This window comes from Pigmentiphaga sp. GD03639 (assembly GCF_029845405.1).
GTDB lineage: Bacteria > Pseudomonadota > Gammaproteobacteria > Burkholderiales > Burkholderiaceae_B > Pigmentiphaga > Pigmentiphaga daeguensis.
This window is the reverse complement of record NZ_JAOCLR010000014.1, coordinates 1-54787: the sequence shown is the minus strand read 5'-3', so window position 1 is coordinate 54787 and position 54787 is coordinate 1. Positions and strand designations below refer to the sequence as shown.

General features: G+C 69.1%; 53 protein-coding genes, 1 tRNA gene and 1 pseudogene (1 of these 55 cut by a window edge). 25 read left to right on the top strand and 30 right to left on the bottom strand.

Going from position 1 to position 54787, the window contains the following annotated elements; genetic code table 11:
• From N5K27_RS16095 to N5K27_RS16080, 4 genes are all read right to left on the bottom strand, one after another.
• Positions 1-187: the 5' portion of a cupin gene (locus N5K27_RS16095; RefSeq protein WP_087837786.1), read on the bottom strand. The gene continues 200 nt to the left of window position 1, outside the view; the window shows 187 of its 387 coding nt (coding positions 1-187); the start codon lies at positions 185-187; the stop codon falls past the left edge of the window.
• Between the two features lie 28 nt (positions 188-215).
• On the bottom strand, positions 216-896 hold the full coding sequence (locus tag N5K27_RS16090; protein WP_279817517.1) for a DUF2848 domain-containing protein: 681 nt from the start codon (positions 894-896) through the stop codon (positions 216-218).
• Positions 897-960: 64 nt separating this feature from the next.
• A complete protein-coding gene (locus N5K27_RS16085; protein WP_087837785.1) occupies positions 961-1929 on the bottom strand; it encodes a tripartite tricarboxylate transporter substrate binding protein in 969 nt (322 codons plus the stop codon).
• Positions 1930-1978: 49 nt separating this feature from the next.
• The gene (locus N5K27_RS16080) at positions 1979-3187 is read right to left on the bottom strand and encodes an FAD-dependent monooxygenase (RefSeq protein ID WP_279817515.1); all 1209 of its coding nucleotides are present in this window, start codon (positions 3185-3187) and stop codon (positions 1979-1981) included.
• A gap of 102 nt (positions 3188-3289) precedes the next feature.
• Between N5K27_RS16080 and N5K27_RS16075 the strand changes: the two genes are divergently transcribed.
• Positions 3290-4279, top strand: coding sequence for a LysR substrate-binding domain-containing protein (locus N5K27_RS16075; protein WP_087837783.1), 990 nt, complete (start codon positions 3290-3292; stop codon positions 4277-4279).
• On the opposite strand, the gene N5K27_RS16070 is transcribed toward N5K27_RS16075, so the two are convergent.
• The 3 genes from N5K27_RS16070 to N5K27_RS16060 form a co-directional block, all read right to left on the bottom strand.
• Positions 4176-5282, bottom strand: coding sequence for a mandelate racemase/muconate lactonizing enzyme family protein (locus N5K27_RS16070; protein ID WP_279817512.1), 1107 nt, complete (start codon positions 5280-5282; stop codon positions 4176-4178). The two genes, N5K27_RS16075 and N5K27_RS16070, sit on opposite strands and share 104 nt — an antisense overlap.
• Positions 5283-5291: 9 nt before the next feature.
• Complete coding sequence (locus N5K27_RS16065) at positions 5292-6275, bottom strand: tripartite tricarboxylate transporter substrate binding protein (protein WP_087837781.1); 984 nt, start codon at positions 6273-6275, stop codon at positions 5292-5294.
• Between the two features lie 164 nt (positions 6276-6439).
• The gene (locus tag N5K27_RS16060; protein ID WP_279817509.1) at positions 6440-7417 is read right to left on the bottom strand and encodes an asparaginase; all 978 of its coding nucleotides are present in this window, start codon (positions 7415-7417) and stop codon (positions 6440-6442) included.
• Here N5K27_RS16060 and N5K27_RS16055 point away from each other — a divergent pair.
• Positions 7351-8352 (top strand): annotated as a pseudogene (locus N5K27_RS16055) (LysR family transcriptional regulator); the annotation flags it as partial. The gene N5K27_RS16060 and the pseudogene N5K27_RS16055 overlap by 67 nt on opposite strands.
• Before the next feature lie 20 nt (positions 8353-8372).
• Here the strand turns inward: N5K27_RS16055 and N5K27_RS16050 are convergent.
• Positions 8373-9479, bottom strand: a complete 1107-nt coding sequence (locus N5K27_RS16050; protein WP_279817508.1) for an NAD/NADP octopine/nopaline dehydrogenase family protein — start codon at positions 9477-9479, stop codon at positions 8373-8375.
• A 1-nt stretch (position 9480) separates the two neighbouring features.
• Positions 9481-10458, bottom strand: coding sequence for a tripartite tricarboxylate transporter substrate binding protein (locus N5K27_RS16045; RefSeq protein WP_165963176.1), 978 nt, complete (start codon positions 10456-10458; stop codon positions 9481-9483).
• 151 nt (positions 10459-10609) lie between these two features.
• Here N5K27_RS16045 and N5K27_RS16040 point away from each other — a divergent pair, with 151 nt between their 5' ends.
• Entirely contained in the window at positions 10610-11620 is a 1011-nt protein-coding gene (locus N5K27_RS16040; RefSeq protein WP_279817505.1) for an LLM class flavin-dependent oxidoreductase, read from the top strand.
• A gap of 6 nt (positions 11621-11626) precedes the next feature.
• Here the strand turns inward: N5K27_RS16040 and N5K27_RS16035 are convergent, their stop codons facing one another.
• Positions 11627-11992 carry a DOPA 4,5-dioxygenase family protein gene (locus tag N5K27_RS16035; RefSeq protein WP_087837777.1) on the bottom strand — a complete coding sequence of 122 codons (366 nt, stop codon included), beginning with the start codon at positions 11990-11992 and terminating at the stop codon, positions 11627-11629.
• 103 nt (positions 11993-12095) lie between these two features.
• On the opposite strand from N5K27_RS16035, the gene N5K27_RS16030 reads away from it, so the two are divergent.
• The 3 genes from N5K27_RS16030 (at position 12096) to N5K27_RS16020 (ending at position 14881) form a co-directional block, all read left to right on the top strand.
• A complete protein-coding gene (locus N5K27_RS16030) occupies positions 12096-12869 on the top strand; it encodes an SDR family oxidoreductase (protein ID WP_087837776.1) in 774 nt (257 codons plus the stop codon).
• Positions 12870-12986: 117 nt separating this feature from the next.
• Positions 12987-13424: a MarR family transcriptional regulator gene (locus tag N5K27_RS16025; RefSeq protein ID WP_087837775.1), complete on the top strand. Its 438-nt coding sequence runs from the start codon at positions 12987-12989 to the stop codon at positions 13422-13424.
• Positions 13425-13492: 68 nt separating this feature from the next.
• Complete coding sequence (locus tag N5K27_RS16020; RefSeq protein WP_279817566.1) at positions 13493-14881, top strand: DHA2 family efflux MFS transporter permease subunit; 1389 nt, start codon at positions 13493-13495, stop codon at positions 14879-14881.
• A 272-nt stretch (positions 14882-15153) separates the two neighbouring features.
• Here the strand turns inward: N5K27_RS16020 and fumC are convergent, their stop codons facing one another.
• Positions 15154-16533, bottom strand: a complete 1380-nt coding sequence (fumC, locus tag N5K27_RS16015; RefSeq protein ID WP_087837971.1) for a class II fumarate hydratase — start codon at positions 16531-16533, stop codon at positions 15154-15156.
• A 137-nt stretch (positions 16534-16670) separates the two neighbouring features.
• Here fumC and pap point away from each other — a divergent pair, with 137 nt between their 5' ends.
• Positions 16671-18137 carry a polyphosphate:AMP phosphotransferase gene (gene pap, locus N5K27_RS16010; RefSeq protein WP_087837773.1) on the top strand — a complete coding sequence of 489 codons (1467 nt, stop codon included), beginning with the start codon at positions 16671-16673 and terminating at the stop codon, positions 18135-18137.
• Positions 18127-19335, top strand: coding sequence for an MFS transporter (locus N5K27_RS16005; RefSeq protein WP_087837772.1), 1209 nt, complete (start codon positions 18127-18129; stop codon positions 19333-19335). The genes pap and N5K27_RS16005 overlap by 11 nt, the downstream gene beginning before the upstream one ends.
• On the opposite strand, the gene N5K27_RS16000 is transcribed toward N5K27_RS16005, so the two are convergent.
• Positions 19332-20771 carry a M20 family metallopeptidase gene (locus tag N5K27_RS16000; protein ID WP_279817503.1) on the bottom strand — a complete coding sequence of 480 codons (1440 nt, stop codon included), beginning with the start codon at positions 20769-20771 and terminating at the stop codon, positions 19332-19334. The two genes, N5K27_RS16005 and N5K27_RS16000, sit on opposite strands and share 4 nt — an antisense overlap.
• Positions 20772-21049: 278 nt before the next feature.
• Here N5K27_RS16000 and N5K27_RS15995 point away from each other — a divergent pair, with 278 nt between their 5' ends.
• The gene (locus N5K27_RS15995) at positions 21050-21244 is read left to right on the top strand and encodes a DUF1328 domain-containing protein (RefSeq protein WP_087837770.1); all 195 of its coding nucleotides are present in this window, start codon (positions 21050-21052) and stop codon (positions 21242-21244) included.
• A complete protein-coding gene (locus N5K27_RS15990; protein WP_347944957.1) occupies positions 21232-23286 on the top strand; it encodes an ATP-binding protein in 2055 nt (684 codons plus the stop codon). The genes N5K27_RS15995 and N5K27_RS15990 overlap by 13 nt, the downstream gene beginning before the upstream one ends.
• Before the next feature lie 36 nt (positions 23287-23322).
• Here the strand turns inward: N5K27_RS15990 and N5K27_RS15985 are convergent, their stop codons facing one another.
• From N5K27_RS15985 to N5K27_RS15975, 3 genes are all read right to left on the bottom strand, one after another.
• Positions 23323-23772: a PA2169 family four-helix-bundle protein gene (locus tag N5K27_RS15985; protein ID WP_087837768.1), complete on the bottom strand. Its 450-nt coding sequence runs from the start codon at positions 23770-23772 to the stop codon at positions 23323-23325.
• Between the two features lie 87 nt (positions 23773-23859).
• Positions 23860-24087, bottom strand: a complete 228-nt coding sequence (locus N5K27_RS15980) for a hypothetical protein (protein ID WP_279817499.1) — start codon at positions 24085-24087, stop codon at positions 23860-23862.
• 54 nt (positions 24088-24141) lie between these two features.
• Entirely contained in the window at positions 24142-26448 is a 2307-nt protein-coding gene (locus N5K27_RS15975) for a mechanosensitive ion channel domain-containing protein (RefSeq protein WP_279817497.1), read from the bottom strand.
• A 153-nt stretch (positions 26449-26601) separates the two neighbouring features.
• On the opposite strand from N5K27_RS15975, the gene N5K27_RS15970 reads away from it, so the two are divergent.
• Both N5K27_RS15970 and N5K27_RS15965 read left to right on the top strand, forming a co-directional pair.
• Positions 26602-26677, top strand: a tRNA-Lys gene (locus N5K27_RS15970).
• 83 nt (positions 26678-26760) lie between these two features.
• Positions 26761-27720: a bifunctional GNAT family N-acetyltransferase/nucleoside diphosphate kinase regulator gene (locus tag N5K27_RS15965; RefSeq protein ID WP_279817495.1), complete on the top strand. Its 960-nt coding sequence runs from the start codon at positions 26761-26763 to the stop codon at positions 27718-27720.
• Between the two features lie 31 nt (positions 27721-27751).
• Here the strand turns inward: N5K27_RS15965 and N5K27_RS15960 are convergent, their stop codons facing one another.
• The 11 genes from N5K27_RS15960 to N5K27_RS15910 all read right to left on the bottom strand — a co-directional run bounded on the left by N5K27_RS15960 (position 27752) and on the right by N5K27_RS15910 (position 38365).
• Positions 27752-28459, bottom strand: coding sequence for a TerC family protein (locus N5K27_RS15960; RefSeq protein ID WP_279817494.1), 708 nt, complete (start codon positions 28457-28459; stop codon positions 27752-27754).
• A gap of 194 nt (positions 28460-28653) precedes the next feature.
• Positions 28654-30234 carry an alpha/beta fold hydrolase gene (locus tag N5K27_RS15955; RefSeq protein ID WP_279817492.1) on the bottom strand — a complete coding sequence of 527 codons (1581 nt, stop codon included), beginning with the start codon at positions 30232-30234 and terminating at the stop codon, positions 28654-28656.
• Positions 30235-30319: 85 nt separating this feature from the next.
• Entirely contained in the window at positions 30320-31309 is a 990-nt protein-coding gene (locus tag N5K27_RS15950) for a tripartite tricarboxylate transporter substrate binding protein (RefSeq protein ID WP_279817490.1), read from the bottom strand.
• A gap of 27 nt (positions 31310-31336) precedes the next feature.
• Entirely contained in the window at positions 31337-32152 is an 816-nt protein-coding gene (gene hpaI / locus N5K27_RS15945; RefSeq protein ID WP_087837970.1) for a 4-hydroxy-2-oxoheptanedioate aldolase, read from the bottom strand.
• Positions 32153-32166: 14 nt separating this feature from the next.
• Entirely contained in the window at positions 32167-32970 is an 804-nt protein-coding gene (hpaH, locus tag N5K27_RS15940; protein ID WP_087837761.1) for a 2-oxo-hept-4-ene-1,7-dioate hydratase, read from the bottom strand.
• Between the two features lie 6 nt (positions 32971-32976).
• On the bottom strand, positions 32977-33384 hold the full coding sequence (locus N5K27_RS15935) for a 5-carboxymethyl-2-hydroxymuconate Delta-isomerase (RefSeq protein ID WP_087837760.1): 408 nt from the start codon (positions 33382-33384) through the stop codon (positions 32977-32979).
• A 1-nt stretch (position 33385) separates the two neighbouring features.
• Positions 33386-34279, bottom strand: a complete 894-nt coding sequence (gene hpaD, locus N5K27_RS15930; RefSeq protein ID WP_087837759.1) for a 3,4-dihydroxyphenylacetate 2,3-dioxygenase — start codon at positions 34277-34279, stop codon at positions 33386-33388.
• A gap of 17 nt (positions 34280-34296) precedes the next feature.
• On the bottom strand, positions 34297-35295 hold the full coding sequence (locus N5K27_RS15925) for a tripartite tricarboxylate transporter substrate binding protein (RefSeq protein WP_279817485.1): 999 nt from the start codon (positions 35293-35295) through the stop codon (positions 34297-34299).
• 33 nt (positions 35296-35328) lie between these two features.
• Complete coding sequence (gene hpaE, locus N5K27_RS15920; RefSeq protein WP_279817564.1) at positions 35329-36786, bottom strand: 5-carboxymethyl-2-hydroxymuconate semialdehyde dehydrogenase; 1458 nt, start codon at positions 36784-36786, stop codon at positions 35329-35331.
• Between the two features lie 38 nt (positions 36787-36824).
• Positions 36825-37583: a fumarylacetoacetate hydrolase family protein gene (locus N5K27_RS15915; protein WP_087837757.1), complete on the bottom strand. Its 759-nt coding sequence runs from the start codon at positions 37581-37583 to the stop codon at positions 36825-36827.
• Positions 37580-38365: a fumarylacetoacetate hydrolase family protein gene (locus N5K27_RS15910; RefSeq protein ID WP_279817484.1), complete on the bottom strand. Its 786-nt coding sequence runs from the start codon at positions 38363-38365 to the stop codon at positions 37580-37582. Before N5K27_RS15910 ends, N5K27_RS15915 begins: the two co-directional genes overlap by 4 nt.
• 207 nt (positions 38366-38572) lie before the next feature.
• On the opposite strand from N5K27_RS15910, the gene hpaR reads away from it, so the two are divergent.
• Positions 38573-38995, top strand: a complete 423-nt coding sequence (hpaR, locus tag N5K27_RS15905; protein ID WP_243724536.1) for a homoprotocatechuate degradation operon regulator HpaR — start codon at positions 38573-38575, stop codon at positions 38993-38995.
• A 25-nt stretch (positions 38996-39020) separates the two neighbouring features.
• Here hpaR and N5K27_RS15900 read toward each other — a convergent pair whose 3' ends face one another.
• On the bottom strand, positions 39021-39788 hold the full coding sequence (locus N5K27_RS15900) for an SDR family oxidoreductase (RefSeq protein WP_087837754.1): 768 nt from the start codon (positions 39786-39788) through the stop codon (positions 39021-39023).
• A 185-nt stretch (positions 39789-39973) separates the two neighbouring features.
• On the opposite strand from N5K27_RS15900, the gene N5K27_RS15895 reads away from it, so the two are divergent.
• Entirely contained in the window at positions 39974-41080 is a 1107-nt protein-coding gene (locus tag N5K27_RS15895) for an acyltransferase (protein WP_279817481.1), read from the top strand.
• Here N5K27_RS15895 and N5K27_RS15890 read toward each other — a convergent pair.
• Positions 41077-41805 (bottom strand): GntR family transcriptional regulator, encoded by a 729-nt coding sequence (locus tag N5K27_RS15890; RefSeq protein ID WP_279817480.1) that lies wholly within the window; start codon positions 41803-41805, stop codon positions 41077-41079. The two genes, N5K27_RS15895 and N5K27_RS15890, sit on opposite strands and share 4 nt — an antisense overlap.
• 226 nt (positions 41806-42031) lie before the next feature.
• On the opposite strand from N5K27_RS15890, the gene N5K27_RS15885 reads away from it, so the two are divergent.
• The 10 genes from N5K27_RS15885 to N5K27_RS15840 all read left to right on the top strand — a co-directional run bounded on the left by N5K27_RS15885 (position 42032) and on the right by N5K27_RS15840 (position 51262).
• The gene (locus N5K27_RS15885) at positions 42032-42916 is read left to right on the top strand and encodes a gallate dioxygenase (RefSeq protein ID WP_279817478.1); all 885 of its coding nucleotides are present in this window, start codon (positions 42032-42034) and stop codon (positions 42914-42916) included.
• A gap of 10 nt (positions 42917-42926) precedes the next feature.
• Entirely contained in the window at positions 42927-43286 is a 360-nt protein-coding gene (locus N5K27_RS15880; protein ID WP_087837750.1) for a protocatechuate 3,4-dioxygenase, read from the top strand.
• Positions 43287-43505: 219 nt separating this feature from the next.
• A complete protein-coding gene (locus tag N5K27_RS15875; protein ID WP_279817476.1) occupies positions 43506-44687 on the top strand; it encodes an ABC transporter substrate-binding protein in 1182 nt (393 codons plus the stop codon).
• Positions 44688-44751: 64 nt separating this feature from the next.
• Positions 44752-45621, top strand: coding sequence for a branched-chain amino acid ABC transporter permease (locus N5K27_RS15870; protein WP_087837748.1), 870 nt, complete (start codon positions 44752-44754; stop codon positions 45619-45621).
• A 2-nt stretch (positions 45622-45623) separates the two neighbouring features.
• Complete coding sequence (locus N5K27_RS15865) at positions 45624-46610, top strand: branched-chain amino acid ABC transporter permease (protein WP_087837747.1); 987 nt, start codon at positions 45624-45626, stop codon at positions 46608-46610.
• A complete protein-coding gene (locus tag N5K27_RS15860) occupies positions 46607-47365 on the top strand; it encodes an ABC transporter ATP-binding protein (RefSeq protein ID WP_087837746.1) in 759 nt (252 codons plus the stop codon). The genes N5K27_RS15865 and N5K27_RS15860 overlap by 4 nt, the downstream gene beginning before the upstream one ends.
• Entirely contained in the window at positions 47358-48071 is a 714-nt protein-coding gene (locus tag N5K27_RS15855) for an ABC transporter ATP-binding protein (RefSeq protein ID WP_087837745.1), read from the top strand. Before N5K27_RS15860 ends, N5K27_RS15855 begins: the two co-directional genes overlap by 8 nt.
• A gap of 5 nt (positions 48072-48076) precedes the next feature.
• The gene (locus N5K27_RS15850) at positions 48077-48802 is read left to right on the top strand and encodes an alpha/beta hydrolase (protein ID WP_087837968.1); all 726 of its coding nucleotides are present in this window, start codon (positions 48077-48079) and stop codon (positions 48800-48802) included.
• Between the two features lie 67 nt (positions 48803-48869).
• Complete coding sequence (gene fdhA / locus N5K27_RS15845; protein ID WP_087837744.1) at positions 48870-50072, top strand: formaldehyde dehydrogenase, glutathione-independent; 1203 nt, start codon at positions 48870-48872, stop codon at positions 50070-50072.
• A 209-nt stretch (positions 50073-50281) separates the two neighbouring features.
• Positions 50282-51262: a tripartite tricarboxylate transporter substrate binding protein gene (locus N5K27_RS15840; RefSeq protein ID WP_087837743.1), complete on the top strand. Its 981-nt coding sequence runs from the start codon at positions 50282-50284 to the stop codon at positions 51260-51262.
• A 4-nt stretch (positions 51263-51266) separates the two neighbouring features.
• Here N5K27_RS15840 and N5K27_RS15835 read toward each other — a convergent pair whose 3' ends face one another.
• A complete protein-coding gene (locus N5K27_RS15835; RefSeq protein WP_087837742.1) occupies positions 51267-52382 on the bottom strand; it encodes an alpha-hydroxy acid oxidase in 1116 nt (371 codons plus the stop codon).
• A 20-nt stretch (positions 52383-52402) separates the two neighbouring features.
• Positions 52403-53083, bottom strand: coding sequence for a Fe2+-dependent dioxygenase (locus N5K27_RS15830; protein ID WP_087837741.1), 681 nt, complete (start codon positions 53081-53083; stop codon positions 52403-52405).
• Between the two features lie 62 nt (positions 53084-53145).
• On the opposite strand from N5K27_RS15830, the gene N5K27_RS15825 reads away from it, so the two are divergent.
• The gene (locus N5K27_RS15825; protein WP_087837740.1) at positions 53146-54468 is read left to right on the top strand and encodes an aspartate aminotransferase family protein; all 1323 of its coding nucleotides are present in this window, start codon (positions 53146-53148) and stop codon (positions 54466-54468) included.
• Positions 54469-54787 lie beyond the last annotated feature (319 nt).

The window sequence follows — 54787 nt, the reverse complement described above, 5'->3', positions numbered from 1 at the left end:
CCCGCGTGTGGAGTCCGGGCGGGAAGCGCAGGAGGCGGGTGCGGCTGCCCCGCTTGTTCAGGACGTCCAGCGCGCCGGCCAGGATCTTCTCGCGGGCGCCGGAGGCGGGGTCGTAGCCTTCGGGCAATTGCCAGCCGTTCTCCATGTCCACGTTATGGAATTCGTCGTGCAGTTTGTTCACGGGCATAAAAAGGGACTCCTGATATGAAAGGGAATCAGCCGGCCACGGGCAGCGACTCGGCGAGATAGCCGTGGCGCAGCGTGCGGTCCAGCACGGGGTCGTGCAGTTCGAAATCGAAGCGGGCCGAGTGGCGGATGCCGCCGTGGGCGGGCAGCGTGCCGCAGAACATCGCGCCGCCTTCGGGCAGGGCGCCACCGCCGTCGGCATAGCCGGCGATCAGCTCGAGCGGATGGCGCATGGCCGTCACCGGGCCGTCCTGGTAGGGCACGCGCCGGCCGTCTTCCTCGATGAAGGCGCGCAGCAGCAGCCGGTCCCAGTGCGCGGCCACATCGTCGAACAGCCACCAGTCAGCGCCCACGGGTTTCTCGCACAACTGCTTGGAGATCGCCACGCCCATGGTCTCGACCTTGCGGTCGGTGTGGTCCGAGCCTATGCCTACCCACAACCGCCCGCCCGCGCGCAGCATGACGAACTCGACCTCGCCGCTGGAGTCGGTGCCGCAGACCTCGATGCGGTCGCCTGTGGTCAGGCGGGAGGCCGCGACGCGGTAGTACATGGGGGTGGCGGCCGGGCGCGGGACACCCAGGGCCTCCAGCTCGGCGATGTGTTTCTCCATGGCCTCGCGGTCGCGGCCGGTCCAGCCGGCGATGACTGCGTGCGAGATGGCGGTGTCGCGCGAGGCGGTGCCCGCGCCGGTGATGAAGTTCAGGAGCATCGTGTATCCATCGGAAAACGTGGCGGCCGCGCATGCGGACATGGCGGCCGGATCGGGCGGGCCGTCAGTCCAGCCTGGCATTGGCGGCCTTGACCACCTTCTGCCAATGGGCCGATTCCTGCGCGATGAAGGCGCGGAACTCGTCGGGCTTGTCGGCGATGATGGTCAGCCCCAGCGATTCCAGCCGGGAGGTGACGGCGGGGTCGTGCAAGGCTTTGGCGAACTCGGTGTTCAGCCGGTCGACGATGGAGCGCGGCGTGCCTGCGGGCGCGACGAAGCTGTACCAGTTGCCGGCCTGCACGTCGGGGTAGCCGGCCTCGGCCGAGGTCGGGATGTCGGGCGCCTGCGGGCTGCGTTCCTTGCCGGTCAGCGCGATGGCCTTCAGGCGGCCGCTCTTGACGTACTGGAGGACGTTCGAGAGGTTGTCGCACATCAGGCTGACGCGGCCGCTCAGGACGTCCTGCATGGCCGGGGCCGGTCCCTGGTAGGGCACGTGCACCAGGTCCACGCCGGTGGCCGCCTTCAGCGATTCGCCGCACAGGTGGCTGGTGCTGCCGTTGCCGGCCGAGGCGAAAGTCAGCTCGCCGGGACGCTTGCGCGCCAGGTCGACCAGTTCCTTCAGGTTGGAGGCCGCGATGCCGGGGTGGGCCACCAGCAGGTTGGGGGTGGACGCGGCGTTGATGACGGGATCGAAGTCCTTGGCCGGGGCGTACGACAGCTTGCCGTACACCCAGGGATTGATGGCCAGCACGCCGGTCGTGGCCATCAGCAGCGTGTAGCCGTCGGCCGGCGAGGTCGCCACTTTCGCGGCGCCCAGCGAGCCGTTGGCGCCGGCGCGGTTCTCGACGACCACCGTGGCGCCCAGGGCCTTCGAGACATGGGGGGCCAGCAGGCGGGGAATGATGTCGCTGGTGCTGCCCGGGGGGAACGGCGTCACGATGGTGATGGGACGGCTGGGATAAGAGTCGGCCCAGGCCGGAGCCGTGGCCGACACCAGCGCGAGCATACTGCCTAGTGCGAATTTGCTGAACATGCTGAACTCCCGATGGAGGATGGTAGGGAAGGGGAGCGCATACTGCGGGTCACGCGCCCTGGTGCATCTCCGGCCGCCGCAGGCTGCTGATCATGGACACCTTCAACAGGTACTCCCTGGCCAGTTGCCCGTCGCCGGCCGTGCGGGTCATTTCTTCGCGCCAGGTCTTCTGCCGCGCCTCGTCCCGCGTCTCCAGGTTGTTCTTGTTGGCGATGGTGATCTTGTTCACGTAGTCGAGCGCCACGGGCCGCCGTTCCGCCTCGTACCTGTCCAGCAGGGCCTCGCCGGCCTGCCCCAGGCAGACGCGGGCCAGCTTGTCGGCAAGATTGAAAGCATCATGTATGCCACCGTTCATGCCCATGCCGCCCAGCGGATTGTTCAGGTGGGCCGCGTCGCCCGCCAGGAAGGCCCGGCCCACCCGGTATCGCGGCGCCACGCGCTGGTGCACGGAATAGATGGTGCGGTGCTCGATGGCGTAGCCGGCCGGGTTCGGGTGCACGCATTGCAGGCGGCGCTGGATGCTGGCGTCCGACAGGATGTCGGCATCTGTCTCGTCCGCGCCCACCGGCAGCATCACGCGCCAGAGGCCGGGCACGCGCAAGAGGAAGAACCACTGCTCGGGATCGGCGAAGTAGCTGACTTCGGCCAGGCCGGGGATGACGTCGGCGAAATCGAACGGGGTGCTGGCCACCAGGAAGCGTTCGGTCCAGGTGAAGCCTTCCAGCACCACGCCCAGCAGGTCGCGCACCGCGCTGCGGCCGCCGTCGGCGCCGATCAGCCAGGTGCCGCGTTCCGTCGTCGTGGCGCCGTCGGCGCCCTGGAGCGTAAGCGTGACGCCGTCCGCATCCTGCCGGACGTGGGTCGCGCGCGCGTCGAAGCGGACCTCGGCATGCGGGATGCGCGCCAGGCGCTCGACCAGCAGGCCGTTCAGCTTGAACTGCTCGCACTGGAGGCGATAGGGGTGCGCGGTCTCGTCGCCGATGGCGCCGAAGTTGAACTCTGCCACCCAGCCCTGGCGGTCGCGGTACTGCATGCGCGGGGCCACCAGGCCCATGTTGATGAGTAATTTCGAAATGTCCAGGCGAGCGAGCAGGTCCAGCGTGGAAGGCTGGAAGGTCGAGGCGCGCAAGGTCTGCGGCAGGCTGGCCTCGGCCTCGAACACCGTCACGGGGATGCCGGCATCCGCCAGCACGTTGGCGGCCACCAGGCCCACGGGGCCGGCGCCGGCGATCAGGACTCGTTCGTTGTTTGCGGTCATGGCATGCAGGAATGTGGAGGAACGGGACACATCCTAGGAGTCTTGTCCGCGGTCCGACAAACGATTTATTCTGGAGACATCTTGAGTTTTTGGAATGACCCAATGCGACGCAGGCTGCCCAGCATCGGTGCGTTGACCGCCTTCGACGCGGCGGCGCGCCACCTCAGCATCACCCGCGCGGCGGCCGAGCTGTCACTGACCGAAAGCGCCGTGTCGCGCCAGATCTCGCTGTTGGAGGAACAACTCGGCGTGCGGCTGTTCCACCGCATCAAGAAGCGCATCTCGCTCACGCGTGCGGGAGCCATGTATGGCGAGCGGGTGATGCAGACCATCGAACGCATCGAGCGCGATACGCAGGAAGTCATGGGGCACGAGGGAGGCGGCGTGGTGCTCGAGATCGCCGCGCTGCCGACCGTGGGATCGCAATGGCTGGTGCCCAGGCTGGCCTCGTTCTACGACGACCAGCCCGGGGCCACCGTGCACGTCAGCGCGCGCAGCACGCGCTTCTTCTTTAGCGAAAGCGCGCTGGACGGCGCCCTGTATTTCGGCGCGCCCGACTGGCCCGGCGCGGGGATCGACCACTTGTTCGACGAGGTGCTGCTGCCGGTGGGCAGCCCGGCATTGCTGCGGGGCGCCGCCGCGCCCGGTCCGCGAGACATCGTAGGCTGCCGGCTGCTGCACCTGATGACCCGCCCCGAGGCCTGGCGCCACTGGTGCTCGGCGGCTGGCCTGCCCGACGTCAACGTCATGCGGGGGCCGCGCTTCGAGATCCAGTCCATGCTGATCAGCGCCGCCTGCGCCGGCCTGGGCGTGGCGCTGCTGCCGCGTTTCCTGATCGGCGACCAACTGCGCTCGGGCAAGCTCAAGGTGTTGTCGGACCTGGCCGTGCGCAGCGAAGGCGCCTATTACTTCGCCTATCCGGTCGAGAACGCCGGCGACCCGGTGCTGGCGGATTTTCGCGCCTGGCTGCAGGCGCAGACCGCATCCCTCAGGACGCGGACACGGGCAGGCGGTACCGCTCCAGCCGCTCGCGGTCTATCCAGTCGTCCACGCAAGGGGACGGCGGCAGCGCCACGCGGCCGCGCCGGATGACGGGTTCGGCCGGCACGACCTGCTCGGCCAGGGTCAGGAAGAAAGTCTGTTCCGCGGCGAAGGCGCAGTCGGCGGCAGGCACGGCCGCGGCTTGTTGCAGGTTGATCAGGGTACCGAGCGCGCTTTCCGCATAGATGCCGGTGGCGATCCGGGCTCCGTACTTGCGCGCCAGGACGCCGATGGCCAGCGTCTCGGTCATGCCTATGCGCCCGGGCTTGGCGCTGAGCGAGCGCGCGCCCCGTTCCAGGAACAGCGCGGCGTCGGCGACCGTGGCGCAGGGGCTGTCCACCAGGATGGGCAGGGCGGTGCCCCGCTGCAAGGCCTCGAAATGGGCATCCGGGCGCAGCGGGCAGGGATCTTCCGCGGTCTCGACCCCTTCGTCCTCGAGCAGGCGCAGGTAGGCCGCGGCCTCGTCCGGCGCGTACGCCGAGTTGGCGTCCACGTTGAAGACCGCGCCGTCGCCCACGGCCCGCCGTATGGCGCGCAGCGCCCGCCGGTCGACGTCCATCCCCTGTCCGCCCTTGATCTTGAACGCGCGGATGCCATGGCGCTCTGCCGCGCCCGCGGCTTCGCGGGCCATGACCTCCGGAGGCTGGCGGGTCACGGTCCAGGTCACCTCGACCTCGGGCGTGCCGCCCCAGAATTGCCACAGCGGCTGCCCGGCGCGGGCGGCGCGCAGCATCCAGCAGGCGGTCTCCAGCATGCCCTTGGCCAGTCGATTCTCCGGCAGGGGAGCCAGCGCCTGGCGCAGCGCGGCCGGGTCGGATACGTCCAGGCCCGCCGCCGCAGGCATCACCAGGTCGCGGAAGGCCGCGGCCAGCGAGGCCGGCGAGACGCCGGACCAGGTCGCCTTGACCGTGCCTTCGGCCATGCCGGCCAGGCCGTCGTCCGACTCGATGCGCAGCAGGGCGTAGACGCCGGCGTCCTCGATCGCGTTGGCCCAGACCACCTGGCGGCGATAGGCCAGGCGGTAGAAGTCCAGCGACCAGCGGGCGATCTTCATGGCGGGGGGTCAGCCCATCGTGATGTTGGCTTTCTTGATCAGCTTGCGCCAGGTTTCCATCTCGCGCTCGACGTGGGTCCGGAACTCGTCAGGCGTGGTGCCCAGCATCTCGACCCCCTGGGACTTGAAGTGCTCCTTGAAGTCGGCCGATTGCACGATCTTGTTCAACTCGCGATTGAGCTTGTCGACGATGGGCTTGGGCGTGCCGGCCGGCGCGACATAGCCCCACCAGCCCGAGGCATCGTAGCCGGGCAGGGTTTCGGCGATGGTGGGCACGTTGGGCAGCACCGACATGCGTTCCTTGCCCGTGACGGCAATCGCCTTCACGCGGCCGGGCTGCAGGTAGGCCATCGCGCCCGTATAGGTGCTGAACGTCAGTTGCACCTGTCCGCTGGCGACGTCGTTCAGGCCTTGCGCCAGGCCCTTGTAGGGAATGTGCATCAGGTCGATCTGGGCCATGTCCTTGAGCAGCTCGCCCATCAGGTGGGCGCTGCCGCCGTTGCCGGTCGAGGCGTACGAGATCTTGCCCGGTTGCGACTTGGCCAGCGCGATCAGCTCGGGGAGCGTGTTGGCGGGCAGGCTGGGGGTGGCGGTCATCACGTAGGGCGAGGTTCCCACCAGGGTGATGAAGCTGAAGCTCTTGATGGAGTCGTAGGGCAGCTTGGGAACCAGGCTCGGATTGATCGAGTGCGAGGCTGCCGTCTGCAGCAGCGTGTAGCCGTCGGGTTCGGCGCGTGCGACGTATTCGGTGCCGATGACGGTGCCGCCGCCGGGTTTGTTCTCCACGACGACCGATTGCTTGAGCGCTTCGGACAACTGCTGCGCGATGCGGCGCGCCAGTACGTCATTGATCGCGCCCGGCGTGTAGGGAACGATGATGCGTATCGGCCGCGACGGATAATTGGCCGCGGATTCGCTTTGCGCCCATGCGGGCAGCGTCGTCGCCAAGGCAGCCGCGACGGCTCCCAGCCGGAGGGCGAAACGGGTCTTCATGCTGTCTCCTCGATGGCGGCTGTCCGGAGGACTTCTCGTCCTTGCCGGGGAAAAGCCAGATTGTTGCTTAAATCAACTATGGATTTTATCAACTATACCGTAACAAGTTGCCGCTTTCAACGATGGCGCGCTGGGGAAAACCCCGGGCGCGCCGCTCGCTTCATTCATTCGTAGGACAGGGTGTCGAACAGCGCTTGCAAGGCCGCCGGCGGCGTGCCGGCGCCCAGCGCCAGCATCAGCGCGATGCGCGCCTTGTACGGGTCCAGGCCGGCGGCCTGGATGAAATCGCCGGTGCCCGGATGTGCCACCCGGCCGGCGCCGGTACGGGTGGCGCGCACGATCGCCAGGCCGCGGCGGCCGGCCTCGCGCAACAGCGGCTCGATGCGGCCGCTGATGGAACCGTTGCCGTAGCCGGCCCAGACCAGCCCGCGCGCGCCGGCGCGCAGCACCGCATCGACCATCGAGGTGGAGATGCCGGGGTAGTCGAACAGGATGTCCACGGGCGCCAGCGGCGTGTCCGGCGGGAAACGCGGCGGGCGGCGGCGGGGCGGCGAGAGCCAGCCCACGTAGCCATCCTGGACGAAGCCGGCGGCGCCGGCTTCCCCGCTATCGAAGGCGTCCACGCGATGCGTGTGCGCCTTGCGCAGATGGCGGGCGTGGTGGACCCGGCCGTTCAGGACGGCAACGACGCCGTGCCGCGCCGCCCACGGGCACGCCGCCACCTGCACGGCCTGCAGCAGGTTCATGGGACCGTCGGCGGAGATCGCGGTGGCGGGGCGCATGGCGCCGGTGATGACCAGCGGCTTGGCCAGGGCCAGGGTCAGGTGCAGGAACCAGGCCGTCTCCTCCAGGGTGTCGGTGCCGTGGGTCAGCACCACGCCGTCGACGCCGGGGTCCGACTGTGCCTGCGCCAGTTCCCGCGCCAGCATTTGCCATAACTCGGGCAGCGCGTCCTTGCTGTCCAGCGAAGCCAGTTGCCGCGCATCCAGGCGGATGTCGTCCTGAAGGGGAAGGGCGGCCAGCAGCGCGGCGGCCGGAAGGGCGCCGGCGCGGTAGCCGCTGGTGTCCCGCGGCGATGGCGCGGCGCCGGCGATGGTGCCGCCGGTGGCCACGATGCGCACGGAGGCGGGTCGGCGCGTCATGCGGCCTCCGCGGAGTATGCTCGCGTGGGGACGCGCAGTCGCGCCCCCCTGCCAGGACTATCCGTATGCACGATGCGACACACCGCCTGCTGGCCGCGCTCAGGATGCGCCAGCTCGAACTCATCAGTACCCTGGCCGATGCCGGCAACATGCGGGCGGCGGGCCAGCGGCTGCATCTGAGCACGGCCGCGGTCAGCAAGGGGCTGCGCGAAGTGGAGGCGCTGTTCGGCACGGCCATCTTCCATCGCCTGCCGCGCGGCGTGGTCACGACCGCGGCCGGCGACCTGATCGTCCAGCGTGCGCGGGTGCTGCTGGGCGAGGTGGCCCAGCTGGCGGACGAACTGGCCGCGCATGGCATGCCGGCCGACCAGGGCATGCGGCTGGGCGCGCCGCCCTTCATCGCCTGGACGCTGGTGCCCAGGCTGCTGCGTGATCTGGCGGCCCATGGGGGCCTGCCGCCCGTGCGCATCGTCGAGGGCCGGCTGGCCGACATGTGCCAGAAGCTGGAGGCCGGCGACCTCGACGTGCTGGTCACGATGAACACGCCGTCCGAGCTTGGCGGGCTGAGGCCGGACGGTTTCGTCATCGAGCAGATAGGAGTCGAGGAGTGGACCGTGGTGTGCGCGCCCAAGCATCCGCTGGCCGCGGACCGCCGGCGGCGCCACGCGTGGCGGTCGTTGCGCGACGAAGCGTGGATCCTGCCGCCCCGGCCGACCAATGCCCGCATGATGGTCGAGCAGGTCATGCTGCAGCACGGCCTGGCGCCCATCGTGCCTCGCATCGAATCCACCAATGCCATCACCAACCTGCAACTGGCCGAACAGGCGCTGGGCGTGACCCTGGCGGCGCGTTGCGTGATCGAGGATCGCCTGCGGCGCGGCACCCTGGTGGAGATCGGCATGGAAGACCTGCCCGCGCCGGTACCGATCGCGATGGTCTACCGCTTCAGCGGCGCTCATCGCGGGGGCGTGTCGGCGCTGCGCGAGGCGGCGCAGCGGCTGCGCAGCGCGGCCACGCCGCCCGAGGCCAGTCCCAGTTCGTCCACCAGGAAGTTCTCGGCCCGGAAGTCGCGCGCATAGACGGATTCCAGGATGTCGATGCAGGCCGACAGCAGCGGCGTGTCCACGCCCGCGGCCCGGGCCAGCGCTTCCTGGAACACCAGCCCGAAGGGGGCGTCCTCCAGCACGTAGCGGTGGTCCAGGCGGGCGGGGCCCGATGGACCCATGCCGCGCGCCTGGATGGCCGCGGCCATCTCGTGCAGCGGCCCGGCCTCGATATGGTAGGACCGGCTGTAATGCTCGGCCAGCGTGGGAAGGGCGAAGCCCAGCGCCGCGGCGGTGGCCAGGCGTTCCCGATCGAGCCCTTCGGCCAGGCGGCCGACCACCGGCGTGAAGCAGCCGAACAGCGGCCAGTCCTCGCCCCGGTCCATGCGGGTCAGGTTGGGGATGACCTCGGCGGCGTGGGCGATGGGGTTGATGTTGGCCAGCGTCGGCGCCAGCAGGTCGCCGGCGTCGACGAAGCGCTCGCCCAGCAAGGCGGCGCAAAGCGCCAGGATGCGGCCGCCATCTCCGGTCGAGGCCATGTCGATGCGATGGCGCAGCGGATTCGCGTGCAGCCGGCCGTCGGGCAGGAAGTGGGCGGTCGTGGGCGTCGTGGCCCAGCCCGCGGCATGCAGCTCGCAGCCGCGCCGCGCCGCGCGCTCGCGCAGCCAGAGCGGCGCCAGGCTGAGCGCGCCGCTGACGATGACGGTCTGGCCGTCGCGCCACAGCGGTGCCAGCCGTCCCAGCACGTCGGCATAGGCGTTGCCCGGCAGGCAGACGATGACGGTATCGAACCCGGCCAGCCGTTCAGGCGCGGCCAGCAGCTCGATCTCCACGTCGCCGTCCAGGGCGCCGGTGCAGGCGATGCGCGCCATGCCGCCGCGGCGTTCGAGCCGCGATGCGGTGGGAGACCACAGGAAGGGACGGTGTCCGTGACGAAGCAGATAGGCTGCGGTGGCGCAGCCGATGGGCCCGGCGCCGACGACTGCGACGTCGAGCGCGGGGTGGGAATGCGAGGCCATCCTAGTCCAGGGAGATGTGGCGTTCGCGGATGATGCGGGCCCACTTGGCGCTTTCCGCGGCCGCGGCGCGGCGAAGCTCGTCGGGCGAACTGTCGACGATCTCCACGCCCTGCCGGCGCAGCTTGTCGCGCAGGTCGCTGCCCGCCAGCACCTTGTGCACGGCCTGGTGCAGGCGGTCGATGACCGGGCGCGGCGTTCCCGCGGGCGCGAACAGCGCGAAGTTGGTCGTCGACTCGAAGCTGGGCACGCCCGATTCGCCCACGGTGGGAACCTCGGGCAGCAAGGGCGAGCGGGCGGTGCCCGTCACGGCGATGGCCTTCAGGCGGCCGGCGGAAGCGAAGGGCAGGGCGACGCCCAGGTCCAGGAAGGCCGCGTCGACTTCTCCGGCGGCCACCGCGTTGTTGGCCGGACCGCCGCCCTTGTAGGGGACATGCGTCATGGAAATGCCCGTCAGGCTCATGAACAGCTCGGCCGCCAGGTGGCTGGTCGAGCCGTTGCCGCCCGAGGCGACGTTCAGGCGGCCGGGCTGCTTGCGGGCCAGGGCCAGCAATTCCTTCACGCCGCCGGCCTCCAGCGTGGGGCGTACCGCCAGGATGAGCGGGCTCGAGGCCAGCAGCGAGATCGGGGCGAGGTCGCGTTCGTGCCGGTACGGCAGCGATTTGTACAGGTGCTCGGCGATGGCGTAGGTGCTGTTGGTGGCCAGGATCAGCGTGTAGCCGTCGGCCGGGGCAGCCGCCACCTGGGCGTGGCCGATCGTGCCGTTGGCGCCGGGCCGGTTGTCCACCACCACCTGCTGGCCGAGCTGCTGGCTCAGTTCCGTGGAAACCATGCGGGCCAGCAGATCGGTCGCGCCGCCGGGCGACCACCCGACCACCATCTTGACGGGACGGGAGGGATAAGCGCCGGATTGCGCGTGGGCGGCCGGGGCAAGGGCGATGGCCAGCGCGGCCCATAGGCTTATGGCGGGTAAGGTTTTCATCGAAGGGAGTCCGGGGTGAAGGGTACGATGAGTGTATTGAGCGCCTGTCCGCCTGACGAGCGACGTCTTTTCAAGCCTCGTCAACCTTCGGTTAACGCAGCGTGGCCACCGCCCGCTTTCCCGCCGGGCGCATTCCTTGCACGAGAACGAAATGACCGCACTGTCCGTACTGGATCTGTCACCCATCTGCGCCGGCGGCACCGCCGCCGACGCGTTCCGCAACACCCTCGACCTGGCCCAGCATGCCGAACGCTGGGGCTATCGCCGCTACTGGCTGGCCGAGCATCACAACATGCCCGGCATCGCCAGCGCCGCAACGGCCCTCGTGATTTCCCACGTGGCCGCCGGGACGCGGCACATGCGGGTGGGCGCGGGCGGCGTCATGCTGCCCAACCATGCGCCGCTGGTCATCGCCGAACAGTTCGGCACGCTGGCCTCGCTATACCCGGGCCGCATCGACCTCGGCCTGGGCCGCGCGCCCGGCTCGGACCAGGCCACCGCCCGCGCGCTGCGCCGGGGGCAGGGCGATACCGCCGACCGCTTTCCCCAGGACGTGGCCGAGCTGCAGCACTATTTCCGGGCGCCGAGCCCGGGGCAGGCGGTGCAGGCCGTGCCCGGCGGCGGTCTGGACGTGCCGCTGTGGCTGCTCGGATCCAGTCTTTTCAGCGCGCAGCTGGCGGCGCAGATGGGGCTGCCCTTCGCCTTCGCCTCGCACTTCGCGCCGGGCTACCTCACGGCGGCGCTGGACCTCTACCGCACGCGCTTCCAGCCTTCCGAGGCCTTGCGCCAACCCTATGTGATGCTGGGCATCAACGTGTTCGCCGCGGACACCCGGGACGAGGCGCGCCGCCTGTTCACGTCGCTGCAACTGCAATTCGTCAACCTGATCCGGGGGACGCCCGGCAAGCTGAACGCCCCCGTGGACAACATCGAGGAGATCTGGAGCGGGGCCGAGAAAGCGCACATCGAGCGCTCGCTGTCCTGCGCGGTGGTGGGAACGCCGGAGGACGTCGAGGCCGGACTGGACGAGTTCGCGCGCCGGCATGGGGCCGACGAGCTGATGGTGACCGCGCAGGTCTACGACCACGCCGCGCGCCTGCGATCGTTCGAGATCACCGCCGCCGCGGGAGCTCGGCTGGGGTGGATGGAAAACGCGGCGTGAAAGGGTTCAATCGTCCCGCTCGGGCAGGCGCTCGGCCTTCAGCGGCAGCACCCTGCCCAGCCAGAACCCATGCACCAGGTGGTCGCGGCGCGGAAGTCCGGTGTCCGGATGCACCAGTACGTCCAGGCCGCGCCGGTTCAGCATGAGCCAGGGTACGAGCGAGGCGAAGACGGCGGGGTCGAACAGCAACTGGTACATGGCCTGGGTATGCGGGCCGACGGGTACGTCGTGCCAGCGGCCGGCGCGCAGGGGGAAGCGCGCGACGGCTTCCTCGCGCACGATCGCGGCCACGTCGCGGGTGGTGGCGGGGTCGTAGTAGACATGGGCATGGAATGCGCGAATGATGCCGGTGTCGTGGAAGTCTGCCTGCATGGCTTGGGGCCTGGATGGCGGTGCGGACCGCGGTGGTGAACGAAAGAGAGCAAGGCGCGGCGGTTGCCGCGTCCTGTATGAATTCTATGTGACGGAGCGACAAGTGGATCTGGGATTGAAAGGAAAAGTGGCGGTGGTGACGGGCGCGACGGCCGGCATAGGCCTGGCGTCCGCGCTGAAATTCGTGGAAGAGGGCGCCCGGGTGGCGATCTGCGCCCGCAGCGCGGACAAGCTGGCGGCCACCGTGGAACTGTTGCGCGCCAAGGGCGGCGACGTCTTCGGGCTGGCCACGGACATCTCCAGGCCCGAGGAAATCGAGCGTTTCTTCACGGCCGTGGCGGATCATTTCGGCCGCATCGACATCCTGGTCAACAATGCCGGCACCTCGATGCGCGGCCCGTTCCTGAAGGTCAGCGACGCCGACTGGGATGCCGATCTCGAACTGAAGCTGTACGGGGCGATCCGCTGTTCGCGCCTGGCCGTCCAGCACATGAAGAAACAAGGGGGCGGCCGCATCGTCAACATCTCGACCATAGGCGGCAAGCAGCCCGCCGCCACGTCCATGCCGACCTCGGTCTCCCGCGCGGCCGGACTGGCCCTGACCAAGGCGCTGTCGCGCGAGTTCGCGGCCGACAACATCCTGGTGAACGCCGTCTGCATCGGCAAGATCAAGGCCGGACAGCACGAGCGCGCCGCCGCCTCCAAGGGCCGGGATGCCGACGACCTGTACCGCGAATTCGCTCAGGACATTCCTCTGGGACGGGTGGGCGAAGCCGAGGAAGCCGCCAACGTCATCGTCTTCCTTGCCTCCGGCGCGGCCAGCTATGTGACCGGCTCCAGCGTCAACCTGGACGGCGGAGCCTCCTCGGTTATGTGACGCGGCGCGGACCTTGGTCCGCGGCGGGACTTGCAATCGCCGGCCTACGCCTATATAGTTAGTTCAACTAACTAACTTATTGGGCGCGGCGCCCATGCGTGCGTCCCCGCCAGGATCATGTTGGACCCCACCGGTAACGAATCGATCGACCTGGCCGCGCAATTGCGGCCGGCCATCCTGCGGCTGAACAGGCTCTTGCGGCGCGAGACCCAGACCTTCGGCGTATCGCCGCTCATGGTCATGCTGGTGTCGGCCATCGACAAGGAGCCGGGCATAGGCGTCAACGACCTGGCCAATCGCGAGAACATGCGCGCCGCCAGCATGAGCAACCACATCAAGCAGCTCGAGGCCGCCGGCTACATCCAGCGCGACCAGACCCTGCACGCGGACAAGCGCCGCGTGGGACTGGCCGTGACCCCGGAGGGACGCCGGCTGGTGGCCGAGGTGCGCAAGCGCCGCACCGACTGGCTGGCGGGCCGCATCGCCAAGCTCGATCCCGACGACCGCGCCGCGCTTGGCCGCGCGGCCAAAGCCCTGCAGCACCTTGGGGAGTGAAAGACATGGCCTTGTCCACCAACGATCACTCCCCGTTCATCGCCCGGATCACGCAGCGGCTCGGGCCCATGGTCGTGCCGCTCATCGTCGGCTGCGCGCTGTTCATGCAGATGCTGGACTCCACCGTCATCGCCACGGCCTTGCCCTCGATGGCGCATTCCTTCGGCGAGGATCCGGTCAGGCTCAACGTCGCGATCACCGCCTACCTGCTCAGCGCCGCCGTGTTCGTGCCCATCTGCGGCTGGGCCGCCGACCGGTTCGGCGCGCGCCAGGTGTTCGCCTCCGCCATCGTCCTGTTCACCCTCAGCTCCACGCTGTGCGGCCTGTCGCAGACCCTGGGCCAGATGGTGGCGGGCCGGATGCTGCAGGGGTTCGCCGGCGCGATGATGGTCCCGGTGGGACGCATCGTGCTGCTGCGCACCGTGTCCAAGTCGGAACTGGTGCGCGCCATGTCCTTCCTCAGCATGCCCGCCTTGCTGGGGCCCATCTTCGGGCCGGCCGTGGGAGGCTTCCTGGTCGAATACGGATCCTGGCGCTGGATCTTCTTCATGAACCTGCCCATCGGCGTCCTGGGCGTGATCCTGGCGCTGCGCTACATCCACGATACCGAGGCGGGCCAGCCGCAGCCGCTGGATATCATCGGCTTCCTGCTGACCGCCGTCTGCCTGGGCACGCTGGTGTTCTGCTTCGAGGCCGTGGGCCACGGCGTGCTGTCGACGCCCATGGTGCTGGCGATGCTGGCGCTGGGGGGCGTATGCGGATTGCTGTATGTCAGGCATGCGGGGCGGTCGCCGCATCCCATCCTGGACTTCCGCCTGCTGAAGATCCCGACCTTCTCCATCGCGCTGCTGGGCGGCAACCTTTGCCGGCTGGCGGTCGGCGCCGTGCCCTTCCTGCTGGCCATGCAGCTGCAGGTGGCGTTCGGCATGGGGCCCTTCGCCGCGGGGATGCTGACCTTCGCCGGCGCGCTGGGCGCGCTGATGATGAAGATGAGCGCCAGTCCCATCATCAAGCGCTTCGGATTCCGCCGTACCCTGGTGGTCAACGCCTTCCTGACCGGGGTGTCCATCATCGGCTGCGTGCTGTTCACCTCGGCCACCCCGCACGCCGTCATCATCATCGTGCTGCTGCTGGGCGGTTTCTTCCGGTCGCTACAGCTGACCGGCGTCAATTCGCTCGCCTATGCAGACATCGGCCCCGAGCAGATGGGCCGGGCCACCGGCATGGCCAGCGCGGTCCAGCAACTGGCTATCAGCCTGGGCGTGGCCGTGGCCGCCTTCGCCCTCAAGGTCAGCATGGCCGCGCGCGGCACCTCCACGCTCGATGCCTACGACGTGATCCCCGGCTTCCTGGTCATCGGCATCACGATGATGATGTCCGTGATTTTCTTTCGCCGTCTTTCCGCCAACGCCGGCTCCGCCGTCAGCGGAAGGCGGGAGCCCCCCCCTACGCGCTGACGCGCGCAAGGGAAACCCACCCCCTACCCGCTTGCGCGGGCCCCCTCAAGGGGGCGATGCGGGTGGACCGGCAAAGCCGGATCCACCGCATCCTGGGTCTAGTACCGCTGTCTTGGGTTGTGGCGCCGGTGCTTCGCTGGCTACCAGTGAAGCACCGGTGATTCAGTCCAAGACAGTTTCCCTAGACCCAGGAAACCGCGGATCTGGCTCCGCCAGTCCGCCGGTTTCGCCCCCTGGGGGGCGCCCGAAGGGCGTAGGGGGGGGCTTCGCCTCTACACCATGTTTTTCGGGACGACCCAGGCGTCGAACTGCTCGTTCGTCACGTAGCCCAGGGCCAGCGCGGATTCGCGCAGGGACAGGTTTTCCTTGTGGGCCTTCTTGGCGATCTGGGCGGCCTTGTCGTAGCCGATGTGGGGATTGAGGGCGGTGACGAGCATCAGGGAGCGTTCCACCAGTTCGGCGATGCGGTCGCGGTTGGGTTCCAGGCCGGCCACGCAGTTCTTCTCGAAGCTTTCCATGCCGTCGGCCAGCAGGCGTACCGACTGCAGGAAGTTGTGGATCAGCATGGGCTTGAAGACATTCAGCTCGAAGTTGCCGCTGGCGCCGCCGATGTTGATGGCGACGTCGTTGCCCAGGACCTGGGCGCCGAGCATGGTCAGGGCCTCGGACTGCGTCGGGTTGACCTTGCCGGGCATGATGGAGCTGCCGGGCTCGTTCTCGGGGATGCTGATCTCGCCCAGCCCGGAGCGCGGGCCGCTGGCGAGCCAGCGCACGTCGTTGGCCAGCTTGATCAGGCCGGCCGCCAGGGTCTTGAGGGCCCCGTGCGAGAACAGCAGGCCCTCGTGCGAGGCCAGCGCCTGGAACTTGTTGGGCGCCGACTCGAACGGCAGGCCGGTTTCGCGGGCCAGTTCGGCGGCCACCTTCGCGCCGAATTCCGGATGGGTGTTCAGGCCGGTGCCGACCGCGGTGCCGCCTATGGCCAGCTGCAGCAGGCTGCGCTGGGCATGGCGGATCTGTTCTTCGGCCAGGAGGAGCTGGGCCTCGTGGCCCGACAGTTCCTGCCCCAGGGTCAGGGGCGTGGCATCCTGCAGGTGGGTACGGCCGATCTTGACGATGTCCGCATAGGCCCGAGCCTTGTCCCCCAGCGTCTTGCGCAGCCGCGCCAGGGCGGGCAGCAGGCGGGCGTGGATCTGCAACGCCGCCGCCACGTGCATGGCCGTGGGAAACACGTCGTTGGAGGATTGGCCGCGGTTGACGTGATCGTTGGGATGGACCAGGCGCGCCTCGCCCCGTTCGCCGCCCAGCAGTTCCGAGGCCCGGTTGGCCAGTACCTCGTTGACGTTCATGTTGGTCTGCGTGCCCGAGCCGGTCTGCCAGACGCTAAGCGGGAATTCGTCCGGCCAGCGGCCGGCGATGATTTCGTCGGCCGCCGCCTCGATGGCGTGGGCCGCACGGCCGTCGAGCAGGCCCAGTTCGGCGTTGACGCGGGCGGCGGCGCGCTTGACCTGGGCCAGGGCCGTGATCAGCGGCGCGGGCATCTTCTCGTGCGAGATCGCGAAGAACTGCAGCGATCGCTGGGTCTGGGCGCCCCATAAATGCTGGGCGGGAACGTCGATCGGACCGAAGGTGTCCTTTTCAACTCGGGTTTGCATGTTCATCTCCTTGCCTGCCCGGCCCGGCCTGCGGGCCTGGATGATTCCAGGTTAGCAGAAGCCTTGCGCGCATCGGCTTGTGTCCCTGCAAGCGACTGTGGTAAAGGATGAGCGATGCCAGAACCAGGGAGCTTTTCGTGTTCGAACGAGCCGAGCGGGACCCGTCCATGGACGAGCGGGAGTACGAGCGGCGCGAGCTCGTGCTCAGGACGGAACTGCTCCAACAGCAGTACGAGCTCCTGAAGCAACGCGACCGTGCGGTGCTGATCGTGGTGGCGGGGATCGATGGCGCGGGCAAGGGGTCGGCGATCAACCTGCTCAACGAGTGGATGGACCCGCGCCACATCCGTACCCTGGCCTTCGGCGATCCGAGCGTGGACGAGGCCCAGCGGCCGGCCATGTGGCGCTACTGGAACGCGCTGCCCGCGCTGGGACAGACCGGCATCGTCTTCGGTTCCTGGTATGCGCCGCTTTTCAAGGAGGCGGCGCGCAAGAAGCCCGACATGGACCGCATCGGGGCGATGGCCGCCGAGATCCTGCGCTTCGAGGCCATGCTGGCCAGCGAGCGGGTGCGGATGCTCAAGCTCTGGTATCACCTGTCGCGCGGCGCGCAGATCGCCCGCATCGATGCGCAACTGGCCGACCCCGCCACGGCCTGGCGAGTGTCCGAGGCCGACCTGAAGGTCCGCAAAAAATTCGACCGGCTGCGCACGGCTGGCGAGATCGTGCTGGGCGCCACCGACGCGGCCTATACGCCCTGGCGGGTGGTGCCGAGCGCCGATGCCCGGCTGCGCGCCGTCGAGACCGCTGCGGCGGTATTGCAGGCGATGCGCGAGCCGTTGCCGCGCGCGCCGCGCCGGCCGCCGCTGCAGGCCGCGCGCCATGGTGACCGGTCCAGGGCGATGCTGGAGCCCGCGCCGGGCGGCAGCAAGCTGGACGAGGTCGATTACGAAAGGCAACTGGCCCGCTGGCAGGCGCGCCTGTCGGAGCAGGTCCGCGCCAAGCGCTTTCGCAAGCGCTCGCTGGTGCTGGTGTTCGAGGGCGTGGATGCCGCGGGCAAGGGCGGCGCGATCCGGCGCGTCTCGCACGCGCTGGACGTGCGTGACTTCGATATCGTCCCCATCTCCGCGCCCAGCGACGACGAGCTGGCCCATCCGTATCTGTGGCGGTTCTGGCGCCACCTGCCGCTGCATGGCCGGGTGTGCATCTTCGATCGCTCCTGGTATGGCCGGGTGCTGGTCGAGCGGGTCGAGTCCCTGATCCCGCCCGCCACGTGGCGGCGCGCCTATGACGAGATCAACGATTTCGAGGACCAGTTGCGCCGCGGCGGCGCGGTGGTGCTGAAGTTCTGGCTATCGGTCTCGCGCCAGGAGCAACTGCGCCGCTTCAAGGAGCGCCGCGATTCCCCCTTCAAGAACTTCAAGCTCACGCCGGACGATTGGCGCAACCGGCGCAAGTGGGACGACTACATGTCGGCCGCGCGCGACATGATCGCGCGCACGGACACCGCGCACGCGCCCTGGATCGTGATCGCCGACGACGACAAGCGCACCGCCCGGGTCAAGGTCCTGGAACACATCGTGAAGGCCATGGATGAAGCATAGCCCGCGCCAACCTTCCACGGCGTGGGTGTTGGCCGTCACGCTGGCGATCCAGTCCCTGGCCTCGGCGGCGACCATCGCGCCGGCGGTGGTCGGCCCGGTGGCCACGCGCGAACTCGGCCTGCCCTCGAGCGCCATCGGTTTCTACATGGCCCTGGTCTACCTGGGCGCCATGTTCACCAGCGTGGTCGGCGGCACCCTGGTCAACCGCCTGGGCGCGGTGCGATGCAGCCAGGCGGCCCTGCTGCTGTGCGGCCTGGGCATGGGCCTGCTGTGCAGCGGCGGACCCGCGGCCGCCGCCCTCGGGGCCCTGGTCATCGGCGCCGGGTATGGGCCCATCACGCCATCGAGTTCCTACCTCTTGATGCGCAGCACGCCCGCCCACCGCATGTCGCTGGTGTTCTCGATCAAGCAGACCGGCGTGCCGCTGGGCGGCGTGCTGGCCGCGCTCGTCAGTCCGCAGATCGAGCACGTGCTGGGCTGGCGGTGGGCGCTGGGGGTATGCGCCGCGGCCTGCCTGCTGTGCATGCTGGTCGCGCAGAGCGTGCGGCGCAGCCTGGACGCGCCGGGCGAGGCCGCCGCACCGTGGCGCTGGCAAGACCTGGCGCGGCCGGTCGGACTGGTCTGGCGCACGCCCGCGCTGCGCCTCATGGCCGTGTGTTCGCTGCTGTTCTCCTTCATCCAGCTGGCGATCACCGCCTATCTGGTGACCTACCTGAACCTGTCGCTGGGATGGACCCTGATCGCGGCGGGCGTCATCCTGTCCTTGTCCCAGGTGGCCGGCGTGGCCGGACGGATCCTGTGGGGCATCGTGGCCGATCGCTGGGCCCCGCCACGCAAGGTCCTGGGCGGACTGGCCCTGACGATGGCGGGAAGCTGCGTCGCCACCGCCTGCCTCCAGGCGTCCACGCCATGGATCCTGGTGGCCGCCGTCGCCGTCGTGTTCGGCGCTTCAGCGATAGGCTGGAACGGTGTGTTCCTGGCCGAGGTCGCTCGGCGCTCGCCGGCGGGCCAGGCCGGCGCGGCCACGGGCGGGACGCTGCTGTTCACCTATTTCGGGGTGCTCGTGGGCCAACCCCTGTTCAGCTACGTGGCATCGCTGGCGGGCGAGGCCGGCCAGCCCGGCTATGCCTGGGCATACGGGCTGCTGGTGATTCCCGCGCTGTTCTGCGCCAGCTGGCTGTTACGCGCGCGGGGCTAGCGGACCTGGGCGATGACGTGGGCCACGGCCGCGGTCAGCTTCTTCACGTAGGGAATGTGCAGGAACTCGTTGGGTCCGTGGGCGTTGGACCGGGGGCCCAGCACGCCGGTGATCAGGAACTGGGCCTCGGGGAATTTCGCGCCCAGCATGCCCATGAAGGGTATGGTGCCGCCTTCGCCTATCCACGCCGTGCCCTGCCCGAAGGCCGACTGCGAGGCCGCGTCCAGGGCGCGTGCGAGCCAGGGCGCGGTCGGCGGCGCGTTCCAGCCGCCGGCGCCGCCCTCGCTTTCGAACCGGACCCGGGCCTGGTAGGGAGGGTCCTGCTCCAGCGCGGCCTTCATCGCCCGCGTCGCGCAGTCGGCGTCCACCGTGGGCGGCAGGCGCATGCTGAGCTTGAGCGAGGTCTTGGGGCGCAACACGTTGCCCGCGGCGTCGATGGACGGCAGGCCGGCCGCGCCGGTGACGGACAGCGCCGGCCGCCAGGTGCGGTTCAGGATGCCCTCGACCGGGTCGGTGGTGGTGGGCAGGGCATGGGTGTGGCCGTCGGCGCCGTGCGAGCATCCTACCCAGGGAAACTGCTTCCACACCTGGTCGCCCAGGATGGCGCCGGCGGTACGGGCCTGGGCCAGGCGTTCCCCGGGGATGGCGGCATGCAGTTCAGGCAGCAGCACGCGGCCGGTGGCCGGGTCGTCGATCCGGTTGAGCAGCTGGCGCGCGATCCGGAACGACGAGGGCACCAGGCCGCTGGCCATGCCCGAATGGACGCCCTCGTCCAGGATCTCGACCGTCAGCACGCCGCCGGTCAGTCCGCGCAACGAGGTCGTCACCCACAGTTGCTCGTAGTTGCCGCAACCCGAGTCCAGGCCCACCACCAGCGTCGGCGGACCGATGCGCGGGGCGAGCAGGTCCAGGTAGGCGGGCAGGTCATAGCTGCCGCTTTCCTCGCAGGTCTCGATCAGCCCCACGCAGCGGGGGCGGGGTATGTCCTGGGCGTCCATCGCGGCCAGCGTGGCCAGGGCGGCATAGACGGCGTAGCCGTCGTCCGCGCTGCCGCGACCGTACAGCTTGCCGTCCTCGATCTTCGGCGTCCACGGACCCAGGTCCTGGCGCCAGCCGGTCATCTCGGGCTGCTTGTCCAGGTGGCCGTAGAACAGCACGGTGCGGTCGCCCCCCAGGCCCTGGGTGGCCGGCGCCTCGAAATACAGGCAGGGCGTGCGGCCCGGGATGGCGACGATCTCGACCTGCAGCCCCGTGACCGGCTGAGCGCGCGCCCACTTCGCCGCCGCGTCCACCACCGCGGCCAGGTGACCGTGCTCGGCCCAATTGGGATCGAACATGGGCGACTTGGCGGGCACGCGCACGTAGTCGGCCAAGAGGGGGATCAGTTCATCGTCATAGCGGCGCGCCAGCACCGCGGCGAGGTCGGACAGGTCCATGAGGGGCTCCCGGGTCAGCCTCCAGTGTAGAACTTGTAGCCGGAGAAGGCAGCCTGCGGATCGCTTGCAAGATTTACATGTAATTCTTACCTGAGGCGGGACAGGGCACCGTGCAAATCTTATAAGAGACCCCCCGATTACCCAGTGCAACAGGCTTTTCAAAGGGCAAGCGCGGCATGGTACGGAATGTGCTCGTCATCCGGCACGACGTCCAACGCGTCGAACAGAGCCCGCCGTCAGCGGGACGCGTCTTTACGGGAAAGCCAAGGAGAAGAACCATGTTGCGCTGGGCTACTATCTTTTTCGTGATCCCCTTGCTGGTTGCCGTCGTGGGACTCGGCGATTTCGCGGCCGGTGCCGCCAATATCGCCTTCGTCCTGTTCCTGGTTTCGCTGGGAGCGTTCCTGGCCACCTTCTTCGTCCGGTCCCCCGAGGAGACGGAAGAGGGCTATGAGGGCGAATGGTCCCGCTGACCGCGGAGGGCAAAAAAGCCGATGAACATGCAGCGCCTTTTTCGCGGTTGAACATGGTTGCACGACGCGTTTCGCAGGCGGCCGGGCCGTCCGGTCCTTCCTATCGCATTTTGGCAGAGCACGCCCCGGGCGTGCTCTGGTCCGCTTCCACGACGGGGGAGTGGGTGTATGTGAATCCCGCCTGGACCCGCCTGACGGGGCAATCCGCCGAGGCGGCCCTGGGCTGGGGCTGGCTGGCATGCGTGCCGGCCGACCAGCGCGAGCGGGTCCGGGCCGCCGTCGCCAAGGGAGCCGCCGATGCGGCTCCTTTCGACGTGGCGCACCGGGTGGCCACCGCCGACGGGCGGCAGGTGGACGCGCATACCCTGGCCCACCCCAGCCTGGAGGCCAACCGGCAATTCGTGGGGTTCAGCGGCACCTGCCTGCCCGCGCGCGAGTCCGCCGCGGCGCGCCCGCCTGATGGCAACCAGGCCGACGAGGGCCGGCTGCTGGACCTGCTGCCTCATGCCCTCGTCGCCTACGACGCATCCTTGCGCTATCTGTACGCCAACCGGGCGGCCGGCGAGTTGTTCGGCATCGAGCCGGTGGCGTTTGTCGGCAAGACCGCGCGCGAGCTCGGCGTGGCGCCCTACATCGCGTCGGCCTACGAGCAGGCGGTGGCGGACGCGCTGGCCACGGGAAAGGCCCAGACCTTCGACTATCGCATAGACACCGGATCCTCCACCCGCCACTTCCGCGTCCGCGTCGTGGCCGACGGCGCCGGCGGGCGCGCCTTGGCGGCGACCGTGGATGTCAGCGCGTGGGTGCGCGCCCAGGTGGAGCTCGACACGCTGCTGCTGCGCGAACAGGCGGCGCGGACGCAGGCGGAAACGGCGATCGGGGTACGCGACCAGTTCCTGTCCATGGTTTCCCACGAACTGCGGTCCCCGCTCAACGGCATCCAGAGTTGGGCCCACGTGCTCGAGAGCCGCGTCGACGCCGGCGTGCCGACGGTGGCGCGAGCGCTGGCGGGCATCAGGACCGGCGTGCAGCAGCAGGTCAGGCTGATCGACGAATTGCTCGACGCCACCCACGCGATGACGGGCCGCCTCCAGCTTTCGATGAGGCTGGAAGCGCTGGCGCCCATCGTCGAACGCGCGGTCGCGCAGGCCGCTCCGAAGGCCGCCGAACGCAATGTGAACCTGCGCGCCGAGCTGCCGCCCGGCGAGGTCCGGGTCTGGGGCAGCGCCGAGCGCATCGAGCAGATGGTGGGGCACCTGCTGGACAACGCCATCAAGTTCAGCCTGCCCGACGGCCAGGTCTCGGTACGGGTCGAGGCGACGCAGACCGAGGCCAGGATCGCCGTCGGAGACACCGGCAAGGGCATCGCGGCCGACGTCATGCCCTATCTGTTCGATCCGTTCCGCCAGCTCGATGCCTTCCGTGCCCGCCGTCCCGACGGGCTGGGCCTGGGGTTGACGCTGGTGCGGCATCTGGCCGAGCTGCAGGGCGGCAGGGTAGCCGCCCAGAGCGGAGGCGAAGGTCAGGGCGCGCTCTTCTCCATCTACCTGCCGCTGGCCGGCGAAGGCCAGGCGCGCGTGCCGGCCGCGGGGACCGGCACGCGCGCGGCCTCACCCGCGACCCTGAACGACGTGCGTATCCTCCTGGTCGAGGGGCATGCCGAGGCGCGCGGCGAACTGGCCGACTCCTTGAAGCAGGCGGGAGGAGAGGTCGTCGCGTGCGAATCCGGCGGGTCGGCCCTGGAGTACCTGCGCAGGGCGGACTCGGACGGCCTGCCCCATGTCATCGTCAGCGACATGACCCTGCCGGGCATGGACGGCAGCGATACGCTGGCCCGGATCCGCGAACTCGAGCGCGGCGCGCCCGATCGCTTTCCCACCCCGACTCCCGCCGTCGCCCTGACCTCGGCCAGCCGGTGCGAGGACCGTATCGGCGCGCTGGCGGCGGGCTTCCAGGTCTACCTGGCCAAGCCGGTGGAGTTTCCGCAACTGGTCGGATTGATAAACAACCTGGCGCGAACCGCTTTCCTGGAGCGGCGCTAGCCGGAAGGCGGCCGGCAGGCCGCCCTCCGTCCACGGCTACGCGTGTGCGCGCATCCGGTCGCGCAGTTCCTTCACCTGGTCGTGATTGCGCACGACGCCCTCGTATTGCACCTGTACCAGGGCCAGGAGCTGGGGCGGGAGTTCCTCGCGCAGGGCAGCCTGGTAGCGGCTCTTGGCCACGTCCTCGCCGCGTTCGCATTCCTCCAGGATGGCGAGGTCCGTACGCCCCGCCACCGCCGATTTCAGCCCCAGCCAGCCGCGGTGCAGCGCGCCGGCCGCGGTACCGCCTTCCTCGGGCTGGTCGCCCAGCGCCGCGACCTGCTCCTGCAACTGGGCCGCGGCTGTCGAGCAGTCGCCCGCGCGCCGGGAAAAAAGTGTCTTCAACTCGGGATCGTGGGCGTCCTGGGCAGCTTGCCGAAAGCCGTACTCGCCGTCCTTGCAGGTCTCGATCAAGTCGTTCAGTACTGTCGTCACATCTCGGGCCATCTTCGTCTCCTGGGTAGTCCGAATGAACCGGGCCACACCGGGCCCGGTCCGGGACTCCAGCAGGAAACGGACCCGCCGGAGGATCGGTCATTTCTTGGGATGACTGGGCTTGAGCTTCCAGTCCTTGTCGTCCTTGCCGGTACGGACTTCCTTTTCGGCATGCGCGGCGGCCCCGGGCGAGATCGGATCGCTGGCCGGGAAAGTGTCCTCCAGCGAGTCGTCCAGCAGTTCCTGGTAGGTCGGCAGCCCCTCGTCGGACTGCTTGGCCTTGTCCTTCGGGTCCTTTTCCGAACGGTTCTTGGGTTCAGTCTTCATGCGATGCTCCCGCAAATTGTCGCGTGGTCGAGTCGGCAAGACTCATGCCCGGGGTCAAGCCCCCGAGCCGCCGCCCGCCGACGGTTGCGGCGCCGCGGCCTGCCGTTCGTCGCCGTCCAGGCGGCGGACGAAACTGGCCTGCGGATTTGCAAACTGTATTCCCAACTGCTTGAAACGGCGATAGAGACGCTGGTTGAAGCCGCGCTGCACCGCGGCCTTGCCGCGATCCAGCGTGCGGATCTGTCCGGCCAGGGTGACCGAGGCACCGTCCACCTGGTCCACGCCCCACAGGTCCAGGTCGGCCAGCATCAGCGGACCCAGGTCGGGATCGTTGCGCATTTCCTCGCCCACGTTGCGGATCGCGGCGATGACCTCGTCCAGGTCCGAGTCGGCGCTGACGCTGACCCGCACGGAGGCGTTGCCGATGCCGCGGTTGCTGTTCGAGACCGTGCCCACGGCGCTGAAGGGGACCACGTGCAGGGCGCCGTCGCCCGCGCGCAGCCGCACCGTGCGTATGGACAGGTACTCGACCGTGCCCGATACCCCCGCCAGCGTCACCGAATCGCCCACCTGCATCGCGTTCTCCATCAGCAGGAAGATGCCGGTGATGAAATCCTGCACCAGCTTTTGCGAGCCGAAGCCGATGGCCACGCCGATGATGCTGGCGCCGGCCAGCAGGGGCGCGATGTTGATGCCCAGTTCGTTGAGCGCGGTGAACAGCACGATCAGCGCGATCACGATGAACAGCGTCGTGCGCAGGATGGGGACCAGCGTGCGCAGCCGCGTGGCGCGGGCGAGATCGCCGGCCCGGGTCCAGCGCTCCATTCGGCGGTTGATCGACAGATTGGCGGCTTCCCAGGCGACCAGCGCGAGGACGCAGGCCACCGCGATGGTCGCGGTGGCCGAGACCAGCCTGCGGCCCACCGTGCCGGCCTCGAACCAGTCCAGCGCGTGCACGCCCCAGACCTCCAGCAGCGCGATCGCGGTGGCGACGAAGACCAGGATCATCACGACACGCTGCGCCAGCGTCTGGTAGGGCCGCCGGCCCGGCTGGCCGCTGCCCGCCGCGGGGGCGTCGCTGTAGAAGGCGCGGTCCAGCGCCCCCAGCAGGATCATGCTGAGGACGGTAGCCGCCAGCATGACCAGCGCCGTGCGCCAGACATAGTGCAGCAACTGCGACAGCCCGCTGGCCGTGCCCAGCGCCCATACCACCCAGAGTCCGGCGATGACCGCGATGGCGGTGGGCGCCCAGACATTGGCCAGCACCGCCCGCAGCCCCTCGTGTTCCTGTCCGCGTATCCAGCGCGACACCTGGCGCCGCCGCTGGACCACCATGACGATCAGCATCGCGTGCACGGCCAGGCCCACCAGCTTGGACAGCGCGTTGCGCGCATCGTCGCCGGCCCCCAGCAGGTAGGCGATCTCGGTCGCGGCCACGCCGAAGGCGCCGACCGCCACCACGCGCCGCAGCCAGGTGTCCAGATAGCGCGCCGATTCGTCGCCCAGCCGGGACAGGCGCAGGCAGGCACCCGACGGCGAGGTCAGCAGGCGCAGCGCGGTCATCGTCAGCCGCATGGCGAGGTAGGCGCCGATCAGCGGCAGGATGAACGGATAGAAGCCGGCGGCCGGCGCGCCGAACAGCCTCATCAGTATCGTCGCCACCACCAGGAAGCCGGCCAGCGGCACCAGGGCCAGGATGGCATGCGCCAGCGCGGCGGGCAGCCGGCGCACGATGCGCAGGTGCTGGTCGGGCTCGGCGGGCGTTTCCGTGTCGGGGTCGGGCGCGGAGGGCGGAACGGTAGCCGGGATGTACCGGCGTTCCGCGTAGGCCAGCAGCATCGCGCGCGGCCGGCGCAGCAGTCGTCCGATACCCGCTTCCACGCCCAGGGCCACGGCCAGGATCAACAGAATCGTGCCCAGGCCCTGGAAGGTCGCCGTGCGGGCCTCCGGCGTGCCGAGGTAGTACTGCCACCAGGCGCCCGCCGACCGCAGCGACCACAGCGTCGCTCCCGTCAGCCGCAGCTCGCCCAGCGCCGAGTCCACCCACTTGCCCGCCTGCGTGAAGGCCTGGGCGATGAGCCCGTCCTTCTCCAGGGCGACCGGCGCTTCCGGCGCGGCGGGCGCGGCGGGCGCGGCCGCCGGCGGGGCGGCCTGCTGCTCCGTCGCCTCGGCGATGACGCTCAGCGTCTGCTCCAGTTCCGCCCGCCGGGCGTCGTCGCGCAGCAGGTCCAGGACCTGGCGCGCCTGGGCTGGAGTCACGGCCGCGGGGTCGGGAGCGGCGGCGTCGGCCGGCCGCGACATCCAGAGGGCCAGGCACAGCAGGGCGAGGGCGGTCCAGGGGCGTGGGCGTCGTGTCTGCATGGGGGCGGTCTGAAGAGGGGATAGGGCGATTCTACCCAGCCGCGCGGGCGGCTTGGCGGGGGCGGCCGCGGAAGTCGATGCCGGCCGGAAAGGGAGCGGCAGGCCTTGATTCGCACAAGTCGAAAAAAGTCGTTATAATCTTGCTTCTTTGCAGGGCTGTTAGCTCAGTTGGTAGAGCAGCGGACTCTTAATCCGTAGGTCGAGTGTTCGAGCCACTCACAGCCCACCAAGAATTCAGCAAGGAAAGACGCCTTAGGCGCCCGGCGGCCTAGGGCGTTTTTCTTTTGTGCGTTTTTTGTCGAAAGAACCGTCATGGCCGTGGCCATGAAGGGCTTTCATTCGCAGCCACGTGTGGTGAAGATGAACAAGCCTTTCATTTCGCTATGTCCAGAGATCACTCGGGCAGACGCGCTGACTCTGATGGACTGGTTGGAAGATGAGCGCGTCATCCGCTATCTGAGCGATTCGCGCCATGTCTCCCGCTTCATCGAACAGGTCATCGGCCGGGTCCAGTTGCCCATCCTGACCCATCTGTTCAACCAGGGCGGCCGATTCTTCATGGCCTACGACCGGCACGATGTGCCGGTGGGCTTCGTGCGCCTCGTCAAGACGGGGCCGGACTGCGAGATAGTCCTGGTCATCGGGGATCGCGACAACTGGGGTCGCAAGCTCGGCGCCAGCGCCATCCTCGAAGGCATGAAGCTCGCCTTCTTCGACATGCGGGCCGAGAAACTCATCGCCAAGATCCACCCGGACAACGCGCGTTCGCTGAAAGCCTTCCTGCGCTGCGGCTTCCTGCCTGAAAGCGAAACGCCGACGCTGAAGTCGTTTTCCATGACTGTCGAGCGCTACCTCGGGCTCTTGCGCGAAAACGCCGTGGGCGATTCCACCGATATCCATATCACCGAAATCGACAAGGCCCGGCTCAGCAGCCTGATCGCGCTCGAACAGGGGCCGGCCGTGGTCGATCTCGAGCACGAGATCGAGCGAGCCATCGTCGTCGATCCGCGGCAAGTGGCGCGGAGCGTCGTCACGATGAATTCCCGCGCCTTGCTGCATCTGGACGACGAGGAAGTGGAGGTGGCCCTGGTCTACCCCGAGGACGCGGACGGCAGTGCCGGGAAGCTGTCGGTGTGCTCCGACGTCGGCGCGGCGATCCTGGGCTACCAGGAGGGAGATGCCATCGATTGGCGGATTTCGGACCGCACCCGCCGTATCTGCATCGAGAAAGTGCTTTACCAGCCGGAAGCCGCCGGGGATTTCCACCTGTAGGTTCGTGCTGTGCTCACAGCCGCCGATCGGCCTAGCCGATGGACGGCTGGTGCCGCCGATGCATGACCAGCCACTTGCCCACCGCGATGACGGACAGCGCGGCGACGATCTGCACCGCGAGTTCGACCATGGGGCCGGGTTCGCCCACGTGTTCGAGCACGAAGGTGTCGCTGATCAGCATGCCGCCGGCGATCCAGCCCAGCATGCCCGCGCCCAGCGTGACGATCGCGGGGAAGCGGTCTATCAGCTTGAGCACCAGCGTGCTGCCCCAGACGATCACGGGTACGCTGACGCACAGGCCGAAGATCACGTAGTACAGCTGGTGCCCGAGGTGGGCGCTTTCGGCCGCGCCGGCGATGGCGATGACGTTGTCCAGGCTCATGGCGAAGTCGGCGATGATGATGGTCCGGATGGCGCCGAAGACGGACGTGCCGCCATCGATGTCGCCATGCGCGTCCTTCTCCTGGGCCAGCAGCTTGATGCCTATCCAGATGAGAAGCGCACAGCCCACGATCTTCAGGAAGGGCATGCTGAGCAGCGCCAGCGCGAAGGCGATCAGCAGGACGCGCAGCAGGATGGCGCCGGCGGTGCCCCACAGGATGCCCTTTATCCGTTGTCCGTGAGGCAGGTTGCGGCAGGCCAGGGCGATGACGATGGCGTTGTCGCCTCCCAGCAGGATGTCGATCAGGATGATCTGGAAGACGGCGCCCCAATGAAGCGTCTCGATGAGTTCGAGCATGACCCTGGCCCCCTTTGAAAGAACGTGGACGACGCATCGAGGCGACCGGGATGTCCGTTCGCGCGGGATGGATTGCCAGCCATTCTAGGCAGGAAGCGCGGGAAACGTTCTAATAATAGTACTATTGGAATGGTCACTCTTGCCGGGGGCGGGCGGCAGGGGCCGGCTTGTGCCGCCCGCACCCGGAAGCGGGGTCAATCTCCCCGGCAGGCGTTCTTCTGCGGCACCAGCGTGGCGGTCAGCAGGTAGTCCGACTGCACGTCGACCACGCAGGCCTTCCTGCCGGGACCTCCTCCCATGGCCACGTGCTGGTCCGCTTCGAAGACGAACAGCGATGCGTTCGCGAGCTGCGCCACCACGTCCTTGGAGCTCTGGAACGGGGTGGCGGGGTCGCCGGTCGTGCCCCACACCATGATGGGGGGCGAGCCCTGCGCCCGGTAGTTGGTGGGCACGGGATCGGGCGCCACGGGCAGGTGGGCGCAGGGCCGGTTGATGTTGGCCTGCACCGCGCCGGTCAGCGGCGCCGCGGCGGCGGCTTGCGCCACGATGTCCTCGAACGCCGCGCCCTGCGGCAGGGGCTGGTCCATGCACGTCGTCCAGACCGCCGGGCCGAGCGATTCGCTGTTCGCCAGTCCGGAGGCTTGCGCCCGCATGGGATCCCAGTCCGCCGGCGTCTGCGCCGCGGCGCCGATGGCGACGGCCAGGGACGGATAGGCCACCGGTTCGTAGATGCTCAGCACGGAGACCAGCGTCAGCCAGCCGGTGGAAAGCGGGATGGGCGTGCCCTTGTAATCCATCCGCGCCGGCGCGGCATGCGCCCGGGCCAGCATTTCCCTGAACTGCCCTTCGGCCTGGTCGCGCATCGGACATTGCCCGGCGTTGCCGGCGCACCAGGAGAAGAATCGCTCCAGCCCCCGGTTCCAGGAGACTGCCTGGTTCACCAGTATCGTGGTCCCGGACTGGGCGGGATTGACGACGCCGTCGATGATCATCGCGCGGATGTGCGAAGGATAGAGGTCGGCGTAGACGATCCCGACCTCGGTACCGTAGGACACGCCCAGGTAGGTCAGCCTGGCGTCGCCCAGGGCGCGGCGCAGCACTTCGACGTCGCGGACCACGTTCATCGTGCCCATCAGGGGGAAAACGGGGTCGTCGCGGCAGGTGCGGGCGTAGGCGGCCGCGGCGGCGTCGAGCGCCTTGGCGCCGACGGCGGTGGTGTCGCCCAGGTCGTGGGCGAAGTACGTCGCCAGCGCGCCGCCGCAGCGCAAGGCGGGCGCGTCCGGCGGCGAGCCGGTGGGACGGGTGTGGCCGACGCCGCGCGGATCGAAGCCGACGATGTCGAAGCGTTGCCGCACTTGCGCCGACAGCTTGCCGGCGAAGTCCGGGACGGCGCCGACGCCGGAGCCGCCCGGTCCGCCGGGTTCGATGACGAGCGAGCCTATCCTGTTCCGTGCGTCGTCGGCCGGCCGGCGGCGCAGGGCCAGGTCCAGGGTCTTGCCCTTGGGGTCCGCGTAGTCGAGCGGGACCCGGACCACGGCGCAGTCGTAGCGTTCGCCGTCGACCCGGGACGGCACGGTGCCGTCCGGAAAGACCGTTTCGCAAGCCCGCCAGTCGGGTGCGGCGACGGCCACGGTGGTGGCGGCCAGGTTCTTGCTCGCGGCCGTATCGCCCTCGTCCGAACCGCCACCGCAACCGGCCAAAAGAAGGGCGGCGACCGCCGCCGCCGCCCGGGGGTGGCCATGCCGGCCCCGGTGCCTCGTTCTTGTCCTTGCCATTGTCCCTGCCCCCATGCCTTGAACGCCCGACGCCCCTGCGGCGATCCCATCTTGCCAGTTGGGGCGGGGCTTGGCTAGGGCGGGCTCAGTCGATCTTCAACCCGATCTGCCGTATCAGCTTGCCCCAGCGCTCCTTCTCGGCGTGCGAGAAGCTGGCCATCTCGGCCGGGGTGGTGGGCATGGCCTCGATACCCAGGGCCTCGAAGCGCGCTTTTACCGGCGCCGATTGCAGCGCGCCCACCAGCGCCTGGTTCAGGCGGTCGATGGTGGCCTGCGGCGTGCCGGTGGGGACCGACAGACCCTGCCAGGCGAAGGCGACGAAGTCCTTCAGCCCTTCCTCCTGCAGCGTGGGCGTGTCCGGCAGCGACTCGATGCGCCGGGCGCTGGCGACGGCCAGCGGACGCAGCTTGCCGCCGGTGATGTAGGGGATGCCGCTGCCGCTTTCGACGAACATGAACGGGATCTGGCCGGCCATGATGTCCTGGATGGCCGGGGCCGCGCCGCGATACGGCACGTGCACGAGGTTCAGGCCGGTGCGCTCGCGCAGGAGTTCGGTGGCCAGGTGATGCGGCGTGCCGGGGCCGGGCGAACCGTAGCTGACGCCCTGTTGCTGGGTGCGGGCCCAGGCCATGAAGCCCTTGAAGTCCTTGATGGGCGAGTCGGCGCGCACGACCAGGATGAGCGGAAAGCGGACCAGCATGCCCACCGGGCGCAGGTCGCGCTCGGCATCGTAGGTGAGCTTGCTGTACAGGAAGGGGTTGGTGGCCAGGGTGGCGTAGTCGGCGGTGACCATGACGTGGCCGTAGTCCTTGGAACGGACGACATAGTCGGTGGCGATGTTGTGGGCCGCGCCCGGTTTGTTGACGACCACGATGCTCTGTTGCAGCGTGCGTCCCATGGCCTCGGCCAGCACGCGCGCGACGGTGTCGGTGCCACCGCCGGGCGCCATGCCGACGACCCATTCGATGGGCCTCGAGTCCTGGGCCCAGGCCAGCGGCGCCGTCAGCAGCAGTGCCGCAAGTCCGGCCATCGCCCTCGATAGTGCGCCACGCCGGGCGCGGTGGGGGGATTTCATCTGTCGTCTCCTTGGTGGTTGGGGGGCTCAGTACACGCTGCCCGCCGGCGGATCGGCGGAGGCGGCCGGAGGCTGCCCGGTCTTGAAACCTGCGGCCAGGCGGCGCGCGGCCTGGGCCAGCAAGGTGATGTCCACGCCCACGGCGACGAAGCGCGCGCCCATTTCCAGGTAGCGCCTGGCCAGCACCGGATCGGCCGACAGGATGCCGGCGGCCTTGCCCGCCGCCCGCACGGCGGCGATGCCGTCGGCGATGGCCCGCTGGACCTCCGGTTCGCCCGGCCGGCCGATGAACCCCATCGAGGCCGAGAGATCGGAGGGGCCGAAGAACACGCCGTCCACGCCCTCGGTGGCGGCGATCGCCTCGAGGTTGGCCAGCGCGGCCTTGGATTCCACCTGGACCAGCACGCACATCTCGTCGTCGGCGCGGTGCAGGTAGCCTTCCACGCCGTTCCAGCGCGAGGCGCGCGCCAGCGCGCTGCCGACGCCGCGGATACCGTGCGGTGGATAGCGCGTGGCGGCCACCATGCGCGCGGCCTGTTCGGCGGTCTCGACCATGGGCACCAGCAGGGTCTGGGCGCCGACGTCCAGGTATTGCTTGATCAGCGCGGGATCGCCGGTCACCGGCCGCACCACGGGATGGACCGGGTAGGGCGCCACGGCCTGCAATTGCGACAGCACCGTGCGTACGTCGTTGGGGGCGTGCTCGCAGTCGATCAGCAGCCAGTCGAAGCCGGCGCCGGCCAGCATCTCGGCGGCGCAGCCGTCGGCCAGGCCGACCCACAGGCCGATCTGCGGCGGACCATCGCGCAGCGCGCGCTTGAAGGTATTGATGGGCAGTTGCATGGCGGCTCCCGGCATCAGGCGATGCGAAAGGCGATGGAGCCCAGGGGCCCGTAGTCGGCATGGAAGGCATCGCCGGGCCGGGCGGGCACGGGGCGGGTGAACGAGCCCGCCAGCACGATCTGTCCGGCCTGCAGCGACTCGCCCCAGGGAGCCAGCTTGTTGGCCAGCCACGCGATGCCGTTGCCGGGGTGGTTCAGGACGGCGGCGGCGATGCCCGATTCCTCGATCACGCCGTTCTTGTAGAGCAGCGCGCCGACCCAGCGCAGATCCACCGCGTCGGGCCGGACCGGCCGCCCGCCCGTGACGATGCCGGCATTGGCGGCGTTATCGGAAATGGTGTCCACCACCTTGCGCGGCGCGCGTGTGTCGCGGTCGAACTGTTCGATGCGCGCGTCGATGATCTCGACGGCGGGCACGACGTAATCGGTGGCGGCCATCACGTCGAACAGCGTCACGCCTGGTCCGCGCAGGGGACGGCCCAGGATGAAGCCCAGCTCCACCTCGATGCGAGGCGCGATGAAGCGTTCGGCGGGGATGTCGGTGCCGTCGTGGAAGAACATGTCGTCCAGCAGAGTGCCGTAGTCGGGCTCGTCGATCTGGCTGGACAACTGCATGGCGCGCGAGGTCAGGCCTATCTTGTGGCCGCGCACGACGCGGCCTTCCTGGATCTTGGTACGGACCCAGGCGCGCGAGACGGCGTAGCCGTCCTCGATCGTCATGTCGGGGAAGCGCTTGGAGAAGTGTCCGACCTGGCTGCGGCTTTTCTCGGCCTGGTGCAATTCGGCCGCCAGCTCGGCGATGCGGGTTTCGCTAATCATGGAGGGTCATTTCCGGTTGAACAGGGGATGCAGGCTGCTGTGCTTGGCGTCGTAGACCTGGTCGCGGCTTTCGTCGACCTGGACCGTGATGCCGACCGGGCGGCGCGCCAGCAGCGGGTTCAGCGCATCGCGCAGCGTGGCGGCCAGCGCGTCGCCCACCGCCCGGTGCACCGCCGGGCTGCGGTCCGGCGCCATGCGCAGGTTGGCGTACAGGAAGCCATAGTCGCCCGCGCCGTCGGCGACGGCGGCATGCGCCGCCGGATAGGCCAGCACGCGGGTGCCGCCGGTGGGGAAGACCTGGCGGCCTTGCTCGTCGCGTTGGGCGATCAGGGTGTCGGCCAGCTTGCGGCACAGTGAGGGCATGTCGGCATCGCGCTCGATGTCCGGGCTGTAGAGCAGGACGAGGTGGGGCATGTCAGGTTCCCGGGGGCGTGTCGAGGAAGGTATCCGGCGGCAGCGGCGTCACCGGGAAGATGGCGTTGATCTGGCCGGTGCCGGAACTGCCGAAATAGGGGGTGACGATCTCCACCGGCTGGTCGTAGGCGGTCCAGCCCAGGGCGCCCAGCAGCATGGCCGTGTCGTGCATGCCGCCTTCGCCCCAGCACTTCTCGTTGTACATGGGCAGCATGGGGCAGAAGGTTCGCCAGTCTCCCCGTTCCCACAGTTCCACCACTCGCCGGTCCACCTGCTCCAGGAACGGATCCCATACCTTGTGCATGAACTCGGGCGCCATGCCGTTCTGCGCGAAATGGTGGCTGAGCGAGCCGCTGGCGAAGATGGCCACCGTGCCGTCGTAGCGTTCCTCGATCGCGCGGCGCACCGCCAGCCCCAGCCGGGCGCTGGCGGCCAGGTCGTGCCAGACGCACCATCCGGACATGCCCACGACCTTGAAGTGCCGGTCCGCGTTCATGTAGCGCATGGGAACCAGCGTGCCGTACTCCAGTTCAAGCGTGGTGGCGCTGTGCGCGCGAGTAGGCACGCCCATCTCGTTGGCGACGTCGGCGATCAGGTGGCCCAGTTCGGGGTTGCCGGGGTACTCGTAGGACAGGTTCTTGATGAAGTGCGGGAGCTCGTTGCTGGTGTAGCAGCCCGAGAAACGCGGCGCGCAATTGATGTGGTATTCACTGTTGACCAGCCAGTGGACGTCGAACACCACGATGGTGTCCACGCCCAGTTCGCGGCACCGCCGGCCGATCTCGACGTGCCCGTGGATGGCGGCCTGCCGGCAGCCCTTGTGCGGCCCGTCCAGTTCCGACAGGTACATGGACGGCACGTGGGTGATCTTGGCGGCCAGGGCGAGTGTTCCCATATCTGCTCCCGGCCTCGTCAGACGTCCACCGTGATGCCCGCGCGGCGCACCACCTCGGCGTATCGGGCGGTCTCGCTCTTGAGGAAGGCGTCGAACCGGTCCACCGATCCCGCCATCGACGCGATGCCGCCGTCGCGCATCGTCGCCTGGACCTTGGGGGCCTGCAGGCTGGCATTGATCGCGCCGTTGAGCTGCGCCACGATGGCATCCGGCACGCGCGCCGGCGCCAGCACGCCTTGCCACGAATTGGATTCCAGCGGCACGCCCTGTTCGGCCAGGGTCGGCACCTGCGGCGCGTACACGGAGCGTTCGGCCGTGGCCATGCCCAGCGCCACCAGCCGGCCGGCGTCCACGTGGCCGCGGAATTCCGGCCAGTTGCCGAACATCACCGTCACCTGCCCGCCCAGCAGGTCGTTCAGCGCCGGCGCCTGGCCCTTGTAGGGCACGTGCAGCAGGTCGATGCCGGCCTGCATCTTGAGCATCTCGCCCGCCAGGTGGGCCGAGGTGCCGTTGCCGAAGGAGGCATAGCTGAGCGAGCCGGGCGCCTTGCGCGCGGCGGCGACGAGGTCCGCCAGATTGCGCAGGCCGCTCTTGGGGTTGGCCGCCAGCACGTGTTCGGACATGCCCATCAGCGCCACCGGACGCAGGTCGGCGGGGTCGTAGGGCAGCTTTTTCACCAGCGAGGTGTTGGCGCAGAAGCTGTTGGCCACGGTGATCAGGGTGTAGCCGTCGGGGGCGGACTTGGCCGCGGCTTCCACGCCCACGACCGTGCCGGCCCCCGGCTTGTTCTCGACGATGAAGGATTGCCCCAGTTGGCGGCCCAGCTCGGCCGCGACCAGCCGCGTGACCACGTCGGTCGTGCCGCCGGGCGTGAACGGCACGATGATGCGCACCGCCCGGTTCGGATAGGACGATTGCTGGGCGCGCGCGCCGCGCAGGGCGAGGCCCGACAGGGCGCCGCCCGCCGCAAGCCGGAGCAGGGCGCGGCGGGACACGGGGAGGGGGGCTTGGGTCATGTCGTCTCCTGGTTGTCGTGGGTGCGCCGGGACTCAACGGCCCCAGTGCGGGATGTGATGGTCGGTGATCGAGACGCAGACGTTCTTGGGCTCCAGGAAGACCTCGTAGCTCCAGGTGCCGCCCTCGCGGCCGGTGCCGGAGGCCTTGGTGCCGCCGAAAGGCTGGCGCAGGTCGCGCACGTTCTGGCTGTTGACGAAGCACATGCCGGCCTCGATGGCCGCCGCCACGCGATGGGCGCGCGCGAGGTCCCGGGTCCACACGTACGACGACAGCCCATAGCGGATGTCGTTGGCCAGGCGGATGGCGTGGGCCTCGTCGTCGAAGGGGATCAGGCAGGCGACCGGACCGAAGATCTCGTCCTGCGCGATCTTCATGTCGTTGCCAACGTTGCCGAACACCGTGGGGCGCACGAAGTTGCCGGCGCGGACCGCCGCGGGAAGATCGGGCGCGTCCAGCCCGCCGGCCAGGAGTTCCGCTCCTTCGTCCTGGCCCAGTTCGATGTAGCGGCGGACCTTGGCCAGGTGGTCGCGGGAGATCATGGGACCGACGATGGTGCCGGCATCGAGCGGGTCGCCCACGGTGATGCGCGCGGCGCGGGCCGCGAACTCCTCCGCGAAGCGGCGGTAGATCGACCGCTGGACCAGGATGCGCGAGCCGGCGGTGCAGCGTTCGCCGTTGTTCGAGAAGATCATGAATACGGCCGCGTCCATTGCCCGTTCCCAGTCGGCGTCCTCGAACACGACGAAGGGGCTCTTGCCGCCCAGTTCCATCGAGAACTTCTTCAGGCCCGCGGACTGGATGATGCGGTTGCCGGTGGCGGTGCTGCCGGTGAACGATATGGCGGCGACGTCCGGGTGGCGCACCAGCGCCTCGCCCGCCGTCCTGCCATAGCCGTGCACCACGTTCAGCACGCCTGGGGGCACGCCGGCCTCGAGCGCGAGCTGCCCCAGCCGCCACGCGGTGATGGGCGAGAGCTCGCTCATCTTCAGCACGGCGGTATTGCCGAAGGCCAGCGCCGGCGCGATCTTCCAGGTGGCCGTCATGAACGGCACGTTCCACGGGGAGATCAGCGCGCATACGCCCACGGGATGGTAGAGCGTGTAGTTCAGGTGCGTGGGCGTGGGATAGGTGTGGCCGTCCACCCGCGTGCACATCTCGGCGAAGTAGCTGAAGTTGTCGGCGGCGCGCGGCACCAGCTGCTTGCCGGTCTGGGCGATGACCTGGCCCGTGTCGCGCGTTTCCCAATCGGCCAGCTCGGGCACGTGGCGCTGGATCAGTTCTCCCAGCTTGCGCATGATGCGGCCGCGATCGGCGGCGGGAGTGGCGGCCCACCGGGGAAAGGCGGCCCGGGCCGCCGCGACGGCAGCCCGGACCTCGGCTTCGCCGCCCGAGGCGACGGTGGCCAGCACGGACTGGTCGGCCGGGTTGACGGTGTCGAAGGCCTGGTCGCTGTCGACCTCGCGGCCATCGATCAGGTGGGAAATGTGCAGGGACATGATGGAGTCCTGTTGAACGGCGGAAAGGAAGTTCAGCGGCCGAACACGTCGTCGCCCACGATGGTGTTGCGCAGGCTGCCGATGCCGTCTATCTCGGTGATGACTTCGTCGCCGGGCTTGACGTCGACCACGCCGTCCGGCGTGCCGGTCAGGATGACGTCGCCGGGGGCCAGGGTCATGAAGCCGCTCAGGTATTCGATCAGCGCGGGGATGTCGAACACCATGTCGCGGGTGTTGCCCTGCTGTGTGACGACGCCATTGACCAGGGTGCGCAACGCCAGCGCATGCGGGTCGGGCACGTCGGCCGCGTCGACGAACCAGGGGCCAAGCACGGTGCACGTGTCGCGGTTCTTGACGCGCAGGTTGGGGCGGTACCAGTTTTCCAGGTAGTCGCGGATGGCGTAGTCGTTGGCCACGGTGTAGCCGGCCACGTAATCCATGGCGCAGTCGCGGCGGACGCCGGCGGCGCTGCGGCCGATGACCACGGCCAGCTCGCACTCGTAGTGCATGAAGGTGGCGTCGGCCGGGCGGCGCGTGTGCCCGCGATGGCCGATCAGCGCGCCCGGCCCCTTCAGGAAGGCCAGCGGTTCCTGCTGGGCGCCGAAGCTGAGTTCCTTGGCATGCTCCGCGTAGTTCAGGCCGAGCGCGACGATGGTGCCCGCCTCGAACGGCGGCAGCCAGACGACGTCGTCGTGCAGGACGATGCGGCCGTCCGCCAGGCGCAGCCGGCTGTCGTCGTAAGGCGTGGCGGTGTGGATGGCGCCGGAGTAGGCGACGCGGGCGGTCTTCATGCCGAACCTCCCTGGACCGACGCGCGGACGACCGGGTTCTCGAGCCGGCCGACGTTCTCGATCTCGATGGCCACGCGCTGCCCGCCGTGCGCCAGCGGTCCGTCGAAATCGCCCGGCCAGGGCAGGCCGGTCAGCAGGACGTCGCCTGGCTGCAGGGTCATGAAGTCGGTCACGTCGGCGATGAGCTGGGGCAGGGGCCGCAGGAAGCCCCGGGTGCTCGACCGCAGGCGCAGGGCGCCGTCTATCCAGACGCGCAGATCGAGCGCGTCCGGATTGCCGACCTGCCGCGCCGCGCGCACCCAGGGGCCCATGGGGCAGAAGCCGTCGCGTACGCGCAGCCGCAGCGACGGCCGGTAGAACTCGCGGTGGGGAAGGGTGACGTCGTTGACCACGGTATAGCCGGCCACGTAGTCCAGCGCGTCGCCGGGGGCGACGCGGCAGGCGGTGCGGCCGATGACCGCGCCCAGCGCTGCGCCTACCTGGACGGCCTCGGCACCGGGCGGGAGCGGGATGGCGCGGCCATGGCCCAGGTGCGTGTTGCGAGGCTTGATGTAGAGCACGGGGGCCTTGGGGGCTGCCTTGTAGGGCGGGGCCAGGACCCGGTCTCCCATCGCGGCCAGCGCCGCCGGGTCGTTGTGCAGCACGCCGTAGACCGTGCCGGCCATGGGGGGCCGCGCCGGCTCGCCCGTGGCCAGGGCATCGCATGCCCGCGCGTGGGGAAGGTCGAGCGGCAGCGGGGCGCCCGCGGCGTGGAACAGCGTGTCCTCGATGAACAGCCTCATGCGGAGGTCTCCCTGGTTTCGTTCTTGTCGCATCGCCGATGGCTGGATTTAATCACTAACATGTTAGTGAAGTCAATTTGCGCGCGTCATCGGGGGACCCGTATTTACCCCGGTGATAACATTGGCTGGTCCCCAATCCGGTGTGCGCTCGCGCGCGCCTTTCACCGCATGCCGCCAGCCCCTTTCCGCCATCGCAATCTTCCGCTCATGATGCTCCAGGCGCGCGAGGCCCTGATGGCCCAGTTCCGGCCCTATCTGCAGGAGCAGGGATTGACCGACCAGCAATGGCGCATCGTTCGCGCGCTGTACGACAGCGGCGAGCTCGAACCCAGGCAACTGGGCGAGTGCTGCCAGATATCCAGCCCGAGCATCACGGGCGTGCTGGCCAGGATGGAGGAGATGGGTTTGATCGCGCGCCAGCCGGTCCCGGGCGACCGCCGCCGGCTGCGCGTGTCCCTGACCGCGCAGGGCAAGCGCATCGCCAAGGCCATCGCGCCCAAGGTGGAAGCCAAGTACCAGGAACTGGAAGCGCTGCTGGGCGTCGAGGCCATGCGTCGCGCCTACGACGTGCTGGATGGCCTGCTGGCCGGCTTGCGGGACGGAGACGGCGAGCCGCCCGGACGCCGTTGAACCGCTCGCCCGGCGCCGCCGGGGATCAGGTGCCCCCTATGTTGCGCATCAGCCCGCCGTCCACGAAGTAGCTGCTGCCCGTGACGTAGCTGGCCTCGTCCGAGGCCAGGAAGAGGACGACGTTGGCCACTTCCTGCGGGTCGCCCGGGCGGCCCAGCGGAATCTGCGCAGCCGATTCGCGCGCCTGGGCCGGATCCTTCAGGCGATCCTGCGTCATGGGCGTGGCGATCATGCCGGGGGCGACATTGTTGATGCGGATGCCGCGCGGCGCCAGTTCCAGGGCCAGCGTCCGCGTGACCGAGCGCAAGCCCGCCTTGGCCGCGTCGTAGGACGCGCTGCCGGGCAGGGAAATTTCTTCATGCACCGACGTAATATTTATGATGGCGCCCCCTCCCTCGGACTGCATGTGGCGCGCGGCGGCCTGGCACAGCAGCCAGGGCGACACAAGATTGATGTTCAGCATCCACGAGAACTCGTCGGGCGGGATCTCCAGCGAGTTCTGGCGCGAGGATCCGGCGCCGGCGTTGTTCACGAGCACGTGCAGGCCTCCCATTTTTTCGAACGCCTGTTCGAAGAAGGCCTGCGTCTTGGAGGGATTCGAGAAATCCGCCTGCAGGATCTCGGCGCGCCGTCCCGCCGCGCGCACCTGCGAGGCCGTGGCGCGCGCGCCTTCCTCGTCCCGGTGATAGTGAACCAGCACGTCGGCGCCTTCCCGGGCGAACGTCGCGGCCACGGCCTGGCCGATGCCGCTGTCGGCGCCGGTCACCCAAGCTATCTTGTCCTGGAGTTTCATGTCGTTTCCCTGATCGTGTGCGGGAGCCGCTACGGACGCAAGCCGCATGCCGGCCCCGTGCCGCCGGGCCGAAGAGTGTTGTAAAAAAGCCGTTTCGCCGATCCGGGCGGGGCGCCGGCGCTAAGATACGCGCCACCTCCGAACAAACGCGTCGCGTCGAACGCCGGTTCGCCACTCCCTTGGCCATGTCCACCGCCACTCCCCGCATGCCCCTGATCGATGCGATCAAGGCCGTCGCCTGCCTGTCCATCGTGCTTCATCACCTGGCCTTCTACGGCCCCATGTCCGACATCGCCCACCCCCTCATGCCGCGCGTGCTGGATGCGCTGATGCATTACGGCAGGATGGCCGTCATGGCGTTCTTCGTGGTGTCGGGATTCCTGGCCGCCCGCGCCTTCGCCCCGGCGGGCGTGTCACGGGTGGAGCAGCCCCTGGCGGTGATCAAGCGGCGGTATTTCCGGCTGGCCGTGCCCTTCATGGCGGCGCTGGTGCTGGCCATGGCCTGCGCCGCGCTGGCGCGGGCCTGGATGCAGCACGATTCCATCCCGGACTCGCCCACGGCGCCGCAACTGGCGGCCCACATGCTGCTCAGCAACGGCCTGCTGCGCCAGGAGTCGCTGTCGGCCGGCGTCTGGTACGTGGGCATCGACTTCCAGCTGTTCAGCGTCATGGCGCTGCTGCTGGGACTGTCGCGCTGGATCAGCCTGCGCCGCCCCGCCTGGGGGTGGCTGGGCGCCGCGGCGATAGGCGGGCTGACGCTGGCGTCGCTGTTCGTCTTCAACCGCAATCCCTATTGGGACGAGACCGCGCTCTATTTCTTCGCCTACTACGGCCTGGGATGCTGCGCCTACTGGCTGACCGGCCGTCCCAAGGGCGGCCTGCTGCTGGTGGCCATGGCGGGGGTGGTGGCCGCGGCGCTGGCCACGGACTTCCGCGAACGCATCGTCGTGGCGGCGGCCATCATGCTGCTGCTGGGGGCGGCCCGCCAGGCGGGCTGGCTCGAGACCGTCGGCGTGCCGGATTTTCTGAGCCGGCTCGCGCGCATCTCCTATTCGGTGTTCCTGGTGCATTTCCCGCTGTGCCTGGTGGTCAGCGCGCTGGTGTTCCGCTTCTATCCGGAACAGGCCGGCATCAACGCCCTCGGCATGGGGGTGGCGGTGCTCGTCAGCTTGGCCGGCGGCGCCGCCTTCCATCGGCTGGTCGAGAGCCGGACGCTGGATCCGGTGGCGCGGCGCGCCGTCGTCGCGCTGTTCGCCGTGGGCGGTGCGCTGGCGGTCTACGCGCGGCTCTAGACCAGCCTCGGCCCGGGGCGATGGCGCCGGGCTCCGGCGGCCGAGGTCAGTCCCGCTTCCTTCTCGAAATCCGCGCCCTGGCTCTGGACCTGGGTATAGGCGTGCTCGCGGAAAAGGTTCTCGGCCCGGTCGGCCTGCCCGCTTTCTATGGCGGTGACGATGGCGTGATGCTGCCGGTGGGCGTAGAACAGGAAATTGAACATCATGTCCCGGCTCTGCGTGTCGAACGCCAGCGTGAGCGGGTCGGTGAACGGCACGATGTTGCAGCGGCTGACCAGGCTGGCCAGCAGCGGCATGTCGGCGCCTTCCAGGATCAGCGTATGGAAGCGCGCGTTCATTTCCGCGTAGCGGATCTCGTCGTCGTCCGACAGGCGGCGGTCGGTGAAGATGCGATCGCCCTGGCCCAGGCAGTCCTTGAGTTCGGCCAGCAGTTCGGCGCTGGCGCCGTTGGTGGCCAGCGCGCGCGCCGCCAGCCCCTCCAGCGCGGCACGCACGTGCAGGGCCTCCGTGCTTTCGCGGGCGGAAAAGGCGCGCACCGCGAAGCCGCGGGCGCCGGACGGCACCAGCAGCCCTTCCTGGGCGAGCGCGGGCAACGCCTGGCGCACGGGCGTGCGCGAGGTGCCCAGCCGTTCGGCCAGGTCGGCTTCCCGGACCCGTTCTCCCGGCGCGAGTTCGCCCCGGAGGATCATTTCACGAATATGCAGCATGGTGGTGGTCTGCTGCATGCGTGCTCCCTGAGTGATGAATGCGGCTGCCTCGCGGCTGGCGAGGTGGATGCAAGTATAAGACCCGTTTGGGATCCCGTATTGGATCCCAAGTCGCCATCTAGACCCCGAAAAAACCCTTTATTGCTTTATTTTGGGATCCCATATAATCTGCGCTACGCACAAAAAGGGTCGCGTGGCGCATGGCGGCGAAGACGCGCCGGCCTCATTCGATACGGAGTACATCATGGCAAGAATCATCGGCGGCATCGGCAGCTCGCACGTGCCGACCATAGGCGTCGCCTACGACAAGGGCAAGCAGAACGATCCGGCCTGGGCGCCGCTGTTCGACGGCTACAAGCCGGTGGCTGCCTGGCTGGCCGAGAAGCAGGCCGACGTGCTGGTGTTCTTCTACAACGACCACTGCACGACCTTTTTCTTCGACATGTATCCCACGTTCGCGCTGGGGGTGGGCGAACGCTTTCCCATCGCCGACGAGGGCGCGGGCCTGCGCAACCTGCCCGCCATCCGTGGCAACGTCGATTTCCAGGCCCACATCGCCGAGTCCCTGGTGAACGACGAGTTCGACATCACCGTCTTCCAGGACAAGCCCATCGACCACGGCTGTGCGTCGCCGCTGCCGCTGCTCTGGCCGCACCAGCCCGACTGGCCGGGCACCGTGGTGCCCGTCGCGATCAACGTGCTGCAGTATCCGCTGCCCACGGCGCGCCGCTGCTATCGCCTGGGGCAGGCCGTGCGCCGCGCGGTGGAATCCTATCCCGAGGACCTGAAGGTGGTGGTGGTGGGCACCGGCGGCCTGTCCCACCAGGTCCATGGCGAGCGCACCGGCTTCAACAATACCGAGTGGGACATGGAGTTCCTGCGCCTGCTGGAAGAAGATCCCGAAGCCTTGATGCGGATGAAACACGCCGACTACGTACGCCTGGGCGGCGCCGAGAGCGTGGAGCAGATCATGTGGCTGTCCATGCGGGGCGCGCTGGGCACCGGCCCGCTGCGCAAGCTGCACCAGAACTATTACCTGGCCACCACCACCGCGATGACCGTGGTGCTGTACGAGGAAGGCGAGCCCATCGCCCGGCAGACCAGTCCGGCCGCCGCGGCCGTGGCCTGAGGAGCATCCGATGAATCCGCAACTCGAAGGCATCGAGCAGATCCCGGGCACCTACGCGTTCGACCTGCGCGTCAGCAACCGCACGCTGAAGATCAACCGCTTCTTCTGGAACATGATAGGCGCCGACTGGCGTGACCGCTTCGTGGCCGACGAGGAAGGCACGATGGATGCGGCCGGGCTCACGGAAGAGGAAAAGGCGCTGGTGCGCGCCCGCGACTGGCTCGGCCTCATCCGGCACGGCGTGAACTTCTTCGTGCTCGAGAAATTCGGCCGGGTCGTCAAGAAAACCAACCTCGAGATCTACGCCATCATGCGGGGCGAGAGCTTCGAGGCGTTCATGAAGACGAGACGGGTGCCGGACGCCAGGTAGAGGTCCCCCCGTACGCGCTTCGCGCGCCCAGCATGGTGAGCCCCCAGCCGCTACGCGGCAGCCCCCCGAGGGGGCCGGGACCCGCCTTGGGGCGGCCCGGCGCTGGGTCCCGTGGGGGCGGCACTGGCGGACCAGCGGAGCCGGATCCACTGTGCCTTAGCTACACCATTACATCGCAACACCACCGACGATAGGCGCAGCGCGCCAAGGAGAGAGACTATGCGAATCGCGAAACGCGTGGCGGGGCTGCTGTGCGCGGCCGCTGCCGTGACGGCGGCGGGAACGGCCGCCGCGGCGGAGATCAAAGTCGGACTGCTGAGCCAGTTCTCGGGCGCCTACACCTGGTGGGGCCGGGAATATCAGCGCGGCGTGGACCTGTACCTGGCGCAGCACGGCGGCAAGTTCGGCGAACATACCGTCACGGTGCTGTCGCGCGACGAGGCCGGATCCAATCCCCAGCGCGCGCGCCAGTTGTCGCAGGAACTGGTGGTGCGCGACAAGGTGCAGTACCTGATCGGCGGCGTCTTCACGCCCACGGTACTGGGCGCGGTCGATGTCATCAACCAGACCAAGACGCCCTACGTCATCCTGAACTCGGGCACCTCCAGCGTGACCGACAAGTCGCAATACTACGTGCGCGCCGGCTTCACGCAGTGGACGGTCAGCATCCCGCTGGTGCAGTGGGCCTATGACCAGGGCATGAAGAACGCCGTGATCCTGGCGGCGGACTACGCCCCCGGGCACGACGCGCTGCAAGCCTTCGGCCAGACCTTCACCAAGCTGGGCGGCAAGGTGGTGGGCGAGATCAAGGTGCCCATGGGCACCATCGATTTCTCCAGCTACCTGCAGCGCGTGCGCGATCTCAAGCCGCAGGCCGTATTCATGTTCATGCCGGTGGGCCCCATGTCGGCCGGCATGATCCGCAGCTTCAAGGAGCGTGAACTGGACAAGGCCGGCATCACGCTGCTGGTGACCAACGAAGCCCAGGAAGAGGACATCGCCCCGATCGGCGACGCGGCGCTGGGCCTGACCTCGGCGCTGCATTACTCGCCCTACCTGGACACGCCCCTGAACAAGGAATTCGTGACCGCCTACAAGGCCAAGTATGGCAAGGACGAGCTGCCGAGCGTGGCGTCGGTGGCGGCCTATGACGGCATGCGGCTGATCGACCAGATGGTACGCGCCACCAACGGCGCGAAGGACGGCGACAAGGCCATGGCCGCCATCAAGGGCTACAAGTGGGATAGCCCGCGCGGCCCGGTCAGCATCGACCCGCGCACCCGCGAAATCGTCCAGAACGTCTACATGCGCAAGGTCGAGAAGATCGACGGCAAGCTCGGCAACAAGGTGTTCCATACCTATCCCGCCGTGAAAGATCCCTGGCACGAAATCAACAAGTGATTCCCCGCGCGGACGCGGCCCCGGCGCCGCGTCCGCCCCATCCCTTCCTCGCGCCGGATGACGCATGACATCGACGCTCGCCACTTTCCTGAGTCTTGCCGTGGACGGTATCGCCTACGGCATGATGCTGTTCCTCATCTCGGTCGGCCTGACCATCACGCTGGGCGTGATGCGCGTGGTCAACCTGACGCATTCGGCCTTCGCCATGATCGGGGGCTACATCGCGCTCTGGTTCATCCAGCGCGCGGGCGTCCATTTCTTCCTGGCCGTGCCGCTGGCGGTCGTGGCCACGATGGCCATCGGCGCGCTGCTGGAACGCACGCTGTACCGCTGGGTCTACGGCACCCACGGACTGGGCCAGTTGCTGATGACCATCGGCCTGACCTTCGTCATCACGGCCATCGTCAAGAACCTGGCCGGCACGCAGCTGCAATCCCTGCCGCTACCATCTTCGCTGCAGGGCAACTTCAGCGTGGGGCCGCTCAACCTGTCGGTCTATCGCGCCTTCCTGATCGTGGCCAGCGCCGCCGTCGCGCTCGCGCTGTGGCTGGGTATCGAACGCACGGCTTTCGGCGCGCGCCTGCGCGCCGCGGTCGACAACCAGCGCATGGCGCGCTGCGTGGGCATCAACGTGCCGGCGGTGTTCTCGGTCACGTTCGCCATCGGCTGTGGGCTGGCGGCGCTGGGCGGCGCGCTGGGCAGCCCCATGCTGCCGCTCGAGCCCTACTATGGCCTGAAGTATCTGGTCATCGTGCTGATCGTGGTGGCCGTGGGCGGCCTGGGCAGCCTGCGCGGCTCGCTGTACGCGGCCCTGCTGCTGGGCCTGATCGACACATTGGGCCGCTACTACCTGCCCGCGCTGGGCGCTTTCGTGATCTACCTGGCGGTGCTGGCGATTCTGCTGGTGCGCCCCCGTGGCCTCGTGGCGAACTGATCATGACGACACCTTCCCTGAACTCATCCGTCGCGCGCGCGTTCTCGCGCCATCGCTACAACCTGCTGGACCTGGTGCTGCTGGGCGCGGCGGTCGCGACCTTCTTCCTGGCCGACCTGTACCTGGCCCTGGCCACCGCCGTGCTGATCATGATCGTGTTCGCGCTGTCGCTGGACATCGCGCAGGGCTACGGCGGCATCGAGACCCTGGGCCACGCGGCCTTCTTCGGCACCGGCGCCTATGCCGCCGGCCTGTACGCCATGCACGTCTCGTCCGAGCCGATCTCTGGCCTGTTCGTGGGCATGGCGGCGGCCGCCGTCGTGGGGCTGCTGTCCGGCCTGGCGGTGCTGCGCACCGCGGGTCTGACCCAGATCATGCTGACCCTGGTCTGCGCGACGCTGCTGCTGGAGCTGGCCAACGTGGCCAAGCCGCTCACCATGGGCGACGACGGCCTGACCGGCTATTCGATCGCCCCGGTGCTGGGCCTGTTCCAGTTCGACATCGAAGGCCGCACCGCCTATTGGTATGCGCTGGCCGTGCTGGTGCTGGTCTATGTCTTTTGCAAGTTCCTGGTCAGCTCGCCGCTGGGTCTCACCGCGCAGGGCGTGCGCGAGAACCCGACGCGCATGGCGCTGCTGGGCGTGCCGGTGCGCCGGCGCCTGCTGACGCTGTATGCGATCTCGGCCGCGCTGGGCGGGGCCGCGGGCGCGCTGTCGGCGCAGGTCAACAACATCGTCGGGCTGGACAGCCTGGGCTTCACCATGTCGGCCAACGTGCTGGTCATGCTTGCGCTGGGGGGCACGGGCCGGCTGTACGGCGCCTTCCTGGGGGCCATCGTCTTCATGCTGCTGGCCGACCGCGCGGCGGCGCTGGACCCGACCAACTGGCTGGCGGCGCTGGGCGTGCTGCTGATCGTCGTGGTGCGCTTCGCGCCCACCGGGCTGTCGGGCTGCCTGGCCCGGTGGACGAGCAGGGGGGGCGCGCAATGAGTAACCCTCCGCTGCAACTCGTGGGCTTGTGCAAGCAGTACGGCGCGCTGAGCGTGACCCGCGACGTGAACCTGACGCTGGAGGCGGGCGCGCGCCACGCGCTGATCGGCCCCAACGGCGCCGGCAAGAGCACGCTGGTGCACCAGATCACCGGCGTGATCCGGCCCAATGCGGGCAAGGTCCTGCTGGAGGGCAGGGACGTCACCGCCATGCCGGCCGAGAAACGCGTCAAGCTCGGGCTGGCGCGAACCTTCCAGATCAACTCGCTGTTCAACCACCTGACCGTCGCCGAGAACATCGGCCTGGCGCTGTCCGCGCATCGCGGCCTGGACGGCCGTATCGGGCGGCCGTTGCCGGCGCGCCCGGCATTCGTCCAGGAAGCGGTGGAATGCCTGCGCGAACTGGGGCTGCTCGACCTGGCGGGCAAGCGGGTGAGCGAACTGGCCTACGGCCAGCGCCGCCAGATCGAGATCGCGCTGGCCCTGGCGCTCAAGCCCCGGGTACTGCTGCTGGACGAGCCGGTGGCGGGCGTGCCGTCCACCGAGGGCAAGCGTCTGTTCGAACTCTTGGAGCGCCTGCCGCAGGACGTCGCCGTGCTGGTGATCGAGCACGACATGAGCCTGGTGTTCCGTTTCGCGCGGCGCATCACCGTGCTGGTCGAGGGAGCGGTACTGCTCGAGGGCGGCGTGGACGAGGTCCGGACGGATCCGCGCGTGCGCGACGTCTACCTGGGCAAGCGGGGGCATCATGACTGAACGAGTATTGGAACTGCGCGACCTGTGCGCCGGCTACGGCGAGACCGTGGTGCTGGAGGACGTGTCGCTGCACGTGGACGCCGGCGAGGCGCTGGCGCTGCTGGGCCGCAACGGCGTGGGCAAGACCACGCTGCTGACCACCCTGCTGGGCCTGAACACGGTGCACGGCGGCAGCGTGCGTTACGTGGGCCAGGACATCGCCGCCTGGCCGGCGCACGTGCGCGCGCGCAAGGGCCTGGGGCTGGTGCCGCAGGAGCGGGAGATCTTCCCGTCGTTGACCGTGCAGGAGAACCTGACCGTGGCGGCGACGGCGGGAACCTGGACCCTGGAGCGGGTGTACGAATTGTTTCCGCGTCTGGCGCAGCGGCGGCGCAACCTGGGCTACCAGTTGTCGGGCGGCGAACAGCAGATGCTGGCGATCGGCCGCGCGCTGATCGGCAACCCCAGGGTGCTGCTGCTGGACGAACCCTTCGAAGGGCTGGCGCCGGTGATCGTCGATGCGCTGGTCGAGGCGTTCGGCAAGCTGCGCGAGGGCGGCGCGCTGTCCATCGTGCTGGTCGAGCAGCATGCCGAACTGGCGCTGGACCTGACCGAGCGCGCCGTGGTGCTGGATCGGGGACGCATCGTCTGGCAGGGCGCCAGCCCCGATCTGCGCGGCGATCCGGAGCGGCTGGCGTCGTTGATAGGTTTGGAGGAAGTGCAATGAGCAGTCTGTCGAATCCGCCCCTGGTGCTGCTGCCGGGCCTGCTGTGCGATGCCGCTGTCTGGGAAGGGCAGCGCGCGCGCTTCGGCGCGCAGTGCGAATGCCAGGTGCCCGACTATGGCACGCTGGATACGCTCACGGCGATGGCCGAGCACGTGCTGCGGCATGCGCCGGCCGAGCGGTTCAACCTGGCCGGCCATTCCATGGGCGGGCGCGTCGCCCTGGAGGTCACGCGCCTGGCGCCGCAGCGCGTGCTGCGCCTGGCGTTGATGGATACCGGCTACCAGGGCCTGGCCAAGGGCATCGCGGGAGAGTCCGAGCGCGCCGGGCGGCTGGCGCTGCTCAAGACCGCGCGCGAATCGGGCATGCGCGAAATGGGGCGGGTCTGGGCACGCGGCATGGTGCATCCCGACCGGCTGGACGGCCCGGTGTTCGAGGCCGTGCTGGACATGATCGAGCGCCGTACCCCCGAGGTGTTCGAAGCGCAGATCCATGCCCTGCTGAACCGGCCCGACGCCTCGGGCCAACTGGCGGGCATCGCCTGCCCGACGCTGGTGCTGTGCGGGCGGCAGGACACCTGGAGCCCCTTGTCGCGCCACGAGACGCTGGCCGCCGCGATCCCGGGCGCGACGCTGGTCGCCATCGAGGACGCCGGCCACATGACCACGATGGAGCAACCCGGCGCGGTCAACGAAGCCCTCGCGCAATGGCTGGGGTCGGAGGTTCGCCACTGATTTCGCAACCCTTCGCGCGGGGCCGGCTCGCGGCCCGCGGCGCGAAGTCATCACAGAGGAGACTCACATGTCGTCCAATCGCGGTGTCGTCTACGTAGGTCCAGGCAAGGTAGAGGTGCAAGGCATCGCCTTCCCCAAACTGGTGAATCCGGCCGGCAAGTCCATCGAGCATGGAGTCATCCTCAAGGTTCTCTCCACCAACATCTGCGGTTCGGACCAGCACATGGTGCGGGGGCGGACCACCGCGCCGGCGGGACTGGTGCTGGGCCACGAGATCACCGGCGAGGTGCTCGAGGCCGGGCGCGACGTCGAGACCCTGAAGAAGGGCGACATCGTCTCGGTGCCGTTCAACGTGGCATGCGGCCGCTGCCGGCTGTGCAAGGAACAGCAGACCGGCGTCTGCCTGAACGTCAATCCCTCGCGCGCCGGCGGCGCGTACGGCTACGTCGACATGGGCGGGTGGATAGGTGGGCAGGCCGAATACGTCATGGTGCCGTACGCCGACTTCAACCTGTTGAAGTTTCCCGACCGCGACCAGGCCCTGGCCAAGATCCGCGACCTGACCTGCCTGTCGGACATCCTGCCGACCGGGTATCACGGGGCGGTCACGGCGGGCGTGGGGCCGGGCAGTACGGTGTACGTGGCCGGCGCGGGGCCGGTGGGCCTGGCCGCCGCCGCCTCGGCCCGCCTGCTGGGCGCGGCGGTGGTGATCGTCGGTGACGTGAACCCCGCGCGGCTGGTGCACGCGCGCAAGGTGGGCTTCGAAACCGTGGACCTCTCGCAGGATGCGTCGCTGGGCGATCAGATCGCGCAGATCCTGGGCGTACCCGAGGTGGACAGCGCCGTCGACGCGGTGGGCTTCGAGGCCCGGGGGCATGGACACGAGGGTGCTCGCCACGAGGCGCCGGCCACCGTGCTCAATTCGCTGATGGAAGTCACGCGCGCCGCCGGCAAGATCGGCATTCCCGGCCTGTACGTGACGGACGATCCCGGCGGCGTCGACAAGGCCGCCCAGCACGGTTCGCTCAGCATCCGCCTGGGCCTGGGCTGGGCCAAGTCGCACAGCTTCTTCACGGGCCAGACGCCGGTGATGAAGTACAACCGTGCGCTGATGCAGGCCATCCTGTGGGACCGCATCAAGATCGCCGAGGTCGTCGGCGTGGAAGTCATCACGCTGGACGAGGCGCCCAAGGGCTATGCCGAATTCGACGCCGGCGCGCCCAAGAAATTCGTCATCGATCCGCACGGCCAGTTGCCCAAGGCCGCCTGACCGTCCTGGACGCGGGCTCGCGCCCGCGTTTCCTCCACCCTAGGGAATGTACCGAGGCCCACGGCGCCCGCCAACGATTGACGTTGGGGGCGCCGTGTTTCATTATTCTCCTGCAATTCACCAAAAGGTGAATTAAGCGCGAACGGCTGGTCCGGCGTTCGTGCCGCACCGGTCGCATGCGTATAAAGACACCGCACCAGGAGACAACCATGAACTTCGTCCGCGCCGCAGCACTCGCTCCGGTATCGTGCCTGATCGCCCTGGCCCACGCGCCGGCCGGTGCCCAGGATGCCGCCTACCCGACCAAGCCCATCCGCGTGATCGTGCCGTTCACGGCGGGCAGCACGACCGACATCATCGCCCGCGCCATCACCGACAAGCTCGGCGCCAGCCTGGGCCAGCCGGTGGTGGTCGAGAACCGGGCCGGGGCCGGCGGCACCATAGGCGCGGCCCAGGTCGCCCAGGCCACGCCCGACGGCTACACGATCCTGATCCACTCCTCGTCGCATACGGTCAACCCGTCCACCTTCGCCAAGCTGCCTTTCGACACGGTGAAGGACTTCGCCGGCGTGACACCGATCTCGACGCTGCCCAACGTGCTGGTGATCGCGCCGTCCAAGAACATCAAGTCCTTGTCGCAACTGCTGTCCACCGCGCGCAGCCGCCCGGGCACGCTCAACTACGCATCGTCGGGCACCGGCAGCGCCACGCACCTGAACGCCGAGCGCTTCCGGCTGCAGGCCAAGATCGATGCCACGCACATCCCCTTCAAGGGATCGCCCGAGGCTGTCGCCGAGGTCATCAGCGGCCGCGTCGATTATTACTTCTCGCCGGTGGCGCCGGTCATCGGCCAGATCAAGGAAGGCCACCTGGTGCCGCTGGCGGTCGGGTCGCCGCGCCGCTCCAGCATCCTGCCCGACGTGCCGACCACCGCGGAAGCGGGCGTGCCGGGATCGGAGTTCAACTTCTGGATAGGCATGATGGTGCCGTCCAAGACGCCGCGCTCCATCGTCAACAAGCTGCAGGCCGAGGTCGCCAAGGCGCTGGCCACGGAAGAAGTCAAGACGCGCTTCGCCGCGGTGGGCGCCGATGCCTTCGTGCTGACGCCCGAGAAGTTCGATGCCTACATCAAGGATGAAATCGAGTCGAACGCCCAGCTCGTGAAGGCCGCGGGCATCGAGCCGATGTAAGGCTTCAGGCGATGGCCGGGTGGGGCCAGAGCGCGTTGCGGCCGATGTCCTGCAGCGTGCGGCAGCCAGCCAGGGCCATCGCGATCTCGAACTCGGTGCGCAGCATGTGCAGCACGTGGATGACGCCGACAGCACCGGCCGCCGCCAATCCATGCACGTAGCCCCGGCCCACCATCACGGCGGTGGCGCCCAGCGCCAGTGCCTTGAAGACGTCGGTGCCGCGCCGGATGCCGCCATCCATCAGGACGGGCAGGCGGCCGGCCACTTCGGCCGCGACCCAGGGCAGGGCCTCCAGCGTGGCGGGCACCGTGTCCAGGCCGCGGCCGCCGTGATTGGACACGACGATGGCGGCCGCGCCGGCGTCGATCGCCAGCCGGGCATCGGCCGGCGCCAGGATGCCCTTGAGCACCAGGGGCAGCCGGGTGGCCGAGCGCAGCCAGGCGATGTCGTCCCAGGACGGGGCGCCGTCCAGCGCGCCGCTGCCGAAGATGGCGCTTTCGCCGGCCCGCGCCACGGCGCCCGCCATGGGGCGCATGCCCCGCAGGTTGACGGCTTCCACGTCCGGCGGCAGGCCGAAGCCCAGCCGCTGTTCGCGGTTGCGCACGCCGTTGATGGGCGCGTCCACGGTGACCACCAGTGCGCGGTACCCGGCGGCCTCGGCGCGCCGGACCAGCCGCAGGGTATCGTCGCGCTCGCGCTGGAAATAAAGCTGGAACCACAGCGGCGCCTCGGCCGCCCGCGCCATGTCCTCGAGGCCGATGCTCGACTGCGTACTGGCCACCATCACGGTTTTCATGGCCGATGCCGCCAGCACGCTGGCCAGTTCGCCCTGAGGATGGACCAGCTTCTGGTAGGCCACCGGGGCGAGCAGGACGGGGAAGGGCAGCGGCGTGCCCAGCAGATCGAGTCCGGTGCCGCCGCCGGCCAGGTCACGCAGCACCCGGGGCTGGATGCGCACGCGGACATAGGCTTCGCGGTTGGCGCGCAGCGTGTGTTCGTCGGCAGCGCCGCCCGACAGATAGGCCCAGGCGGCATCGCTCATGCGCTCGCGCGCATAGTCCTCGTAGTCGGCCACGGCGGCGATCTGCGGCGGAATCTGCGTCAGGGGAGGCAGCGGCATGTCGGTTCCCGGGCGCCGGGTCAGGTCTGCGACCATTGCCGCAGCAGGTTGTGGTAGATGCCGGTCAACTGGACCAGGGCATCGCTGCCCGGGACTTCGCGGGACAACTGCTGGATGGCCGTGTCCATGCGATACAGAGTTTCGCGCCGGATTTCGTCGCGCACCAGGCTCTGCACCCAGAAGAAGGCCGAGACGCGGGCGCCGCGGGTCACGGGGGTGACCCGGTGCAGGCTGGTGCCGGGATAGATCACCAGATGGCCGGCGGGCAGCTTGACGCGGTGGGCGCCGTAGGTGTCCTCGACCACGAGCTCGCCGCCGTCGTAGTCCTCGGGCGGCGTCAGGAACAGCGTGGCGGAGATGTCGGTGCGCACGCGGTGCGCGGTGCCGGGCAGGCTGCGGATGGCATTGTCGATGTGGTTGCCGTAGTTGCCGCCGCCTTCGTAGCGATTGAAGGCTGGCGGCAGCACCTTCAGCGGCAGCGTGGCGGAAATGAACAGCGGATTGGCGCCCAGCGCGTCCAGGATCAGGTTGCCCAGTTGCGCGCCCAGCGGGTCGTCGGCGGCCAGTTGCCGGTTGTGCTTGGCGTGGACCGCCATGTGGCCGGCCGTGGTTCGGCCATCGGTCCAGGAGGCGCCCGCCAGCGCCTGCCGGCAGCGCGCCACCTGCTCGGCCGTCAGCACGTCGGGAAGGGTCAGCATCATGGCGGAGTATCCTCGTGGGTATCCCGGCAAGTTTACCCTTGCCGCCCAACCAGGAGCCCCGCATGCCCGCCGAGTTGCCCGACCTGCAATCCCTCTGGATGCCCTTCACCGCCAATCGCCAGTTCAAGGCCGCGCCCAGGCTGCTGGTGTCGGCCAAGGGCATGTACTACACCGATGCCGATGGCCACCGGGTCCTGGACGGCACCGCCGGCCTGTGGTGCTGCAACGCCGGGCACGGGCGCGAGGAGATCATCGAAGCCGTGCACGCGCAGATGCGCGCGCTGGACTATGCGCCGCCTTTCCAGATGGGGCATCCGCTGGCGTTCGAGGCCGCCGGCCGGCTGGCCGCGCTGATGCCTCCGGGGCTGGACCGCATCTTCTTTACGAACTCGGGGTCCGAATCGGTCGATACCGCGCTCAAGATCGCGCTGGCCTACCACCGCGCGCGCGGCGAAGGCCAGCGCACCCGTTTCATCGGCCGCGAACGCGGCTATCACGGAGTGGGCTTCGGCGGCATGTCGGTGGGCGGCATCGGCGCCAACCGCAAGGCCTATGCGGGCAACCTGATGCCCGGCGTGGACCACCTGCCGGCCACGCTGAACATCGCCCAGGCCGCGTTCACGCGCGGGCAGCCGGCCTGGGGCGCCCACCTGGCCGACGACCTGGAGCGGCTGCTGGCCTTGCACGATCCTTCCACGGTGGCGGGGGTCATCGTCGAGCCCATGGCCGGTTCGGCGGGTGTGATCGTGCCGCCGGTCGGCTACCTGGAGCGCCTGCGCGAGCTGTGCACGCGCCATGGCATTCCGTTGATCTTCGACGAAGTAATCACCGCCTTCGGCCGGCTGGGCGCGGCCACCGCGGCGCAGCGCTTCGGGGTGACGCCGGACCTGCTGACGATGGCCAAGGGCGTCAACAATGCCGTCATCCCCATGGGCGCGGTGGCGGTGTCGCGGGAGATCCACGACACGATCATGGCGGCGGGGCCGGGCAACGCGATCGAGCTTTTCCACGGCTACACCTATTCGGGACACCCCGCCGCGGCGGCGGCCGCGGTGGCCACGCTCGACCTGTACGAGAAGGAAGGGCTGTTCGCGCGCGCGGCCAGCCTGGAGCCGGCGTTCGAGTCCGCGGTGCACGGCCTGCGGGGAGCGCCGCACGTGAAGGACATCCGCAACATCGGGATGGCGGCGGCGATCGAGCTGGAGCCGCGCGCGGGACAGCCGGGGGCGCGCGCCTACGAGGCGTTCCTGGCCTGCCTGAAGGCGGGAGTGCTGGTGCGATTCACCGGCGACATCCTGGCGTTCTCGCCGCCGCTCATCATCGATGAAGAGCAGATAGGCGTGCTGTTTTCCGTGGTGAACAAGGCGCTCGACTCCGTGCGGTAGCGCCCCACGACCCAGGATGCGGTGGATCCGGCTCCGCCGGTCGGGGAAACCCACCCCCAAGCGGCCTTCGGCCGCTCCCCCTCAAGGGGGCGGCACTGGCGGACCGGCAGGAGAGCCCACCCCACGCGGCCTATGGCCGCGCCCCTCAAGGGGCGGCACTAGCGGACCGGCAAAGCCGGATCCGCGGCGCCCTGGGTCTAGTACCGGTTTTTTGGTACGCCACACCGCTGCTACCGCTGGCAGCCAGCGATAGCAACCGTGCTACGACCCAAGATGGTCCCACTAGACCCAGGATGCAGTGGATCCGGCTCCGCCGGTC

Coding starts and splice junctions, on each gene's coding strand:
- N5K27_RS16090 (WP_279817517.1), bottom strand. CDS start 896: ATGCTCCTGAACTTCATCACCGGCGCGGGCACCGCCTCGCGCGACACC.
- N5K27_RS16085 (WP_087837785.1), bottom strand. CDS start 1,929: ATGTTCAGCAAATTCGCACTAGGCAGTATGCTCGCGCTGGTGTCGGCC.
- N5K27_RS16080 (WP_279817515.1), bottom strand. CDS start 3,187: ATGACCGCAAACAACGAACGAGTCCTGATCGCCGGCGCCGGCCCCGTG.
- N5K27_RS16075 (WP_087837783.1), top strand. CDS start 3,290: ATGCGACGCAGGCTGCCCAGCATCGGTGCGTTGACCGCCTTCGACGCG.
- N5K27_RS16070 (WP_279817512.1), bottom strand. CDS start 5,282: ATGAAGATCGCCCGCTGGTCGCTGGACTTCTACCGCCTGGCCTATCGC.
- N5K27_RS16065 (WP_087837781.1), bottom strand. CDS start 6,275: ATGAAGACCCGTTTCGCCCTCCGGCTGGGAGCCGTCGCGGCTGCCTTG.
- N5K27_RS16060 (WP_279817509.1), bottom strand. CDS start 7,417: ATGACGCGCCGACCCGCCTCCGTGCGCATCGTGGCCACCGGCGGCACC.
- N5K27_RS16050 (WP_279817508.1), bottom strand. CDS start 9,479: ATGGCCTCGCATTCCCACCCCGCGCTCGACGTCGCAGTCGTCGGCGCC.
- N5K27_RS16045 (WP_165963176.1), bottom strand. CDS start 10,458: ATGAAAACCTTACCCGCCATAAGCCTATGGGCCGCGCTGGCCATCGCC.
- N5K27_RS16040 (WP_279817505.1), top strand. CDS start 10,610: ATGACCGCACTGTCCGTACTGGATCTGTCACCCATCTGCGCCGGCGGC.
- N5K27_RS16035 (WP_087837777.1), bottom strand. CDS start 11,992: ATGCAGGCAGACTTCCACGACACCGGCATCATTCGCGCATTCCATGCC.
- N5K27_RS16025 (WP_087837775.1), top strand. CDS start 12,987: ATGTTGGACCCCACCGGTAACGAATCGATCGACCTGGCCGCGCAATTG.
- N5K27_RS16020 (WP_279817566.1), top strand. CDS start 13,493: ATGGTCGTGCCGCTCATCGTCGGCTGCGCGCTGTTCATGCAGATGCTG.
- fumC (WP_087837971.1), bottom strand. CDS start 16,533: ATGCAAACCCGAGTTGAAAAGGACACCTTCGGTCCGATCGACGTTCCC.
- N5K27_RS16005 (WP_087837772.1), top strand. CDS start 18,127: ATGAAGCATAGCCCGCGCCAACCTTCCACGGCGTGGGTGTTGGCCGTC.
- N5K27_RS16000 (WP_279817503.1), bottom strand. CDS start 20,771: ATGGACCTGTCCGACCTCGCCGCGGTGCTGGCGCGCCGCTATGACGAT.
- N5K27_RS15995 (WP_087837770.1), top strand. CDS start 21,050: ATGTTGCGCTGGGCTACTATCTTTTTCGTGATCCCCTTGCTGGTTGCC.
- N5K27_RS15990 (WP_347944957.1), top strand. CDS start 21,232: ATGGTCCCGCTGACCGCGGAGGGCAAAAAAGCCGATGAACATGCAGCG.
- N5K27_RS15985 (WP_087837768.1), bottom strand. CDS start 23,772: ATGGCCCGAGATGTGACGACAGTACTGAACGACTTGATCGAGACCTGC.
- N5K27_RS15980 (WP_279817499.1), bottom strand. CDS start 24,087: ATGAAGACTGAACCCAAGAACCGTTCGGAAAAGGACCCGAAGGACAAG.
- N5K27_RS15975 (WP_279817497.1), bottom strand. CDS start 26,448: ATGCAGACACGACGCCCACGCCCCTGGACCGCCCTCGCCCTGCTGTGC.
- N5K27_RS15965 (WP_279817495.1), top strand. CDS start 26,761: ATGGCCGTGGCCATGAAGGGCTTTCATTCGCAGCCACGTGTGGTGAAG.
- N5K27_RS15960 (WP_279817494.1), bottom strand. CDS start 28,459: ATGCTCGAACTCATCGAGACGCTTCATTGGGGCGCCGTCTTCCAGATC.
- N5K27_RS15955 (WP_279817492.1), bottom strand. CDS start 30,234: ATGGCAAGGACAAGAACGAGGCACCGGGGCCGGCATGGCCACCCCCGG.
- N5K27_RS15950 (WP_279817490.1), bottom strand. CDS start 31,309: ATGAAATCCCCCCACCGCGCCCGGCGTGGCGCACTATCGAGGGCGATG.
- hpaI (WP_087837970.1), bottom strand. CDS start 32,152: ATGCAACTGCCCATCAATACCTTCAAGCGCGCGCTGCGCGATGGTCCG.
- hpaH (WP_087837761.1), bottom strand. CDS start 32,970: ATGATTAGCGAAACCCGCATCGCCGAGCTGGCGGCCGAATTGCACCAG.
- N5K27_RS15935 (WP_087837760.1), bottom strand. CDS start 33,384: ATGCCCCACCTCGTCCTGCTCTACAGCCCGGACATCGAGCGCGATGCC.
- hpaD (WP_087837759.1), bottom strand. CDS start 34,279: ATGGGAACACTCGCCCTGGCCGCCAAGATCACCCACGTGCCGTCCATG.
- N5K27_RS15925 (WP_279817485.1), bottom strand. CDS start 35,295: ATGACCCAAGCCCCCCTCCCCGTGTCCCGCCGCGCCCTGCTCCGGCTT.
- N5K27_RS15915 (WP_087837757.1), bottom strand. CDS start 37,583: ATGAAGACCGCCCGCGTCGCCTACTCCGGCGCCATCCACACCGCCACG.
- N5K27_RS15910 (WP_279817484.1), bottom strand. CDS start 38,365: ATGAGGCTGTTCATCGAGGACACGCTGTTCCACGCCGCGGGCGCCCCG.
- hpaR (WP_243724536.1), top strand. CDS start 38,573: ATGATGCTCCAGGCGCGCGAGGCCCTGATGGCCCAGTTCCGGCCCTAT.
- N5K27_RS15900 (WP_087837754.1), bottom strand. CDS start 39,788: ATGAAACTCCAGGACAAGATAGCTTGGGTGACCGGCGCCGACAGCGGC.
- N5K27_RS15895 (WP_279817481.1), top strand. CDS start 39,974: ATGTCCACCGCCACTCCCCGCATGCCCCTGATCGATGCGATCAAGGCC.
- N5K27_RS15890 (WP_279817480.1), bottom strand. CDS start 41,805: ATGCAGCAGACCACCACCATGCTGCATATTCGTGAAATGATCCTCCGG.
- N5K27_RS15885 (WP_279817478.1), top strand. CDS start 42,032: ATGGCAAGAATCATCGGCGGCATCGGCAGCTCGCACGTGCCGACCATA.
- N5K27_RS15880 (WP_087837750.1), top strand. CDS start 42,927: ATGAATCCGCAACTCGAAGGCATCGAGCAGATCCCGGGCACCTACGCG.
- N5K27_RS15875 (WP_279817476.1), top strand. CDS start 43,506: ATGCGAATCGCGAAACGCGTGGCGGGGCTGCTGTGCGCGGCCGCTGCC.
- N5K27_RS15870 (WP_087837748.1), top strand. CDS start 44,752: ATGACATCGACGCTCGCCACTTTCCTGAGTCTTGCCGTGGACGGTATC.
- N5K27_RS15865 (WP_087837747.1), top strand. CDS start 45,624: ATGACGACACCTTCCCTGAACTCATCCGTCGCGCGCGCGTTCTCGCGC.
- N5K27_RS15860 (WP_087837746.1), top strand. CDS start 46,607: ATGAGTAACCCTCCGCTGCAACTCGTGGGCTTGTGCAAGCAGTACGGC.
- N5K27_RS15855 (WP_087837745.1), top strand. CDS start 47,358: ATGACTGAACGAGTATTGGAACTGCGCGACCTGTGCGCCGGCTACGGC.
- fdhA (WP_087837744.1), top strand. CDS start 48,870: ATGTCGTCCAATCGCGGTGTCGTCTACGTAGGTCCAGGCAAGGTAGAG.
- N5K27_RS15840 (WP_087837743.1), top strand. CDS start 50,282: ATGAACTTCGTCCGCGCCGCAGCACTCGCTCCGGTATCGTGCCTGATC.
- N5K27_RS15835 (WP_087837742.1), bottom strand. CDS start 52,382: ATGCCGCTGCCTCCCCTGACGCAGATTCCGCCGCAGATCGCCGCCGTG.
- N5K27_RS15830 (WP_087837741.1), bottom strand. CDS start 53,083: ATGATGCTGACCCTTCCCGACGTGCTGACGGCCGAGCAGGTGGCGCGC.
- N5K27_RS15825 (WP_087837740.1), top strand. CDS start 53,146: ATGCCCGCCGAGTTGCCCGACCTGCAATCCCTCTGGATGCCCTTCACC.